The 55845-nt window shown below is 64.6% G+C and carries 56 protein-coding genes and 1 other RNA gene (2 of these 57 only partly in view); 34 read left to right on the top strand and 23 right to left on the bottom strand.

The features are described from left to right. The 6 genes from RN01_RS09695 to RN01_RS09670 form a co-directional block, all read left to right on the top strand. Window positions 1-84: the end of a TetR/AcrR family transcriptional regulator gene (locus RN01_RS09695; RefSeq protein WP_008645958.1), read on the top strand. The gene continues 507 nt to the left of window position 1, outside the view; the window shows 84 of its 591 coding nt (coding positions 508-591); its start codon lies beyond the left edge, outside the window; it ends in the stop codon at window positions 82-84. A gap of 90 nt (window positions 85-174) precedes the next feature. Next, on the top strand, window positions 175-1962 hold the full coding sequence (locus RN01_RS09690; protein ID WP_024569487.1) for an acyl-CoA dehydrogenase C-terminal domain-containing protein: 1788 nt from the start codon (window positions 175-177) through the stop codon (window positions 1960-1962). 113 nt (window positions 1963-2075) lie between these two features. Then, window positions 2076-4502, top strand: a complete 2427-nt coding sequence (locus RN01_RS09685; protein WP_024569486.1) for a 3-hydroxyacyl-CoA dehydrogenase/enoyl-CoA hydratase family protein — start codon at window positions 2076-2078, stop codon at window positions 4500-4502. Between the two features lie 21 nt (window positions 4503-4523). Continuing rightward, window positions 4524-5723: an acetyl-CoA C-acyltransferase gene (locus tag RN01_RS09680; protein WP_024569485.1), complete on the top strand. Its 1200-nt coding sequence runs from the start codon at window positions 4524-4526 to the stop codon at window positions 5721-5723. A 113-nt stretch (window positions 5724-5836) separates the two neighbouring features. Beyond that, entirely contained in the window at window positions 5837-6793 is a 957-nt protein-coding gene (locus RN01_RS09675) for a DegV family protein (protein WP_017515246.1), read from the top strand. A 34-nt stretch (window positions 6794-6827) separates the two neighbouring features. Then, window positions 6828-7604 (top strand): enoyl-CoA hydratase, encoded by a 777-nt coding sequence (locus tag RN01_RS09670; RefSeq protein WP_017515247.1) that lies wholly within the window; start codon window positions 6828-6830, stop codon window positions 7602-7604. 81 nt (window positions 7605-7685) lie between these two features. On the opposite strand, the gene RN01_RS09665 is transcribed toward RN01_RS09670, so the two are convergent. Continuing rightward, complete coding sequence (locus tag RN01_RS09665; protein WP_008645967.1) at window positions 7686-8090, bottom strand: acyl-CoA thioesterase; 405 nt, start codon at window positions 8088-8090, stop codon at window positions 7686-7688. Between the two features lie 87 nt (window positions 8091-8177). On the opposite strand from RN01_RS09665, the gene RN01_RS09660 reads away from it, so the two are divergent. From RN01_RS09660 to RN01_RS09645, 4 genes are all read left to right on the top strand, one after another. Further along, window positions 8178-10070, top strand: a complete 1893-nt coding sequence (locus tag RN01_RS09660) for an ABC transporter ATP-binding protein/permease (RefSeq protein ID WP_017513842.1) — start codon at window positions 8178-8180, stop codon at window positions 10068-10070. A 182-nt stretch (window positions 10071-10252) separates the two neighbouring features. Beyond that, window positions 10253-11311, top strand: coding sequence for an ABC transporter substrate-binding protein (locus RN01_RS09655; RefSeq protein WP_024569484.1), 1059 nt, complete (start codon window positions 10253-10255; stop codon window positions 11309-11311). Further along, entirely contained in the window at window positions 11308-12153 is an 846-nt protein-coding gene (locus RN01_RS09650) for an ABC transporter ATP-binding protein (RefSeq protein ID WP_017513843.1), read from the top strand. The genes RN01_RS09655 and RN01_RS09650 overlap by 4 nt, the downstream gene beginning before the upstream one ends. Continuing rightward, window positions 12150-12929: an ABC transporter permease gene (locus RN01_RS09645; RefSeq protein ID WP_017513844.1), complete on the top strand. Its 780-nt coding sequence runs from the start codon at window positions 12150-12152 to the stop codon at window positions 12927-12929. The genes RN01_RS09650 and RN01_RS09645 overlap by 4 nt, the downstream gene beginning before the upstream one ends. Before the next feature lie 67 nt (window positions 12930-12996). On the opposite strand, the gene RN01_RS09640 is transcribed toward RN01_RS09645, so the two are convergent. Together RN01_RS09640 and RN01_RS09635 are read right to left on the bottom strand one after the other, a co-directional pair. After that, on the bottom strand, window positions 12997-13455 hold the full coding sequence (locus RN01_RS09640) for an Lrp/AsnC family transcriptional regulator (protein ID WP_011515272.1): 459 nt from the start codon (window positions 13453-13455) through the stop codon (window positions 12997-12999). Window positions 13456-13516: 61 nt separating this feature from the next. Further along, window positions 13517-14071, bottom strand: a complete 555-nt coding sequence (locus RN01_RS09635) for a cysteine dioxygenase family protein (RefSeq protein WP_017513845.1) — start codon at window positions 14069-14071, stop codon at window positions 13517-13519. 177 nt (window positions 14072-14248) lie between these two features. Between RN01_RS09635 and RN01_RS09630 the strand changes: the two genes are divergently transcribed. The 6 genes from RN01_RS09630 to RN01_RS09605 all read left to right on the top strand — a co-directional run bounded on the left by RN01_RS09630 (window position 14249) and on the right by RN01_RS09605 (window position 20058). Then, window positions 14249-15193 (top strand): LysR family transcriptional regulator, encoded by a 945-nt coding sequence (locus tag RN01_RS09630; RefSeq protein ID WP_024569482.1) that lies wholly within the window; start codon window positions 14249-14251, stop codon window positions 15191-15193. Window positions 15194-15327: 134 nt separating this feature from the next. Beyond that, window positions 15328-16635 carry a Glu/Leu/Phe/Val dehydrogenase gene (locus RN01_RS09625; protein ID WP_011515276.1) on the top strand — a complete coding sequence of 436 codons (1308 nt, stop codon included), beginning with the start codon at window positions 15328-15330 and terminating at the stop codon, window positions 16633-16635. 303 nt (window positions 16636-16938) lie between these two features. After that, window positions 16939-17838 carry a glutamate/aspartate ABC transporter substrate-binding protein gene (locus RN01_RS09620; protein WP_011515277.1) on the top strand — a complete coding sequence of 300 codons (900 nt, stop codon included), beginning with the start codon at window positions 16939-16941 and terminating at the stop codon, window positions 17836-17838. A gap of 65 nt (window positions 17839-17903) precedes the next feature. Beyond that, window positions 17904-18632, top strand: a complete 729-nt coding sequence (locus RN01_RS09615; RefSeq protein WP_017512923.1) for an amino acid ABC transporter permease — start codon at window positions 17904-17906, stop codon at window positions 18630-18632. 11 nt (window positions 18633-18643) lie between these two features. Next, complete coding sequence (gltK, locus tag RN01_RS09610; RefSeq protein ID WP_008645994.1) at window positions 18644-19327, top strand: glutamate/aspartate ABC transporter permease GltK; 684 nt, start codon at window positions 18644-18646, stop codon at window positions 19325-19327. Beyond that, window positions 19324-20058, top strand: coding sequence for an amino acid ABC transporter ATP-binding protein (locus RN01_RS09605; RefSeq protein WP_008645995.1), 735 nt, complete (start codon window positions 19324-19326; stop codon window positions 20056-20058). Before gltK ends, RN01_RS09605 begins: the two co-directional genes overlap by 4 nt. A 96-nt stretch (window positions 20059-20154) precedes the next feature. Here the strand turns inward: RN01_RS09605 and RN01_RS09600 are convergent, their stop codons facing one another. Further along, the gene (locus RN01_RS09600) at window positions 20155-20985 is read right to left on the bottom strand and encodes a class II glutamine amidotransferase (protein WP_011515279.1); all 831 of its coding nucleotides are present in this window, start codon (window positions 20983-20985) and stop codon (window positions 20155-20157) included. Window positions 20986-21114: 129 nt separating this feature from the next. Between RN01_RS09600 and RN01_RS09595 the strand changes: the two genes are divergently transcribed. The 5 genes from RN01_RS09595 (at window position 21115) to rnpB (ending at window position 25720) form a co-directional block, all read left to right on the top strand. After that, on the top strand, window positions 21115-22188 hold the full coding sequence (locus RN01_RS09595; protein ID WP_024569481.1) for a tartrate dehydrogenase: 1074 nt from the start codon (window positions 21115-21117) through the stop codon (window positions 22186-22188). Next, complete coding sequence (locus RN01_RS09590; protein WP_017512926.1) at window positions 22185-23483, top strand: glycerate kinase; 1299 nt, start codon at window positions 22185-22187, stop codon at window positions 23481-23483. The genes RN01_RS09595 and RN01_RS09590 overlap by 4 nt, the downstream gene beginning before the upstream one ends. Before the next feature lie 32 nt (window positions 23484-23515). Next, window positions 23516-24550: a dihydroorotase gene (gene pyrC / locus RN01_RS09585; RefSeq protein ID WP_008646000.1), complete on the top strand. Its 1035-nt coding sequence runs from the start codon at window positions 23516-23518 to the stop codon at window positions 24548-24550. A 5-nt stretch (window positions 24551-24555) separates the two neighbouring features. Next, window positions 24556-25344, top strand: a complete 789-nt coding sequence (locus tag RN01_RS09580; RefSeq protein ID WP_024569480.1) for a DUF3025 domain-containing protein — start codon at window positions 24556-24558, stop codon at window positions 25342-25344. Between the two features lie 35 nt (window positions 25345-25379). Next, window positions 25380-25720, top strand: an RNA gene (gene rnpB / locus RN01_RS32490) — RNase P RNA component class A. 60 nt (window positions 25721-25780) lie between these two features. On the opposite strand, the gene RN01_RS09575 is transcribed toward rnpB, so the two are convergent. After that, window positions 25781-26203 (bottom strand): OsmC family protein, encoded by a 423-nt coding sequence (locus tag RN01_RS09575; protein WP_011515284.1) that lies wholly within the window; start codon window positions 26201-26203, stop codon window positions 25781-25783. 759 nt (window positions 26204-26962) lie between these two features. Between RN01_RS09575 and rplM the strand changes: the two genes are divergently transcribed. From rplM to erpA, 5 genes are all read left to right on the top strand, one after another. After that, window positions 26963-27391, top strand: a complete 429-nt coding sequence (rplM, locus tag RN01_RS09570; protein WP_008646003.1) for a 50S ribosomal protein L13 — start codon at window positions 26963-26965, stop codon at window positions 27389-27391. A 14-nt stretch (window positions 27392-27405) separates the two neighbouring features. Continuing rightward, entirely contained in the window at window positions 27406-27798 is a 393-nt protein-coding gene (rpsI, locus tag RN01_RS09565; protein ID WP_008646004.1) for a 30S ribosomal protein S9, read from the top strand. 219 nt (window positions 27799-28017) lie between these two features. Further along, complete coding sequence (locus RN01_RS09560) at window positions 28018-28773, top strand: DUF6776 family protein (RefSeq protein ID WP_017515150.1); 756 nt, start codon at window positions 28018-28020, stop codon at window positions 28771-28773. 23 nt (window positions 28774-28796) lie between these two features. Continuing rightward, window positions 28797-29291, top strand: a complete 495-nt coding sequence (locus tag RN01_RS09555; RefSeq protein ID WP_024569479.1) for a polymer-forming cytoskeletal protein — start codon at window positions 28797-28799, stop codon at window positions 29289-29291. A gap of 108 nt (window positions 29292-29399) precedes the next feature. After that, on the top strand, window positions 29400-29768 hold the full coding sequence (gene erpA, locus RN01_RS09550; RefSeq protein WP_008646009.1) for an iron-sulfur cluster insertion protein ErpA: 369 nt from the start codon (window positions 29400-29402) through the stop codon (window positions 29766-29768). Window positions 29769-29858: 90 nt separating this feature from the next. Here the strand turns inward: erpA and RN01_RS09545 are convergent, their stop codons facing one another. Together RN01_RS09545 and RN01_RS09540 are read right to left on the bottom strand one after the other, a co-directional pair. Beyond that, the gene (locus RN01_RS09545; protein WP_024569478.1) at window positions 29859-31001 is read right to left on the bottom strand and encodes an anhydro-N-acetylmuramic acid kinase; all 1143 of its coding nucleotides are present in this window, start codon (window positions 30999-31001) and stop codon (window positions 29859-29861) included. A gap of 2 nt (window positions 31002-31003) precedes the next feature. Beyond that, window positions 31004-32398, bottom strand: coding sequence for a M23 family metallopeptidase (locus RN01_RS09540; protein WP_017513833.1), 1395 nt, complete (start codon window positions 32396-32398; stop codon window positions 31004-31006). 218 nt (window positions 32399-32616) lie between these two features. On the opposite strand from RN01_RS09540, the gene tyrS reads away from it, so the two are divergent. The 4 genes from tyrS (at window position 32617) to RN01_RS09520 (ending at window position 35759) form a co-directional block, all read left to right on the top strand. Next, window positions 32617-33858, top strand: a complete 1242-nt coding sequence (gene tyrS / locus RN01_RS09535; protein ID WP_011515292.1) for a tyrosine--tRNA ligase — start codon at window positions 32617-32619, stop codon at window positions 33856-33858. 13 nt (window positions 33859-33871) lie between these two features. Then, entirely contained in the window at window positions 33872-34342 is a 471-nt protein-coding gene (gene dtd, locus RN01_RS09530; RefSeq protein WP_008646017.1) for a D-aminoacyl-tRNA deacylase, read from the top strand. A gap of 33 nt (window positions 34343-34375) precedes the next feature. After that, window positions 34376-35023: a YbhB/YbcL family Raf kinase inhibitor-like protein gene (locus tag RN01_RS09525; protein WP_008646018.1), complete on the top strand. Its 648-nt coding sequence runs from the start codon at window positions 34376-34378 to the stop codon at window positions 35021-35023. Between the two features lie 61 nt (window positions 35024-35084). Beyond that, the gene (locus RN01_RS09520) at window positions 35085-35759 is read left to right on the top strand and encodes a histidine phosphatase family protein (protein ID WP_017513834.1); all 675 of its coding nucleotides are present in this window, start codon (window positions 35085-35087) and stop codon (window positions 35757-35759) included. A 119-nt stretch (window positions 35760-35878) separates the two neighbouring features. Here RN01_RS09520 and RN01_RS09515 read toward each other — a convergent pair whose 3' ends face one another. The 16 genes from RN01_RS09515 to RN01_RS09440 all read right to left on the bottom strand — a co-directional run bounded on the left by RN01_RS09515 (window position 35879) and on the right by RN01_RS09440 (window position 50243). Continuing rightward, on the bottom strand, window positions 35879-36463 hold the full coding sequence (locus tag RN01_RS09515; RefSeq protein ID WP_008646020.1) for a YSC84-related protein: 585 nt from the start codon (window positions 36461-36463) through the stop codon (window positions 35879-35881). 46 nt (window positions 36464-36509) lie between these two features. Next, window positions 36510-37121 (bottom strand): hypothetical protein, encoded by a 612-nt coding sequence (locus tag RN01_RS09510; RefSeq protein WP_008646021.1) that lies wholly within the window; start codon window positions 37119-37121, stop codon window positions 36510-36512. A 202-nt stretch (window positions 37122-37323) separates the two neighbouring features. After that, the gene (ruvB, locus tag RN01_RS09505; RefSeq protein ID WP_017514766.1) at window positions 37324-38391 is read right to left on the bottom strand and encodes a Holliday junction branch migration DNA helicase RuvB; all 1068 of its coding nucleotides are present in this window, start codon (window positions 38389-38391) and stop codon (window positions 37324-37326) included. A gap of 68 nt (window positions 38392-38459) precedes the next feature. Continuing rightward, window positions 38460-39041, bottom strand: coding sequence for a Holliday junction branch migration protein RuvA (ruvA, locus tag RN01_RS09500; protein ID WP_008646023.1), 582 nt, complete (start codon window positions 39039-39041; stop codon window positions 38460-38462). 54 nt (window positions 39042-39095) lie between these two features. After that, window positions 39096-40274 (bottom strand): glycerophosphodiester phosphodiesterase, encoded by a 1179-nt coding sequence (locus RN01_RS09495; RefSeq protein WP_017514767.1) that lies wholly within the window; start codon window positions 40272-40274, stop codon window positions 39096-39098. Window positions 40275-40388: 114 nt separating this feature from the next. Continuing rightward, window positions 40389-40934: a crossover junction endodeoxyribonuclease RuvC gene (gene ruvC, locus RN01_RS09490; protein WP_017514768.1), complete on the bottom strand. Its 546-nt coding sequence runs from the start codon at window positions 40932-40934 to the stop codon at window positions 40389-40391. A 125-nt stretch (window positions 40935-41059) separates the two neighbouring features. Continuing rightward, a complete protein-coding gene (gene purH, locus RN01_RS09485; RefSeq protein WP_024569477.1) occupies window positions 41060-42634 on the bottom strand; it encodes a bifunctional phosphoribosylaminoimidazolecarboxamide formyltransferase/IMP cyclohydrolase in 1575 nt (524 codons plus the stop codon). 22 nt (window positions 42635-42656) lie between these two features. Then, window positions 42657-42890 carry a Fis family transcriptional regulator gene (locus RN01_RS09480; RefSeq protein WP_008646031.1) on the bottom strand — a complete coding sequence of 78 codons (234 nt, stop codon included), beginning with the start codon at window positions 42888-42890 and terminating at the stop codon, window positions 42657-42659. Further along, entirely contained in the window at window positions 42887-43951 is a 1065-nt protein-coding gene (dusB, locus tag RN01_RS09475; protein WP_017513201.1) for a tRNA dihydrouridine synthase DusB, read from the bottom strand. The genes RN01_RS09480 and dusB overlap by 4 nt, the downstream gene beginning before the upstream one ends. A 203-nt stretch (window positions 43952-44154) precedes the next feature. After that, window positions 44155-45399: a UbiH/UbiF/VisC/COQ6 family ubiquinone biosynthesis hydroxylase gene (locus tag RN01_RS09470; protein WP_017513202.1), complete on the bottom strand. Its 1245-nt coding sequence runs from the start codon at window positions 45397-45399 to the stop codon at window positions 44155-44157. After that, window positions 45377-45841: a hypothetical protein gene (locus RN01_RS09465; protein WP_011515304.1), complete on the bottom strand. Its 465-nt coding sequence runs from the start codon at window positions 45839-45841 to the stop codon at window positions 45377-45379. The genes RN01_RS09470 and RN01_RS09465 overlap by 23 nt, the downstream gene beginning before the upstream one ends. After that, on the bottom strand, window positions 45838-47235 hold the full coding sequence (locus tag RN01_RS09460) for an aminopeptidase P N-terminal domain-containing protein (RefSeq protein WP_017513203.1): 1398 nt from the start codon (window positions 47233-47235) through the stop codon (window positions 45838-45840). The genes RN01_RS09465 and RN01_RS09460 overlap by 4 nt, the downstream gene beginning before the upstream one ends. A 128-nt stretch (window positions 47236-47363) precedes the next feature. Further along, on the bottom strand, window positions 47364-48071 hold the full coding sequence (murU, locus tag RN01_RS09455) for an N-acetylmuramate alpha-1-phosphate uridylyltransferase MurU (protein ID WP_024569476.1): 708 nt from the start codon (window positions 48069-48071) through the stop codon (window positions 47364-47366). Then, window positions 48068-48391, bottom strand: coding sequence for an AzlD domain-containing protein (locus RN01_RS09450; RefSeq protein WP_017513205.1), 324 nt, complete (start codon window positions 48389-48391; stop codon window positions 48068-48070). The genes murU and RN01_RS09450 overlap by 4 nt, the downstream gene beginning before the upstream one ends. Next, entirely contained in the window at window positions 48388-49185 is a 798-nt protein-coding gene (locus RN01_RS09445; protein ID WP_017513206.1) for an AzlC family ABC transporter permease, read from the bottom strand. Before RN01_RS09445 ends, RN01_RS09450 begins: the two co-directional genes overlap by 4 nt. Before the next feature lie 11 nt (window positions 49186-49196). Beyond that, entirely contained in the window at window positions 49197-50243 is a 1047-nt protein-coding gene (locus RN01_RS09440) for an aminoglycoside phosphotransferase family protein (RefSeq protein WP_024569475.1), read from the bottom strand. Between the two features lie 182 nt (window positions 50244-50425). Here RN01_RS09440 and RN01_RS09435 point away from each other — a divergent pair, with 182 nt between their 5' ends. The 4 genes in view from RN01_RS09435 to rsmA are tightly spaced (at most 16 nt apart) and all read left to right on the top strand, a layout consistent with a single transcriptional unit that may run on beyond the window. Continuing rightward, entirely contained in the window at window positions 50426-52900 is a 2475-nt protein-coding gene (locus RN01_RS09435; protein WP_017511083.1) for an LPS-assembly protein LptD, read from the top strand. A 9-nt stretch (window positions 52901-52909) separates the two neighbouring features. Continuing rightward, window positions 52910-54391, top strand: coding sequence for a peptidylprolyl isomerase (locus RN01_RS09430; protein WP_011515311.1), 1482 nt, complete (start codon window positions 52910-52912; stop codon window positions 54389-54391). 16 nt (window positions 54392-54407) lie between these two features. Next, window positions 54408-55484: a 4-hydroxythreonine-4-phosphate dehydrogenase PdxA gene (pdxA, locus tag RN01_RS09425; protein WP_024569474.1), complete on the top strand. Its 1077-nt coding sequence runs from the start codon at window positions 54408-54410 to the stop codon at window positions 55482-55484. 3 nt (window positions 55485-55487) lie between these two features. Next, a protein-coding gene (gene rsmA, locus RN01_RS09420) for a 16S rRNA (adenine(1518)-N(6)/adenine(1519)-N(6))-dimethyltransferase RsmA (protein ID WP_017511085.1) crosses the window boundary here: on the top strand, window positions 55488-55845 show its 5' portion. 479 nt of this gene lie beyond the right edge of the window; 358 of the gene's 837 nt are visible here — the first part of the coding sequence; its start codon is at window positions 55488-55490; the stop codon falls past the right edge of the window.

Raw genomic sequence — 55845 nt, 5'->3', positions numbered from 1 at the left:
GACGCCCGTTTCCTTCGCCTGCCGGACAGCGCCGAGCTTGCCATGGTTGCGCTCAACAAACTGATTCAGTCTTACCGAACCTGAGCCGCCCCACGGGCAGCGCTCGCGCAATCCCGCTTCAGGGTGTGCGGCTCGCGCGTGTGGTGGCACTAGCAAACCTCCAAGGAGTCTTTGATGGGCCAGTACACCGCACCGTTGCGCGACATGCAGTTCGTGCTCCATGAACTGCTCGGCGCCGAAGCCGAACTCAAGGCGATGCCGCAGCACGCGGACATCGACGTGGACACCATCAACCAGGTGCTCGAGGAAGCCGGCAAGTTCTGCTCCGACGTGGTCTTCCCGCTGAACCAGCCTGGTGACCGTGAAGGCTGCACCTACGTCGGCGACGGCGTGGTGCGCGCGCCCAAGGGCTTCAAGGAGGCCTATCAGCAGTTCGTGGAAGCCGGCTGGCCCGCACTGGCGTGCGATCCGGAGTTTGGCGGCCAGGGTTTGCCGATCATGATCAACAACGCGCTGTACGAGATGCTGAACTCGGCCGGCCAGGCATGGACGATGTATCCGGGCCTGTCGCACGGTGCCTATGAAGCGCTGCACGCGCACGGCACGCCGGAACTGAAGCAGACGTATCTGCCGAAGCTGGTGTCGGGTGTCTGGACGGGCACGATGTGTCTGACCGAGCCGCACTGCGGTACCGATCTCGGCATCCTGCGCAGCAAGGCAGAACCGCAGGCCGATGGCTCGTACTCGATCACCGGCACCAAGATCTTTATCTCGGCCGGCGAGCATGACATGGCCGAGAACATCATCCACCTCGTGCTGGCGCGCCTGCCGGACGCACCTGGCGGCACCAAGGGCATTTCGCTGTTCGTCGTGCCGAAATTCATCCCCGACGCCAGCGGCAACCCGGGCGAGCGCAACGGCATCAAGTGCGGCTCGATCGAACACAAGATGGGCATTCACGGCAACGCCACCTGCGTGATGAACCTCGACGGCGCGCGCGGCTGGATGGTGGGCGAGCCCAACAAGGGCCTGAACGCGATGTTCGTGATGATGAACGCCGCGCGCCTCGGCGTTGGTGCCCAGGGTCTGGGCCTGACCGAGGTGGCCTATCAGAACTCGCTGGCCTACGCGAAGGACCGTCTGCAGATGCGCTCGCTGACTGGCCCGAAGGCACCGGACAAGCCCGCCGACCCGATCATCGTGCACCCGGACGTGCGTCGCATGTTGCTGACGCAAAAGGCCTACGCCGAAGGTGGCCGCGCGTTCGCCTACTGGACCGCGCTGCAGATCGACCGTGAACTGTCGCACCCCGACGAAAGCGTGCGCAAGGAAGCCGGCGACCTCGTGGCGCTGCTGACCCCGGTCATCAAGGCCTTCCTGACCGACAACGCCTTCACCTCGACCAACGAAGGCATGCAGGTGTTCGGCGGCCACGGCTACATCTCCGAGTGGGGCATGGAGCAATACGTGCGCGACGCGCGTATCAACATGATCTACGAAGGCACCAACACGGTTCAGTCGCTGGACCTGCTGGGCCGCAAGGTGCTGGGCGACATGGGCGCCAAGCTGAAGGCCTTCGGCAAGATCGTGCAGACGTTTGTCGAGGAAGAAGGCACGAGCGAGGCGATGCAGGAGTTCGTCAACCCGCTGGCCGACATCGGCGACAAGGTGCAGAAGCTGACGATGGAAATCGGCATGAAGGCGATGGGCAATGCCGACGAAGTGGGTGCTGCCGCCGTGCCGTACCTGCGCGTGGTGGGACACCTCGTGTTCTCGTACTTCTGGGCTCGCATGGCCAAGATCGCCCTGGACAAGCAGGACAGCGGCGACAAGTTCTACACGACCAAGCTGGCCACGGCGCGCTTCTACTTCGCCAAGCTGCTGCCGGAAACCGCGGGCGAGATTCGCAAGGCTCGCGCTGGCGCATCCACGCTGATGGCGCTGGACGCAGATCTGTTCTGATTGGGGTTGCTCCCCTGAGGGTTGTCTCCCTTCTCCCCTGATACGGGAGAAGGGGAGAATCCACCCGCAGCATATTCATCTCTCCTCAAACGCTCACTAGCCAAGGAGCGCGCATGTCCAATTTCATCGTCAAGAAAGTCGCTGTGCTCGGTGCTGGCGTCATGGGGGCGCAGATTGCCGCCCATCTGATCAACGCCCGCGTTCCCGTCATCCTGTTCGACCTGCCGGCCAAGGAAGGCCCGAAGAACGGTATCGCCGATCGCGCGATCGAGAACCTGAAGAAGCTTTCGCCCGCGCCGCTCGGCATCAAGGAAGAGGCCGGCCTGATTCGCGCCGCCAACTACGAGGACGACATCGCCCTGCTCAAGGAGTGCGACGTGGTGATCGAGGCGATCGCCGAGCGCATGGACTGGAAGCATGACCTCTACAAGAAGGTGTCGCCGCATCTCGCGCCGAACGCGATCTTCGCCACGAACACGTCGGGCCTGTCGATCACGGCGCTGTCCGAGGGCTTCGATGCCGATCTGAAGTCGCGCTTCTGCGGTGTGCACTTCTTCAATCCGCCGCGCTACATGCACCTGGTGGAGCTGATCCCGACCGCGACGACCAAGCCGGAGATTCTCGACCGTCTGGAATCGTTCCTGACCACGTCGCTGGGCAAGGGCGTCGTGCGCGCCAAGGACACGCCGAACTTCATCGCCAACCGTGTCGGCATCTTCTCGATCCTGGCCGTGTTCGCCGAGGCCGAGAAGTTCGGCATTCCGTTCGATATCGTCGACGACCTGACCGGTACCAAGCTGGGCCGCGCCAAGTCGGCCACGTTCCGCACCGCCGACGTGGTCGGCCTGGACACGATGGCGCACGTCATCAAGACGATGCAGGACAACCTGACCGATGACCCGTTCGCGCCGGTGTACAAGACGCCGGCCGTGCTGAAGGGGCTGGTGGATGCCGGCGCGCTGGGCCAGAAGACCGGCGCCGGTTTCTACAAGAAGGAAGGCAAGGCGATCAAGGTGCTGGACGCCAAGTCTGGCCAGTACGTCGAGTCCGGCAAGAAGGCCGACGAGATCGTCGTGCGCATCCTGAAGAAGGAACCGGCCGAACGTATCAAGCTGCTGCGTGAATCGACCAATCCGCAGGCTCAGTTCCTGTGGGGCGTGTTCCGTGACGTGTTCCACTACATCGCCGTCTATCTCGAGCAGATCGCCGGTTCGGCCGCCGATATCGACCTGGCCATTCGCTGGGGCTTCGGCTGGAACTCGGGACCATTCGAAGACTGGCAGGCCGCTGGCTGGAAGCAGGTGGCCGAGTGGGTCAAGGAAGATGTCGAGGCAGGCAAGGCGCTGTCGAACGCTCCGCTGCCGGCATGGGTGCTGAACGGCGCCGTGGCCGAGAACGGTGGCGTGCACGGCGCGCAGGGTTCGTGGTCGCCGGCGGCCAGTGCATTCGTCAAGCGTGCCGAATTGCCGGTTTATCAGCGCCAGGTGTTCCGTGCCGCGCTGAAGGGTACCGATTCGCCCGATCCGCGCCGTGCCGGCAAAACGATCGAGGAGAACGATGGTGCGCGCATCTGGACCACTGATGGTGCCGACGATGTGCTCGTGATCTCGTTCAAGAGCAAGATGAACACGGTTGGCCCGGATGTGCTCGATACCATCGTGCGCGCCGTGGAACTGGCCGAAGCCAGCTACAAGGGTCTGGTGGTGTGGCAACCGACGTCGCTGCAACTAGGCGCGCCGGGTGGTCCGTTCTCGGCGGGTGCCAACCTGGAAGCCGCGATGCCGGCCTTCATGATGGGCGGTGCCAAGGGCATCGAGCCGTTCGTCAAGAAGTTCCAGGACACGATGATGCGCGTGAAGTACGCGGCGGTGCCGGTGGTGCCGGCCGTGTCGGGCATCGCGCTCGGCGGTGGCTGCGAACTGATGCTGCATTCCGCGAAGCGGGTGGTGGCGCTGGAAAGCTATGTTGGCCTCGTCGAGGTGGGCGTGGGGCTGGTGCCGGCCGGCGGTGGCCTCAAGGAAGCCGCGATCGCAGCCGCCAAGGCCGCGCAGGCAGCGGGCAGCACGAACTACCTGAACTTCATCACCAATCGCTTCCAGGCAGCGGCGATGGCCAAGGTGTCGTCGTCGGCGCTCGACGCGCAGAAGATCGGCTACGTCCAGCCGACCGACACGATCGTCTACAACGTCCATGAACTGCTGTACGTGGCGCAGAACGAAGTGCGCGCGCTGGCCAACGCCGGCTATCGCGCGCCGCTGCCGGGCCAGCTGATTCCGGTGGCTGGCCGCTCGGGCATCGCCACGATCAAGGCATCGCTGGTCAACATGCGTGACGGCAACTTCATCTCGGCGCACGACTTCCTGATTGCCTCGCGCATCGCGGAAGTGGTTTGCGGCGGCGACGTGGAGGCTGGCTCGCTGGTCAGCGAAGACTGGCTGCTGGCGCTGGAGCGCCGCGCATTCATCGACCTGCTGGGCAACGGCAAGACCCAGGAGCGGATCATGGGAATGCTGCAGACGGGCAAGCCGGTGCGCAACTAATCAGGCCAACGAGGAACCGACATCATGAAACAACTGCAAGACGCATACATTGTCGCGGCTACCCGTTCGCCGATCGGCAAGGCCCCGAAGGGCGCTTTCAAGAACACCCGTCCCGATGATCTGCTGGCCACGATCCTGCAAGCGGCCGTGGCCCAGGTGCCGAGCCTGGACCCCGCGCTGATCGAGGACGCCATTGTCGGCTGCGCGATTCCCGAAGCGCAGCAGGGCCTGAACGTGGCGCGTATCGGCGCGCTGCTGGCCGGCCTGCCCAACACCGTGGGCGGCATTACCGTGAACCGCTTCTGCGCGTCGGGCCTGTCGGCCGTGGCAATGGCTGCGGACCGTATCCGCGTGGGCGAATCGGATGTAATGATCGCCGCCGGCGTGGAGTCGATGAGCATGGTGCCGATGATGGGCAACTCGCCGTCGATGTCGCCTTCGATCTTCGAACGCGACGAGAACATCGGCATTGCCTACGGCATGGGTCTGACGGCCGAGAAGGTGGCCACGCAGTGGAAGGTCAGCCGCGAGGACCAGGATGCGTTCTCGCTGGCATCGCACCAGAAGGCCGTCGCCGCGCAGCAGGCTGGCGAATTCAAGGACGAAATTACCCCGATTGAGGTAGTTGAGCGGTTCCCGGATCTCGCGTCTGGTCAGATCAACGTCAAGACGCGTACTATTTCGCTGGACGAGGGACCGCGTCCCGATACGTCGGTGGAAGGGCTTGGCAAGCTGCGCGCGGTGTTCGCCAACAAGGGCAGCGTGACGGCTGGCAATAGCTCGCAGACGTCCGATGGTGCCGGCGCGCTGATCCTGGTTTCGGAGAAGATCCTCAAGCAGTTCAACCTGGTGCCGCTGGCCCGTTTCGTATCGTTCGCGGTGCGTGGCGTGCCGCCGGAGATCATGGGGATCGGTCCGAAGGCAGCGATTCCGGCTGCGCTGAAGGCCGCTGGCCTGACGCAGGACCAGATCGACTGGATCGAACTGAACGAAGCGTTTGCCGCGCAATCGCTGGCGGTGATGCGTGATCTGGAACTTGACCCGGCCAAGGTCAACCGGATGGGCGGCGCCATCGCGCTGGGCCACCCGCTCGGCGCGACCGGAGCGATCCGTTCGGCCACCGTGGTGCACGCGCTGCGTCGCCACAACATGAAGTACGGCATGGTGACCATGTGCGTGGGCACGGGCATGGGCGCAGCCGGGATTTTCGAGCGCGTATAAATAAAACGCGCCAGGGACGGCCCGACGGGTGGGCTGTCCCGACCTTCGATCAGGTGAGGAAATGCATGGACACGGAGATGCCAACACACTGAAACCGAGGGGAGAACAATAATATGCAGGAGACCGCCATTCTGGCCGACGCGGCGTGTGACATGCCGCGCGCGATGATGGACGCGCTAGGCGTCCGCACGATTCCATTCCGCATCCGGGCCGGCGACCGCTTCGTGGTCGACACCCGCGACGAAGCCGAGCTTCCAAACCTGTACCAGAAGTATCTGGTCGGCAAGCAGGACCACTACGCGGAATCGATCCCGCTGCTCGAGCGCGAGCTGGAAGACCATTTGCTCAAGAACGTGGTGGCCGGTTGTGACCGGGCCATTTTGCTGACCATCGCCAGCAGCCGCAGCAAGCTGTATTCGAATGCCACCGGCGCGGTGGTCGGTACTGTCGCGCGCAGTTTCAAGTTGCGCAAGGATGCCGGCCGCAGCGGGCTGTTCGACCTGACCGTGATCGACACCGGCGCCATTGGCCCGGGCCAGGCGCTGATCGTGCGCGAGGCTGCGCGAATGCTCGCCGACGGCGCCAGTGCGGCATCCGTGGTCGACGCGGTTGAGAACCGCCTGCGCGATGCGGCCCACATGTTCCTGATTCCCGACGAACTGCTCTACATGTACACGCGTGCCAAGCTCAAGGGCGAGAACAGCATCACGTGGAGCCGCTACATGCTTGGCAGCGCGTTCAACATCCGCCCGGTAATCCATATGCACCGGGGCGTCACCCAGGCCATTGCCAAGGCGCGTGGCAATGAAGAGGGCGTTCGCCGGCTGCTCTCCCACGTCGAAGCCTGCATTCGCGCCGACAGCCTGCTGACGCCGGCCGTGGCCGCGTGCTATGCGGGCGATATCGACGAGGTGGAAGCGCTGCCGGCCTGGCAATCCTTGAAGCACATCGCCGCATCGCGCAACGTGGAGCTGATGCTGGCGCCGATGAGCCTGACCGTCGCGCTAAACGTGGGAGCGGGCGCGTTCGGCTTGAGTTATCTTTCCGAAGCGCCGCCACCGTTCGTGTGATCGGCTTCCTTCTCAAAACGGAGACGAGGTAGAAATGAGCATTGCAACCAGCATCGACCAGGGCGTACTGACCATTGGCTTCGATCGCATCGACAAGAAGAACGCGATCACCGCGGCGATGTACCAGACCATGGCCGACGCGCTGCGCGCCGCCGAGACCGACGCCGCGGTACGCGTCATCGTGATCGAAGGCAAGCCGGAAGTCTTCACGGCGGGCAACGACATCGAGGACTTCCTGAAGCGCCCGCCGACCAACGGCGCCGATGGCGCGCCGGCACCGGTGTTCCAGTTCCTCCAGGCCATCAGCCGGGCGACCAAGCCCATCGTGGCATCGGTCAGCGGCGCGGCCGTTGGCATCGGCACCACGCTGCTGCTGCATTGCGATCTCGTCTACGCATCCGAGACGGCAAAGCTGGCGCTGCCGTTCGCCCAACTCGGCCTCTGCCCGGAGGCGGCGTCGAGCCTGCTGTTGCCGCGCATGGTCGGCTATCAGCGCGCCGCCGAGAAGCTGCTGCTTGGCGAGGCATTCAGCGCGCAGGAAGCCTTCGAGATCGGTCTGGTGACGAAGGTGCTGCCGGTGGCGGAACTGCAGGGTTATGTGCGTCAGCAGGCGGCCAAGCTGGCGGTGCTACCGGCGTCGTCGCTGCGCGAAACCAAGCGCCTGATGAAGGGCGATGACGCGGCTGTCGTGGAAAAGAAGATGCTTGAGGAGGGCGAGGTGTTCCGCCGCATGCTGGTGGCGCCGGAAGCGAAGGAGGCCTTTACGGCATTCTTCGAGAAGCGCAAGCCGGATTTCTCGAAATTCAGCTAAGGCGAAGCAAGGTGTAGCTTGTTTGCGTCCCTCTCCCATGCGATGGGAGAGAGGCAGCGGAGAGGAGAGAACGCTCTGCGATCAAGCCGCCGGCAACACCCTCGGTTGCCGGCTCTCGTCGGTGGCCACGTAAGTCAGCGTGGCCTCCGTCACTTTCACGATCTCGTTGGCGTGGCGCATCCGTTGCGCGTAGACCTCCACGGAGACCGTTATCGACGTGCGGCCCGTCTTGACGATGTCGGCATAGAAGCTGACCAGATCGCCGACGAACACCGGATTCTTGAACAGGAACGAATTCACAGCCACGGTGGCCACGCGGCCTTGCGCGCGCTCCACGGCGGGGATCGATCCGGCCATGTCCACCTGCGACATGATCCACCCGCCGAACACATCGCCGTGTACGTTGGCGTCGGCCGGCATCGGCACCACGCGCAGCGCGGGATTCTTGCCGGAAGGGAGTTCGGGAACAAAGCTGGAAGTGGTCATGGCGGGTCTTTTGGGGCGGATGAAGCGGAGGCCAGCCGGGTTGTCGGATCTCTGCGACAATCGCGGCATTGGCCCGAATTCTAACGTATGCGCCGCTATTCCACGACCGCCGAGCCCGCCCCCGCCGAGCCGGCAAATTCGCTGTTCCAGGGCGGCGGCGCGCGCCGCAGTGACTGGCAGACCGTTCGCAACCTGCTCCCCTACGTCTGGCACTACAAGTGGCGCGTGATGCTGGCGCTTACCTGCCTGGTCGCCGCCAAGGTGGCCAACCTGGGCGTGCCGGTGCTGATGAAGAAGCTGGTCGACAGCATGAACATCGCGCCTGGCGATCCGGCGGCGTTGCTGGCCGTGCCAGTGGGATTGATTGTTGGCTACGGCCTGTTGCGCCTATCGAGCACGCTGTTCACCGAGTTGCGTGAAATCCTCTTCTCGAAGGTCACGCAGAGCGCGGTGAGAGAGATCGCGCTGCAGGTGTTCCGCCATTTGCACGCGCTGTCGCTGCGCTTCCATCTGGATCGGCAGACCGGGGGGATGAGCCGGGACATCGAGCGCGGGACGCGCGGCATCCAGTCCCTGATCTCGTACTCGCTGTACAGCATCCTGCCCACGCTGGTCGAGATGTCGCTAGTGATCGGCTTCTTCGTTGTGCGCTACGACATCTGGTTCGCCGCGATCACGATCTGTGCGCTGGCTGGCTACATCGTGTTCACGATCGTCGTGACCGAATGGCGCACGCATTTCCGGCGCAAGATGAACGAGCTCGACTCGCGTGCCAACCAGAAGGCAATCGACTCGCTGCTGAACTTCGAGACCGTGAAATATTTCGGGAACGAGGAGTACGAGGCACACCGCTACGACGAGAACCTGCGTACCTATCGCACGGCGGCAATCCGTTCGCAGAACTCGCTGTCGTTCCTGAATTTCGGCCAGCAGGCGATCATCGCCCTGGGCCTGATCCTGATCCTGTGGCGTGCCACGGTGGGCGTTGCCGCCGGCAAGCTCACGCTTGGTGACCTCGTGCTGGTCAACACGCTGATGATCCAGCTCTATATCCCGCTCAACTTCCTGGGCGTGATCTATCGCGAGATCAAGCAGGCCACCACCGATATGGACCGCATGTTCGTGCTGCTCGGCACGCAACAGGAGGTGGCCGACACGCCCGGCGCGCCGGTGCTCGACGTCAACGGCGCCGAGGTGCGCTTCCGCCATGTCGGCTTTGGCTACGAGAAGAACCGCGTGATTCTCGATGACGTCGATTTCACGATCGCGGCGGGGACGACAACGGCCGTGGTCGGCCACAGCGGCTCGGGCAAGTCCACGCTCGCGCGGCTACTGTTCCGCTTCTACGACGTCACGCGGGGCAGCATCGAGGTCGATGGGCAGGACATCCGCAAGGTGCGGCAGGTCAGCCTGCGTGCGTCGATCGGCATCGTGCCGCAGGACACCGTGCTGTTTAATGACAGCATCTACTACAACATCGCCTATGGCCGCCCGGAGGCCACGCGCGAGGAAGTCATCGAGGCAGCGCGCGCCGCGCAGATCGACACCTTTATCAGCGAATTGCCGCAGGGCTACGACACGCCCGTGGGCGAGCGGGGCCTGAAGCTGTCCGGCGGCGAGAAGCAACGAGTTGCCATCGCGCGCACGCTGCTGAAGAACCCGCCGATTCTGGTATTCGACGAAGCCACGTCGGCGCTCGACTCCCGCACCGAACAGGCGATCCAGTCGGAACTGATGCGGCTGGCGCAGAATCGCACCACGCTGCTGATCGCGCACCGGCTATCGACCGTGGTGCACGCCGACCAGATTCTTGTGATGGACCGTGGACGCATCATCGAGCGCGGCACCCATGCCGAACTGATGCGGGCCAATGGCCACTACGCCGAGATGTGGCAGATCCAGGCGCGCAACGCGGCGGAGGGCTCGCCCGATGCCGACGCGCTGGCGATCGATGTGGGCGACGCCACGCAGGATGCATAGCGCAAGGCATCGATTGTCGACAATCGATGCCAGCAACCGCGACTGAAAACTGTCCGCGCACAATCCTGGTTCGTCATTGCGCCACTGGCGCGCCTTGCCCCGGTGCATGAGCGCCGCCTGAAAAGCTGGCACGCCACTTGCGAAAAGCCCTCTCCAGAGAGATCAACTACTGGAGAAGGTCCATGCCGCAATCCCCTCTGCGCCGTCATCTGCTGAAGCTGTGCACAGTCATGGGCACCACCATGGTGCTGTCGACACTCTGCGCGGGCACCGCGCAGGCGCAGACCGCGACGAAGATCCGCTTTCAGCTCGACTGGCGCTTTGAAGGGCCATCTGCGCTGTTCCTGCTTGGCGAGCAGAAGGGCTACTACAAGGCCGAGAAGCTCGACGTGTCGATCGACGCCGGCAACGGATCGGGCAACGTGGTCAATCGCGTGGCCTCTGGCACGTACGACATGGGTTTTGCCGATCTGGCATCGGTGATGGAGTTCTACGGCAACAACCCGGACGCGAAGAACAAGCCGGTGGCCGTGATGATGGTCTACAACAATACGCCGGCCGCGGTGCTGGCGCTGAAGAAGTCCGGCATTCGCGCGCCGAAGGACCTGACCGGCAAGAAGCTCGGCGCCCCGGTATTCGATGCCGGCCGCCGCGCGTTCCCGATCTTCGCCAAGGCCAACGGGCTGCAGGCGGCGTCGTTCAACTGGCAGGCGATGGATCCGACGCTGCGCGAGACCATGCTGACGCGTGGCGATCTCGATGCGATCACCGGCTTCTCGTTCACGTCGATCCTGAATCTCAATGCGCGCGGCGTGAAGGATGAGGACATCGTCGTGCTCCCGTATCCGCAGTACGGCGTGAAGCTGTATGGCAACGCGATCATTGCGTCGGAGCAGTTTCTGAAGGCCCACCCTGAAGCGGTCAAGGCCTTCCTGCGGGCGTTCGCGAAGTCGGCGAAGGACGTGATCGCGAACCCGGAAGAGGGGATCAAGGCCGTGAAGGCGCGCGACGGGATCATCGACGAGAAGCTTGAAGTTCGCCGGCTGAAGATGGCGCTCGACGCGGTGGTCAAGTCGCCCGACGCGAAGGCGGAGGGATTCGGGCGCGTCAACAAGCCGCGGCTGTCGCTGATGGCATCCCAGGTGGCCGACGCCTTCGCCACCAAGGGGCGTATCAATCCCGATGCGCTGTGGACCGATGCCTACCTGCCGTCGGCAGCCGAACTGGATGTCCTGCGATGATGGCCCGGCAAGCGCTTCACCCCGCCACCGGCGGGGCCTCCCCCGCTACCCGGCCATTCGTCGATTTCAATCGCGTCTGGCTGGCCTACGACGACGATCTGGCGCGGCGCGGGGAGTTCGCGGTCGAGGATATCTCGCTGCAGGCCGACGAAGGCGAGTTCATCGCCATCGTCGGCCCCTCTGGATGCGGCAAGTCGACGTTCATGAAACTGGCTACCGGCCTGCGGCAGGCCACGCGTGGTGCGGTCAGCATCAACGGTGAGAAAGTCAGCGGGCCGCTCAAGCAGGTGGGCATGGCTTTCCAGGCGCCGACGCTGCTGCCATGGCGCACCACGCTCGACAACGTGATGCTGCCGCTCGAGATCGTCGAGCCGTACCGCTCGACCATGCGCGCGAAGCGCGGCGAGTATGTGGCGCGTGCCCGCGATCTGCTGAAGACGGTCGGGCTTGCTGGCTACGAGGACAAGTATCCGTGGCAACTTTCGGGCGGCATGCAGCAGCGGGCGTCGATTTGCCGGGCGCTGATCCATCAGCCGCGAATGCTGCTACTGGATGAGCCGTTCGGCGCGCTCGACGCGTTCACGCGCGAGGAACTCTGGTGCGTGCTGCGGGACCTCTGGCAGGCGCAGCGCTTCAACGTGATCCTCGTCACGCACGATCTGCGCGAGGCCGTGTTCCTGGCCGATACCGTGTACGTCATGAGCGCGCGGCCGGGGCGCATCCTGCTGCGCCGGGAGATCGACCTGCCGCGCCCGCGTCCGCTCGATGTCACCTATTCCGAACCCTTCGCCGAACGCGTGCACGAGTTGCGCGAGAAGATCGGCCACGTCAGGCAGCAATGATCATGAACACGATGTCTTCGATTCAGGCAAAGCGCGTGCAGCGTGTGGCCCCGTGGCTGTTGCTGGGTGCGTTCCTGTTGCTGTGGCAGGTGGCGTGTCTCGCGTTCAACGTGTCGGACTTCATCTTGCCGAGCCCGTCTTCGATTGTCGCGTCGATGACCGAGTATGGCGACGTAATCGCCGCTCACGCGTGGCGGACCTTCTGGACCACGATGGTCGGCTTCGGCCTGGCCATCGTGGTGGGCGTGGTGCTCGGCATGCTGATGGGATCGTCGAAGCTGGCGTACGCGGCGACCTATCCGCTGATGACGGCCTTCAACGCGCTGCCGAAGGCGGCGTTCGTGCCGATCCTGGTGGTGTGGTTTGGGCTTGGCGCCGGGCCGGCGATCCTGACCGCGTTCCTGATCTCGTTCTTCCCGATCATGGTCAATATCGCGACGGGGCTGGCGACACTCGAACCCGAACTCGAGGACGTACTGCGCGTGCTCGGCGCCAAGCGTCGCGACGTGCTGCTGAAGGTGGGCCTGCCCCGCGCGATGCCGTTCTTCTTCGCCTCGCTGAAGGTGGCGATCACGCTTGCGTTCGTCGGCACCACGGTGTCGGAGATGAACGCCGCCAACGAAGGAATCGGCTATCTGCTCGTGTCCGCAGGATCGGCCATGAAGATGCCGCTGGCGTTCGCCGGTCTCGTCGTCATCGCGATCATGGCGATGGGCATGTATGAGCTGTTCTCGGTGCTGGAGAAACGGATGACGGGCTGGGCGCATCGGGGGTGAGGCTTCGGTGTTTCTCCGCTCTCCCGCTCCGGGGGAGAGCGGACCGGCTTCTCTGAAGCCTGACCCGCTACGCGTAATCCAGCGGCAGCGCCGTCGTGTACTTGATCTGCTCCATCGCGAAGCTGGAACTGACGTCAGCAAGCTCGGTGCCCTGGATCAGCTTCTTGTACACGGCGTCATAGGCGGCGATATCGGGCACCACCACGCGCAGCAGGTAGTCGGTATCGCCCGCCATGCGATAGAACTCCGTGACTTCCGGGATCGACGCCACCAGCCCGTGGAAGGTCTTGAGCCATTTCTCGCTGTGCTGGTTGGTGCGGACCGAGACGAAGACGGTCACCCCGACGTTCAGCTTGGCGGGGTCGAGCAGCGCCACGCGCTTGCGGATGATGCCGGACTCTTCCAGCTTTTGGACTCGGCGCCAGCAGGGCGTCGATGTCAGGCCGACCTGTTCGCCGATCTCGGCGACGGGCACGGTGGCGTCCTCCTGCAGAATGCTGAGGATCTGGCGGTCATAACGGTCCATGGGGTCTCGCAATCAAGGGGGGAAGGGGTGCCTGGCACCCGCCGCCCTTGCGGTGCGAGTGTCAGCTGACGACGGTGTCCACCAGCAGGTTGACGCCGGTGGAGATGCGGCTCTGTTCCACGCCGTAGATGTGCAGCGAGACGGTGACGTCGTCGCTGGCATTGCCGAGGGCGTGGATGTGTTGCAGGCCGGCCGGCACGCTGAACGTATCGCCGGCTTCGCGCGTCACGGCGCCGACCTGCGACGCCGTGCGGCTTTCCGGATCCCAGCGGTAGTGCCGTTCGTACATGGTGCCGCGCAGCACGCGATAGGCGCACCACGTGCGATGGCCGTGCACCGGGCTGAACTGGCCGGGACGCCAGACCAGCAGCATCACGGAAAAGCGTTCGAACGGGTCGGCGTGGACCAGATGGCGGGTGTAGGTATCCGGGCTGCCTTCCAGCGCGCCCGGCGGCAGGCTGGCCAGCAGCGTTTCCGCATCGGGCAGGCTCGCGGCGACCTGTTCGGCGACCATGCGGGCGTTCTTGGCCAGGGTGGCTTCGATTCCGCTGGTGAACGGCGTCAGTGGCGACGGTTCTGGGGCGCCGGAGCTGGCGCAAGGGGCGGAGGTTTGCATGGCGAGCTCTTCTTGGTGGTGTTATGGCTTCCATCATAGGAGGACCCTCCGAGCACAATGATGCAAATTTCAGTCTGGAATGGATTGGAATTGTAATCCTGTTCTACTGGTTGCGCATTTTTGAGAATGATCTTGCGCGCCGTGCGTCCGGGCGGGCGCCGGGTGATAATCCGCGCCATGGAAATCAAATGGCTTGAAGACTTCGTCAGCCTGGCCGAGACGCACAGCTTCTCGCGCTCGGCGGAACTGCGGCATGTCACGCAGCCGGCATTCTCGCGTCGGATCCAGTCGCTCGAGGCGTGGGTCGGCACCGAACTGATCGACCGTTCGAGCTATCCCACCAGCCTGACGGCCGCCGGCAAGGTGTTCTATGAACAGGCGCTGGCGATGCTGGCGCAGGTCAGCGAGACGCGGGCGTTAATGCGCGGCCAGCGCTCGGCCAACGCGCAGGTGCTGGAATTCGCGGTGCCGCACACGCTGTCGCTGACGTTTTTCCCGGAGTGGCTCAAGGGGGTCGAGCGCAAGGTCGGCACGCTGCCATGCCGGCTGCGGGCGCTGAACGTGCACGACGCGGTGCTGATGCTCGTCGAAGGTGGGTGCGACCTCGTCATGGTCTATCACCACTCGCGCCAGGCCATCCAGCTCGACCCGGCGCACTACGACATGCTGGTGCTCGGCACCGAGCGCCTGTCTCCCTATAGCGTCCCCGATGCGTCCGGCCGCCCGCTGTTCCGGATGCCCGGCACCGACAAGAAGCCGGTGCCGTACCTGAGCTACACGCCCAATGCCTTCCTTGGCCGCATGGTGGACATGCTGCTGGCCGAATCGCCGGAAACGCTCAAGCTCGACAAATGCTATGAGACTGATATGGCCGAGGCGCTCAAGGTAATGGCGCTGGCCGGGCATGGCATGGCCTTCCTGCCCGAGAGCGCGGTACGCGAGGACGTGGCCGCCGGCCGGCTGGTACGGGCCGATGCCGCGAAGGGCTTGCCCCAGTCGATCGACATGGAAATCCGGCTCTATCGCGAACGGCCGCCGGAACACGCCAACGAGCGGCGCGGCAGCCAGCAGCGCCGCAAGCGCCAGCTCGTGGACAAGATCTGGGCGGCGCTGACCTCGTAAAAAACCCATTTCGGGGCAGGGGTAATGGTTATGCGAGTCTTGCATAACCCTGCATGGGCGGATAATCAAACGGCATTGGATTCGGGGATGGGGCCGCCGATATGCTCCGTGTCACCTTTACTCGGGACCCAACGATGTCTTCCGCAGCACCGACGCAAAACGTCTCCAATGGTCATACCCTGCCTTCGTACCTGAACGCCGACAACCTCGGCCCGTGGGGGATCTACCTGCAGCAAGTCGACCGTGTCACGCCCTACCTGGGCTCGCTGGCACGCTGGGTGGAAACCCTGAAGCGCCCGAAGCGCGCGATGATCGTCGACGTACCCATCGAACTCGACAACGGCACGATCGCCCACTTCGAGGGCTATCGCGTGCAGCACAACCTGTCGCGCGGCCCGGGCAAGGGCGGCGTCCGCTTCCACCAGGACGTGACGCTGTCCGAGGTGATGGCGCTGTCGGCCTGGATGTCGGTCAAGAATGCGGCCGTGAACGTGCCGTACGGCGGCGCCAAGGGCGGTATCCGCGTTGACCCGCGCACCCTTTCGCACGGCGAACTGGAACGCCTGACCCGCCGGTACACGAGCGAAATCAACATCATCATCGGACCGAGCAAGGACATTCCCGCCCCGGACGTGAACACCAACGCCCAGGTCATGGCCTGGATGATGGATACCTACTCGATGAACTCGGGCAGCACGGCCACCGGCGTGGTGACCGGCAAGCCGATCTCGCTGGGCGGTTCGCTGGGTCGTCATGAAGCCACGGGCCGCGGTGTGTTCGTCGTCGGTTCCGAGGCGGCCCGCAACCTGGGCATGGACGTCAAGGGTGCGCGCGTGGCGGTGCAGGGCTTCGGCAACGTGGGTGCCGTGGCAGCCAAGCTGTTCCATGAGGCGGGCGCGACGGTGGTGGCGGTGCAGGACCATCGCACCACGCTGTTCGACCCGGCCGGCCTGGACGTGCCGAAGATGATGGAGTACGCGTCGCACAGCGGAACGATCGAAGGCTACCGCGCCGAGGTCATCTCCACCGAGCAGTTCTGGGAAGTCGATTGCGACATCCTGATCCCGGCCGCGCTGGAAGGGCAACTGACCGCCAGCAATGCGCCGAAGATCAAGGCGAAGCTGGTGATCGAGGGCGCCAACGGCCCGACTACGCCCGAGGCCGACGATATCCTCCGCGAGCGCAATATCCTGGTTTGCCCGGACGTGATCGCCAACGCCGGCGGCGTGACCGTGTCGTACTTCGAATGGGTGCAGGATTTCTCGAGCTTCTTCTGGACCGAAGAGGAGATCAACGAGCGCCTGGTACGGATCATGCAAGAGGCCTTCCGGGCAATCTGGCAGGTTGCCCAGGACAACAAGGTCACGTTGCGGACGGCTGCGTTTATCGTTGCCTGTACGCGTATTCTGCAGGCGCGCGAAATGCGCGGCCTGTATCCCTGATGAGGCAGGGTTCCCGGTGGGCGGCTGGTGCTGCGACGCAGCAAGGTTGCCCATTGCCTGGATGACACCGAAACGCGGCGACTGGTTTGTTCCAGTCGCCGCGTTTTTATTTCCGGGGCTTGCGGGGGAACAAGGCCATGTGGGCAGTTGTGTCTCGATTTGGCGCATCGCCGCGAATCTGTGCTCTAACTTGCCCCAATTAGGGGAATACCCGTTGTGCTGGGTGGCGAGCTAAGCAATACTGTTTCGTCGGTGGGACATTTGATACAGTCCCGCCTTTCTCTTCATGGTCAAGGAGATGTTATGAATGTAGCCAAGCTGGCTGGCCTGATGATCGCCGCAGGCGTCCTGTGCGGTAACGCGCAGGCCGCAGAGCAGCTCACGGGCACGCTGCAGAAGATCAAGGATACGGGTGTCATCACGCTGGGCGTGCGCGATTCGTCGATTCCTTTCAACTACAACCTGGGCGGCGTGCGTCAGGTGGGCTATTCCTACGATATCAATATGAAGATCGTGGAAGCCATCAAGGACCAGCTCAAGCTGCCGAACCTGCAGGTCAAGGAAATCCCGATCACGTCGCAGAACCGCATCACGCTGCTGCAGAACGGCACGATCGACATCGAGTGCGGCTCCACGACCAATAATCTGGAGCGCCAGAAGCAGGTCTCCTTCACCGACACGATCTTCATCATCGGCACGCGCATCATGGTGAAGAAGGACGGCGGCATCAAGGATTGGGCCGACCTGAAGGGCAAGAACGTGGTGACCACCGCCGGCACGACGTCCGAGCGCCTGCTGCGCAAGATGAACGATGACCAGAAGCTGGGCATGAACATCATCAGCACCAAGGATCATGGCCAGTCGTTCCTGACGCTGGAATCGGGCCGTGCCGTGGCATTCATGATGGACGACGCGCTGCTCTACGGCGAGCGCGCCAAGGCCAAGAACCCGAACGACTGGATCGTGGTGGGCAAGCCGCAATCGCGCGAAGCCTATGGTTGCATGATCCGCAAGGATGATGCGCCGTTCAAGAAGGTGTCCGATCAGGTGATCGCCGGCCTGATGAAGGATGGCTCGATCAACACGATGTACACCAAGTGGTTCATGCAGCCGGTGCCGCCGAAGGGCCTGAACCTGGACTTCCCGCTGTCTGACGATATGAAGGCGCTCTTCAAGACTCCGAACGACAAGGCACTCGACTGATCCCCACGATTGGAGCAGTGCGAAACGGAAGGAGCAGTCCTTCCGTTTCTTTTTGAGGACGCATCATGGATTACGCTTTTCATTGGGGAGTCTTCCTCGAGCAGGCGGCGGCGAACGAGACCTACCTGGACTGGATGATTTCCGGTCTCAAGGTGACGATCGCGCTTGGCCTGTCCTCGTGGATCATCGCTCTCGCCATCGGATCGGTGCTGGGTGTGCTGCGCACCGTGCCGAACAAGTGGCTGTCGGGGATCGCCGCTACCTACGTCGAGATCTTCCGGAACATTCCGCTGCTGGTGCAGCTTTTCATCTGGTACTTCGTCGGCCCCGAACTGCTGCCCGGCGGCGAGACGATCAAGCAGATGAATCCGTTCACCCAGCAGTTCCTGGCCGCCATGCTCTGTCTGGGTACCTTCACGGCCGCCCGGGTTTGCGAACAGGTGCGCTCGGGTATCAACTCGCTGCCGCGCGGCCAGAAGAACGCCGGCCTGGCGATGGGTTTCACGCTGCCGCAGACGTATCGCTACGTGCTGCTGCCGATGGCATTCCGCGTTATCGTGCCGCCGCTGACTTCCGAGTTTCTGAACATCTTCAAGAACTCGGCCGTGGCGTCGACGATCGGTCTGCTGGAACTGGCCGCGCAGGGGCGCCAGCTGGTGGACTACACCGCGCGCCCGTATGAGTCGTTCATCGCCGTCACGGTGCTGTATGCGCTCATCAACTTCACCGTGATGCTGATCATGCGCTGGGTGGAACGTCGCACCCGCGTGCCCGGCTTCATCGGTGGCAAGTAAGGAGCTGGAACATGGCATACGAATTTGATTTCAGCTCGATCAACCCCTCCACGCTGCATGTGCTGGGCGAAGGGATGCTCGTGTCGGCCAAGATCACCGTGACCGCGGTGATCGTCGGCATTGTCTGGGGCACGATTCTGGCGATGATGCGCCTGTCGTCGAACAAGCTGCTGAACTGGTTCGCGCAGGGGTATGTGACCCTCTTCCGCTCCATCCCGCTGGTGATGGTGCTGTTGTGGTTCTTCCTGATCATTCCGCAGTTGCTGCAGAAGACGTTCAACCTGTCGGCGGCATCGGACCTGCGCATGACTTCGGCGCTGATCGCGTTCTCGCTGTTCGAGGCCGCGTATTACTCGGAGATCATCCGCGCCGGTATCCAGAGCGTGTCGCGCGGGCAGATGTTCGCCGCGCAGGCGATGGGCATGACCTATGGCCAGAGCATGCGGCTGGTGATCTTGCCGCAGGCGTTCCGCAACATGGTGCCGCTGCTGCTGACGCAGGGCATCATCCTGTTCCAGGATACGTCGCTGGTCTACGTGAGCGCGCTGGCGGACTTCTTCGGTCAGGCGTACGGCATTGGCGAACGTGATGGCCGCATCGTCGAGATGCTGCTTTTCGCCGGCCTCATCTACTTCATCATTTGTTTCTCCGCTTCGCTGCTGGTCAAGCGTTACCAGAAAAAGGTGGCTGTATGATCGAAATCAATAACGTTTCCAAGTGGTACGGCGCCTTCCAGGTGCTGACCGACTGCACCACCAAGGTTGCCAAGGGTGAAGTGGTGGTGGTGTGCGGTCCGTCCGGTTCGGGCAAGTCCACGCTGATCAAGACCGTCAATGCGCTGGAGCCGTTCCAGAAGGGCGACATCCTCGTCGACGGCACGTCGGTGGGCAATCCGAAGACCAACCTGCCCAAACTGCGTTCGCGCGTGGGCATGGTGTTCCAGAACTTTGAACTGTTCCCGCACCTGTCGATCACCGAGAACCTGACCATCGCGCAGATGAAGGTGCTGGGCCGCTCGAAGGACGAGGCGATGGCAAAGGGCCTGAAGTATCTGGAGCGCGTGGGCCTGAAGAGCCAGGCGGAAAAGTACCCGGGCCAGCTTTCCGGTGGTCAGCAGCAGCGTGTGGCGATTGCCCGCGCGCTGTCGATGGACCCGATCTGCATGTTGTTCGACGAACCGACCTCGGCGCTCGACCCGGAAATGGTCAACGAGGTGCTGGACGTGATGGTGCAGCTCGCGCAGGAAGGCATGACGATGATGTGCGTGACCCACGAAATGGGCTTCGCTCGCAAGGTGGCCAACCGCGTGATCTTCATGGACGCCGGCAAGATCGTGGAAGACTGCGCGAAGGAAGAGTTCTTCGGCAACATCGACGCCCGCTCGGACCGCGCCAAGCAGTTCCTGTCGAAGATCCTGCACCACTGAGCGCAGGCAACCAGACGGACGCAAGCGCCGAGTGCCCCTTCCCGCCACGCGGGGAGGGGCATTTTCATTCGGTCAGGGTCGGGCTCAGGGTCGGACTCAGGTGCAGGCCGTATTTGCCGCGTTCTTCGCCTGGACTTCCGGCGGGATGGGCACGCTCCACGTCATCGTGGGCCGACCGTCCTCGAACATGATCAACTCGCCCGGCGCGAACTGGGTCCAGGTCTCGTTGTCCGTCAGCGGCGCGGTGGCGATCACGGCCACGCGGTCATCGGGCGTGGTCACCTGCGCGAAGTCGATCGACAGGTCGGCATCGATCAGATGCGCCTTCGAGAATGGCCACTGGCGCACGATGTAGTACAGGCGCGTGGAGCAGTGGGCGAACAGCGCCTGCCCGTTGCAGAGCAGGAAGTTGAACACCCCGTGCAGCGTGATGTCGCGCGTGATGTCGGCCAGCGCATGGCCGAGTTCGTTGAGCGGCGGCTGAGATCCGGGAAAGCGCTTGCGCAGCCCCTGCATCAGCGCGCAGAACGCCAGCTCGCTGTCGGTGTCTCCCACCGGCTGGTAGACGCCGGACAGGAACGGCGCAAAGCCGTGCAAGTCACCGTTGTGGGCAAAGATCCAGTGCCGTCCCCAAAGTTCTCGCATGAACGGATGGCAGTTCTCGAGCAGTACAGTGCCCTGCGTGGCCTTGCGGATATGCGAGATCACGTTCTTTGACTTGATCGGGTAGCGCTTGATCAGGTCGGCCACCGGCGAGGTACCTGCCGACTGGTTGTCGATGAACAGCCGGCAGGCCTTGTCCTCGAAGAATGCGACGCCGAATCCATCGGAATGATGGTCGGTCACACCGCCGCGGGCGGCGAAGCCGGTAAAGGAAAACGTCACGTCCGTGGGCGTGGCGCAATTCATGCCTAGAAGCTGGCACATGGCGAAGGCACCGTGCGGCAGGGGGCTGCCGCTTTGCAATAGAATGCAGGCATTATCCTGCGCGTGCCCGGCGCTGCCAAGCACGGCGGCGGTACGCGCCTCCCCCGCAGTCACCCCTCCTTCCCAGCCATGAGTCAATACAGGATCGCTGTCATTCCCGGAGACGGAATCGGAACGGAAGTGATGCCCGAAGGCATCCGCGTCATGGATGCCGCCGCACGACGTTTCGGCATCGATTTTCAGTGGGACCACTTCGACTTTTCCAGTTACGCGTACTACGAGCGCCACGGCAAGATGCTGCCGGACGACTGGTTTGACACCCTGGTCAAGTACGACGCCATCTACTTTGGCGCGGTTGGCTGGCCGGCGAAGATTGCCGATCACGTGTCGCTGTGGGGCTCCCTGCTGCAGTTCCGGCGCTCGTTCGACCAGTATGTGAACCTGCGCCCGGTCCGGCTGATGCCCGGCATCAAGAGCCCGCTGGCCGACCGCAAGCCGGGCGACATCGATTTCTACGTGGTGCGCGAGAACACCGAGGGTGAGTATTCGAGTATCGGTGGGCGCATGTTCCCGGGCACCGAGCGCGAGATCGTGATGCAGGAGACGGTGATGAGCCGGCACGGCGTCGACCGCATCCTGAAATTCGCGTTCGAACTGGCGCAGAAACGCCCGAAGAAGCACCTGACGTCGGCCACCAAGTCCAACGGGATCTCGATCACGATGCCGTACTGGGACGAACGGGTGGAGGCGATGGCGGCCAACTATCCAGGCATGAAGGTCGACAAGTACCACATCGACATCCTGACCGCCCACTTCGTACAGCACCCGGACTGGTTCGACGTAGTGGTGGCCAGCAACCTGTTCGGCGACATCCTGTCCGATCTCGGCCCGGCCTGTACCGGCACGATCGGCGTGGCGCCGTCGGGCAACATCAATCCTGACAAGGTCTATCCCAGCCTGTTCGAGCCCGTGCATGGCTCGGCGCCCGACATCGCTGGCCAGGGTATCGCCAATCCGATCGGCCAGATCTGGTGCGGTGCGATGATGCTCGAACACCTGGGCCACGCCGAGGCTGGCGCGGCCGTGCTGGCGGCCATCGAGCAGGTGCTGGCTGCGGGGCCGGGTCATGCGCCGCTGACGCGTGACATTGGCGGTACCGCCTCCACGGCCGATCTCGGCCAGGCCATCGCGGAGGCGCTGTGAACGCACAGGTCGATCCCCGTACATTGCTGCTGGAGAGCTTCCGCGCCGCCGTGGCGGCAGCCGATCCGCTCGAAATCGTGGCCGCGCACCTGCCGCCACCGCACGCGGGCGGCCGCACGCTGGTCGTGGGGGCAGGCAAGGCCGCGGCGTCGATGGCGCTGGCCGTCGAACGGGCGTACCAGGGCAAGGCCAGCCTGGAAGGCATCGTCGTCACGCGCTATGCGCACGGCTTGCCGACCGAACATATCCGCGTGATCGAAGCCGGCCATCCCGTGCCGGACGAGGCCGGCGAGCAGGCCGCCGCCGACATCCTTGCCCGCGTGCAGGCGCTGGGCCCTGAAGACCGGCTGATCGTGCTGGTCTCCGGCGGCGGGTCGAGCCTGCTGTCGTTGCCGGCCGAAGGCATTCCCATGGCCGACCTCAAGGCCACCACGCGCGAGTTGCTGCGCTGCGGGGCGCCGATCACGGACATGAATATCGTGCGCAAGCACACCTCGCGCATCCAGGGCGGCCGTCTGGCGCAGGCCAGCCGCGCCCCTGTCACCACGTTGATCGTCTCGGACGTGGCCGGCGACGACCCGAGCGCGATTGCATCGGGTCCAACGGTGCCGGACGCAAGCACGTACGCCGATGCGCTGGCGATCCTCAAGCGCTATGGCGCGGCGGTGCCGGCAACCGTGCAGGCGCATCTGGAGCGCGGCGCGCGTGGCGAGGTCGAGGAAACGCCGAAGCCGGGCGATCCGCTGTTCATGAACGTGGACAATCGCATGATCGCCACGGCACACGACAGCCTGGAAGCCGCGGCGGCCGAGTTCCGTCGGCAGGGCGTCAATGCGGTAGTGCTCGGCGATACCGTGACTGGCGAGGCGCAGGAGGTGGCCCGCGTCTACGCGGCGCTGGTGCGCGAGATTCGGGCGTACAATGCGCCGTTCGCAGCGCCGGTTGCGCTGATTTCTGGCGGTGAATGCACGGTCACATTGCCAAGCGGCGCGTCCGAATCGGCACGCGGCGGGCGGTGCTCCGAATTCCTGCTGTCTCTGGCGATCGAATTGGCAGGCACGCCGAATGTCCACGCGATCGCGGCCGATACCGACGGTATCGACGGGTCCGAAGACAATGCCGGCGCGTTGCTGGCGCCCGATTCGCTGGCCCGCGCGGAAGGCAGCGGCACTTCGGCCCGGCAGAAGCTCGACGCACACGACGCGTGGGGCTTTTTCGATGCGATCGGCGACCTGGTCGTGACCGGCCCGACGCGTACCAATGTGAATGACTACCGCGCCATTCTGATTCTCTAGATTTCCCCGTCTTACTCGTTTCGCTCGTCCCCATGACCCAGAAACTCACCATCACCCGCCCGGACGACTGGCACCTGCACCTGCGCGATGGCGCGGCGCTGGCGGCCGTACTGCCCGACACGGCACGCCAGTTCGCACGTGCCATCATCATGCCGAACCTGAAGCCGCCCGTGACCACGGTGGAGCAGGCCAGTGCCTACCGCGCGCGCATTCTGGCCGCTCTGCCGGCCGGCATGGCGTTCGAGCCGCTGATGACGCTGTACCTGACCGACAACACGCCGCCGGAGGAAATCGTCGCGGCCCGTGCCAGCGGTTTCGTCCACGGCGTCAAGCTGTATCCGGCCGGCGCCACCACCAACAGCGATGCCGGCGTGACCGATATCCGCCGCTGCGCTGCCACGCTTGAGGCGATGCAGCGTGAAGGTGTGCCGCTGCTGGTCCACGGCGAGGTCACTGATGGCGACATCGACATCTTCGATCGCGAGGCCGTGTTCATCGACCGCGTGATGAAGCCGCTGCGCCGCGACTTCCCGGAGCTCAAGGTGGTGTTCGAACACATCACCACCCGCGATGCGGCCCAGTACGTGGCCGAGGCCGAAGGCCCGGTGGGCGCGACGATTACCGCGCACCACCTGCTGTACAACCGTAATGCGATCTTCACGGGCGGGATTCGCCCGCACTACTACTGCCTGCCGGTGCTCAAGCGCGAGATCCACCGCGAGGCGCTGGTCAAGGCCGCGACGTCGGGCAGCCCGCGTTTCTTCCTTGGGACCGACAGCGCACCCCACGCACGCGGCCTCAAGGAGCACGCATGCGGCTGCGCCGGCTGCTACACGGCGCTCCATGCGATGGAGCTCTATGCCGAAGCATTCGACGCTGCCGGCGCGCTGGACAAGCTCGAGGCATTCTCCAGCTTCAACGGCCCGGCCTTCTACGGCCTGCCGCGCAATAGCGGCACGCTGACGCTGACGCGCGAAGACTGGGAACTGCCGGCCGAGCTGCCGTACGGTGATACCACGCTGGTGCCGCTGCGCGCTGGCGAAACGCTGCGCTGGAAGGCGAGCTGAGTCGGTTGCTGTCGACGATCGACTGGACGCGGCCGTGGTTCCTGCCATTCGCCGCGTCCGCATCCTGCCTCGATGGCAGTGACCTGCGCGAGGCTTTCAACGCGGCGGCATCGGGTAGCCTCAACGCCCAGGGTTTGCCGCTGCGCTTCGTGCCCCAGGACAGTCTGCCCGAAGGTGTGGCCTACGAGTCCCACATCTTCGCCACCGGGCAGGTGCCAACGCGCGACAACCTGCACGACGCATTCAACGCGCTAATTTGGCTGCATTTCCCCGAGACCAAGCGACTGCTCAACCGGCTGCAAGCCGAGGCCATCGAGCGGGACGGCGTGCAAGCCGTGCGCGGGGGCCTGCGCGACGCGGCGACGTTGTTCGACGAGAACGCCGTGATTCTGGTCAGCGAAGATGCAACGATTGCCGATGCGCTGCGCGGGTTTGCCTGGCGCAAACTGTTTGTCTCACGTCGTGATGCCTGGCGCGATACCTGCGCGGTAGTGCCGTTCGGCCATGCGCTGCTGGAAAAACTGGTGCAGCCCTACAAGTCCGTGACCGCCCATGCATGGTGGATTCCGGCGTCGCCGACGACGCCGATCGCCAGGCTCGACGGCATGCTGGCGGCGTCACTGGCCGAGGCTGCGGAGCAGGGGCGTCTCAAGGGTGGCCGCAGTTTCGCGCCGCTGCCGGTGATGGGCATTCCAGGTTGGTGTGACGAGAGCGCTGCCCCTGGTTTCTACGACGATGTCAGCGTGTTTCGGCCCGGACGCCGCGGCGCGGCCGCCAATGCCGAGGCGGGCTGACCGGCACCGCGCATCGGTGTTAGACTGCGGGCCGCAAAGCAGGCCAGACAATCGCTGCTTGCATCGCAAGGTGCAAGGGGAGGAAAGTCCGGACTCCACAGGGCAGGGTGTTGGCTAACAGCCATCCACGGTAACGTGCGGAATAGGGCCACAGAGACGAGTCTTGCCGCTGGCTTCGGCTGGCGGGAAGGGTGAAACGCGGTAACCTCCACCTGGAGCAATCCCAAATAGGCAGACGATGAAGCGGCCCGCCGAGTCTGCGGGTAGGGAGCTGGAGCCGGCCGGTAACGGTCGGCCTAGAGGAATGGTTGTCACGTTCCGGGCGCCGCAAGGCGTGCGGGGCGCACAGAATCCGGCTTATCGGCCTGCTTTGCTTCAGATACGCGAACGCCCGGCATTGCGCCGGGCGTTTTTGTTTGGCCGTGCACGAAGACGGTCAGCCTTCGACGATTTCCGTCGTGTGCGTGATCTCGGCCGTCTTGGCCAGCATGATCGAGGCCGAGCAGTACTTCTCGTGCGACAGCTCGATCGCGCGTTCGACCTTGCCCGGATCCAGGTTGCGACCGGTCACGGTGAAGTGGAAGTTGATCTTCGTGAACACCTTCGGGTCGGTCTCGGCGCGCTCGGCTTCCAGCTTGACGCTGCAACCGCGCACGTCCTGGCGGCCACGCTTGAGGATCAGCACCACGTCATATGCCGTGCAGCCGCCGGTGCCCAGCAACACCATTTCCATGGGCCGGGGCGCCAGGTTGTTGCCGCCGCCGTCAGGTGCGCCATCCATCGCCACGATGTGACCGCTGCCGGTCTGGGCCACGAAGCTCATGCCCTCCGGGCCCATCCATGTCACTTTGCATTCCATTTTTTTCGTTCCTCGGTTCTAGTTTGTGTGTTTTCGCGCTTCACCGCGCGATCACGCATCTTGCATTTCGTGAGTATATGACATGCGGGAATTGGCCTCCGGCCACGCCATTCCCCGCGAAATTCTGAGGGTTTCTTCTAATGCGATGCCTGCGAGACCTCGCGGATTTACACCTAACTCATTGTTTAATAAGGAATGTGATCCATTCGATATGAATTATTCGCAATTTCATATTGCGGTATCGCATTTCGCACTGCAAATTTTCTTGCAACGGCTGTGCCGATATGTATAATTCAATCCATCGAACGACGGCGCATGAGAGCGCGCCAGAGTGCGAAAGCGAAAGTCGGTAACGTACCCAAATCGCTCGTCGCACCGCCCGCCAGGACCGGCCCCGTCGATCGCCCGGTGTCTCCTCCACCCTCCTCCTTTGGTGGATTCGAACCCAAGTCCAACCGACTTGGGTTTTTTTTCGTCTTTTGCAAGGGCGGTCCGGCGAAATCGTGACGCAGGCTGCCCATCCAGTTCTATGGCCCTTTGCGGGCCAATGGCCATCTTGACGAAAAGCCACAACTTTGCTTGTGCGATCGACTCGACAGCCCGTATAATGGCCGACTTTTCCGGTCATTGCCCCCGGAAAGAAGTCAGGGAGAGCCTGCAGATACAAGCAGGAAGGTCAGGTCCAAAGGACCGGCCGATTGACAGGACGCTAAAACGGCGACCGTCACCTCGGGCAGTTTTCAAAATTCAGGAAAAATCATGAAGACCTTTTCCGCCAAGCCTGCAGAGGTAAAGCGCGACTGGTACGTGATTGACGCGACGGACAAAGTCCTCGGCCGTGTTGCCAGCGAAGTGGCACGCCGACTGCGCGGCAAGCACAAGCCAGAATTCACTCCTCACGTCGATACTGGTGATTTCATCATCATCGTCAATGCGGCCAAGCTGCGCGTGACGGGTACCAAGGAACAGGACAAGAAGTACTACCGTCACTCGGGTTACCCGGGCGGTATCTACGAAACCACGTTCGGCAAGATGCAGCAGCGTTTCCCGGGTCGCGCCCTGGAAAAGGCTGTTAAGGGCATGCTGCCTAAGGGTCCGCTGGGCTACGCGATGATCAAGAAGCTGAAGGTTTATGCCGAAGCCGAACATCCGCATAGCGCACAGCAGCCCAAGGTGCTGGAAATCTAAAGGGGCCAATATCCATGATCGGTAACTGGAATTACGGTACTGGCCGCCGCAAGAGCGCCGTGGCTCGTGTCTTCATCAAGTCGGGCAAGGGCGATATCATCGTCAACGGCAAGCCCATCAAAGAGTACTTCGCTCGCGAAACCTCGCTGATGATCGTGCGCCAGCCGCTGGAGCTGACCGCTCACGCCGAAACGTTCGACATCAAGGTCAATGTGACCGGTGGTGGCGAAACCGGCCAGGCCGGTGCTGTCCGTCACGGCATCACCCGCGCCCTGATCGACTACGATGCCACGCTGAAGCCGACCCTGTCGAAGGCAGGCTACGTTACGCGTGACGCCCGTGAAGTCGAGCGTAAGAAGGTCGGTCTGCACAAGGCACGTCGCCGCAAGCAGTTCTCGAAGCGCTAATGCGCATTTGCCAGGTTCCGCCAAGCGGAGCCGGCAAATCCAGAAAAACCGCACGCCCCTGGCGTGCGGTTTTTTTTCGTCCAAAGCAAGCCCAGGTCAAACGCTGGCACGGCCCATGTATGCCGATTGCTACAATTTTCATTCGCGCGATGACCAGCCAGCGATACAATCACCGGCCTGCGGAATGAGGGGGCGAACAATGGGTCGAGGGATGGCACGATGGGCGTGACGTACCGGCCGCTGCGGCCGCGCCGCGGCTTGCGCTCGCATACGGCGGTGATCCACCAGCAACGGCCTTGGCGCGTCTGGGTACTCGTGGTCGCGCTGCTTCTGGTCGGGGGTGCGTTGGCGGCGGGGATGTATGAAATGGGCCGCCGCGCCGCCAAGCCGGCTGTCGAGTCCGTCACGGATGGCTCCGAAGATGTCGCGCAGTTGCAGCAGCAACTGGTCGATATCACTGGAGAGCGTGATCGACTGCGGGCTACTGCGAATACCGCCGGAGCGGAGTTGCAGATGGCCCGTGCGGCACAGGAGCGGCTGGCCCAGCAGCTCAAGACCGCCGAAGCCGATGTCGGGCAGCTCAAGGAGGATCTTGGATTCTTCGAATCGCTGCTCCCGGCCACCGGGGACACCTCGGGCATCCACGTGCGGAGTTTCCGGGTCGCGTTGGACGAGGCCCAGCCGCGTGCCGTGCACTATCGGTTGCTTGCGATGCAAGGTGGGTCGAAGGCCTTCGTCGAGCAGCCGGATTTCATGGGTGAGCTACAGTTCACTATCTCGGCGGTTCGCGACGGCAAACCGTTGACATTGACCTTGCCGCAACCGGGAGATCCGCCGTTGCCAAAAGTGAGGCTGACGCATTACCAGCGCATCGAAGGCGATCTGATGGTTCCGCAGGGCGCCGAAGTACGTGCCGTCATGGTCCGCATCGTCCAAAACGGCCAAGTCCGTGCAACGCAGTCGGCTACGCCCTAGTCTGCGCGAAAAGGAGAGAAAGCATGCTGTTTTCGAAGAAGAAAGGCCTGTCCATCGACACCCTGATCGGGCTGGGTGCCACGATCGAGGGCGATGTTACGTTTTCCGGGGGGCTTCGTCTCGATGGTCGCGTGCGTGGCAACGTGATTGCTGCCGAGGGCAAGTCGAGCATGCTCGTGATCAGCGAGAAGGGGCTTGTCGAGGGCGAGATCCGTGTGGACCACCTGATCCTGAACGGCACCGTGACCGGTCCGGTGCATGCCGTGGAGTTGCTCGAATTGCAGCCGCACGCGAGGGTGTATGGAGAGGTGCGCTATGCAGCGCTCGAAATGCACCAGGGCGCTATCGTCGAAGGTCGTCTTGTGCCGCTGACGCAAACGGAAGTGAGGGCGCTGCCGAACCTCGCTCCGTCCGCGGAAGCCAAGACTGACGCGCCGGCCAATGATGGCGAGGCGACGGCGTCGGACCAGGCAGCCGATAACGACAAAGCGCCGGAAGGCGCGGGCGTGCCGGCCTGAGTGGAGCAAACGGTACCCCGAGGGCCCAGAGCCCCTTGAAAACAAGGGGTTTCGGCACGATTTGCCAGTAACGCTTAGAATACGGGCGTATCTAACCAGGAGATTCCCATGAACGCAGTCGCAGAGGCACCCGCAACCGAGGACGTGCCGGCACCGTTCGTCTTTACCGACAGCGCAGCCGACAAGGTCAAGCAGTTGATCGAGGAAGAGGGCAATGCCGAACTGAAGCTGCGCGTGTTTGTGCAGGGTGGCGGCTGCTCGGGCTTCCAGTACGGCTTCACCTTCGATGAAGACGTGAACGAAGACGACACCACGATGGTCAAGAACGGCGTCACGCTGTTGATTGACTCGATGAGCTACCAGTATCTGGTGGGCGCCGAGATCGACTACAAGGAAGACATCAACGGCGCGCAGTTCGTGATCAAGAACCCGAACGCATCGACCACCTGCGGTTGCGGTTCGTCGTTCTCGGTCTGAGCCGGGTTCGTCCCCCCCAAAAAAAGCGCACCAGTCGGTGCGCTTTTTTGTTTTCGGGCCGTCGACAATCCGGCTGGATCAGCGTGCAGCCTATCGCGGATAGATGGCGCCAAGCACGCGCGGCCCCGCCGCACCGGTGACGGTGGCCACGTTGCCAGGTGCGCGACGCGTGCACTGCCTCGCCAGCCATGCGAACGCAATGGCTTCCACTTGCGACACTGGCACCCCGAAATCGCCCGTCGTCTGCACCAGCACACCCGGTAACTGATTCGCCATCGTCGTCATGACGAAGTCGTTGTGCGCACCGCCTCCACATACGATCAACCGTCGCGCCTCGGGCGCATACCGTTGCACGTCTTGGGCGATCGCCGTGGCCGTCAGCGTGGCCAGTGTGGCCTGGATGTCCACCGGCTGCGGCTGGGCATTGCCATATGCGTCAAGCAGCGATTGCAGCCAGCCCGGATGAAACAGGTCGCGCCCGGTGCTCTTGGGCGGCAACGCGCGAAAGTAGGGCTCGGCGAGCATCTGGCCCAGCAGGCTTTCGTCCACCTTGCCACCGGCTGCCCACGCGCCACCATCGTCGTATGGCGTGCCGCGGTGGCGACGAATCCAGTCGTCGAGCAGCGCATTGCCCGGGCCGCAGTCGAACCCCGTCACCGGGCGCCCGGTGCCAGCCGCAGGCAGGATGCTGATGTTCGAGATCCCGCCGATGTTGCAGACCACGCGCGTTTCGTCGGCAGCGCCGAACAGCGCGGCGTGTACTGCGGGCACCAGCGGCGCGCCTTGCCCGCCGGCGGCGACATCGCGGCTGCGGAAGTCGGCCACCACGTCGATGCCTGTCAGTTCGGCCAGCAGCGCGGGGTGCTGGCTCTGCCGGGTATATCCGATGCCATCGTACTGGCCCGGCCGGTGACGGATCGTCTGGCCGTGCGCACCGATGGCCGCCACGCTGTCGGCAGTCACACTGGCCGTCCGGAGCAGCGTTTCCACGCAATCGGCGTAGACGCGCGCCAGGCCGTTCGATGCCAGTGCTTCGCGATGGATTTCGTCGTCGCCGGGCTGCTGCAGGGCGCCAAACGCCTCGCGCAGCGGTGCGGGGAACGGTGTATGGGCGGCAGCCAGCACTGCCGGCTGCGCGCCGGAGAAGTCGACGAGCACGCCGTCCGCGCCGTCCATGGAGGTGCCGGACATCAGGCCGATAAACATCTCGCTGGACTGTGGGGAGGCAGGCATGGTCAGTTGCTGGCCGTCAGGACGTTGTAGGTGCGCAGCATGTTGATCCGGCTCAGCATGGCGCTCGTGTAGTTCAGGAATTCCGAGCGCGACTTGCCGGTCAGCGTGGGCGCTTCCATCAGTGTTGTCGTCAGCGGATTCTGCGGCACGTCGTTGTAGCGGAATTCGTAATGCAGGTGCGGCCCGGTAGCCCAGCCGGTGGACCCGACGTAGCCGATCACCTCGCCCTGGCCGACGTGCTGGCCATCACGCAGGCCGGCAAAACCGGACAGGTGGGCGTAGTAAGTCGAATAGCCACCGGCATGTCGCAGGATGATCAGGTTGCCGTAGCCGTTTTGCTGGCCCACGAACTCTACCGTGCCTTCGCCCGAGGCGAACACCTTGGTGCCCGTGGGGGCGGCGAAGTCGACGCCCTTGTGCTGCGCCCACTTGTGATGCAACGGATGGTCGCGGCCGCCGAAGCCCGACGAGACGCGCGAGAACTCCACCGGCGAACGCAGGAACGGGCGCTTCATGCTGCGGCCGTCGAACGTGTAGTAGGCCCCGGGCTCGCCGTCCGTGGGCGAATACCAGAGCGCCTGGTACAGCGTGTTCCGGTTGATCAGTTCGATCGCCACCACGCGGCCGTTGCGCACGAAGGCGCCGTCGCGGAAGCCGGCTTCGTAGACGATGCGGAAACGGTCGCCACGGGTAATGTCATGGTGGAAGTCGATGACCCCCGAGAAGATCGAGATCATCTGGCTGACGATCTCGTCCGGTACGTTCGCCGCGTCCATCGACTTGAAGAAGCCGTTGTTCTCGATGGCGCCAGAGGCCATTTCGTAGTGCACGTCGTTGTCCACCGACGCGATACGCGCCCTGTACGTGTAGTCGCCGCCTTCTTTCTGCGGGGCCACGCGCTCGACCACGAGTTCGCGAGAACTCGCGGCGTCGCCGCCCAGGTTGGCCTGCAGCGCGACCAGCAGATTGCTGTCGTCGATCTCGGCCTGCACCGTCTGGCCGGGATTCAGGCCGAACAGGCCACGGGCGGTCGGGTTCTTGAGAATGAACGATTGCGCGTCTGGATCGTCGACGCCGAGCCGGCGCAGCAGCGTGGCGATGGTGTCGCCGCGCTGCATTCGTTCCTGACGCACGTAGACACTCTGCTCGTCCGTCTCGGTGAGCAGTTCGAGTTGCTGGCGCACATCCGGCATCCGCAGGGCCTGCTCGACGCGCGGGGCCAGCGGATCATCGAAGGCGTTGCGCGGGGCAACGCCCATGGCTGCAGCCATGCCAAGGGTGAATACCGTGCCGACGGCGACGGTCAATTGTTTGCGACGACGCGCGTGCTGGGGATTGGTAGGGTCGACGAGTACCACCAGCTCGCGCGCGAAAACTTCGCGGAGACTAGACCACATCACGTAGAATTCAAGCTTTCCGTATTACCTAGGGCCGCTGCCGCGACGATATGTGTCGTCTGCCTTCCTCCCCCGAGGTGCGGTGCGGGCGTTGTTTGTATGCCGCCTAGAATGACGGTTGGCCGACGGTTTATCCCGTCTGGCGCAAAGCGCGGATTATACCAGAACGAATCTGATTGTCCGTCGCAAATTCTTTATAGATTTCAAAGACTTACGTCATGAGTGAAGTGTCCCCGGCCGCCGCGGCCAACTATCCACTTACGCCGTCGGTGATGCGCGCACTGGAGATCACCAAGCGCGGCTGCGACGAGCTCCTGGTTGAATCCGAATGGTTGCAGAAGCTGGCCCGCAGCGAGGCCACTGGCGTGCCGCTGCGGATCAAGCTTGGCCTGGACCCGACCGCGCCCGACATCCATCTGGGCCACACCGTGGTCCTGAACAAGCTGCGCCAGCTCCAGGATCTGGGCCACCAGGTGATCTTCCTGATCGGCGATTTCACGTCGACGATCGGCGACCCCTCCGGCCGCAACTCCACCCGTCCGCCGCTGACCCGGGAGCAGATCGAGGCCAACGCCCAGACCTACTACCGTCAGGCCAGCCTGGTGCTCGATCCGGCACGTACCGAAATCCGCTACAACAGCGAGTGGTGTGACCCATTGGGCGCCCGCGGCATGATCCAGCTCGCGGCCAAGTACACCGTGGCCCGGATGATGGAGCGCGATGACTTCACCAAACGGTTCCGGTCTGGGATTCCGATTTCGGTCCATGAGTTCCTTTATCCGCTCATGCAGGGCTACGATTCCGTGGCGCTGAAGTCGGATCTGGAACTGGGCGGCACCGACCAGAAGTTCAATCTGCTGGTGGGCCGCGAGTTGCAGAAGGAGTACGGCCAGGAATCGCAGTGCATCCTGACAATGCCGCTGCTGGTGGGTCTGGACGGCGTTGAGAAGATGTCGAAGTCCAAGAACAACTACATCGGCGTGACTGAGGCCCCGAACGACATGTTCGGCAAGCTGATGAGCATCTCGGACGAACTGATGTGGCAGTACTACACGTTGCTGTCGTTCCGCCCGATGAGCGAGATCGACCTGATGAAGAGTGAGGTGGCGCTGGGCCGCAACCCGCGCGACTGCAAGGTGGCTCTGGCCCAGGAGATCGTCACGCGTTTCCACAGTCAGGCCGATGCCGAGAAGGCGCTCGAGGACTTCAATCACCGCGCCCGTGGCGGCGTGCCCGACGACATCCCGGCCGTGAGCCTCGAAGGCGCGCCGCTGGGCATTGCCCAACTGCTCAAGCAGGCCAATCTCGTGCCGTCGACCTCCGAGGCCAACCGCAATATCGAGCAAGGCGGCGTGAAGATCGATGGCGCCGTGGTCAGCGACAAGTCGACCAAGGTGGTCGCCGGCACGTACGTGGTGCAGGTGGGCAAGCGTCGCTTCGCGCGCGTGACGCTTTCCTGAGCCCGGGCCCGCGATGATCGCCCTGATCCAGCGCGTTTCGCAGGCGCGCGTGACCGTGGATGGCCGGACCACCGGCGAGATCGGCGCGGGCCTGCTGGCGCTGGTCTGTGCCGAGCGCGGCGACACCGAGGCGCAGGCCGAGCGATTGCTGGCCAAACTGCTGTCGTACCGTGTGTTTTCCGACGCGGAAGGGCGGATGAACCTGCCCGTGCAGAACATGGACGGCCAGGGGACCGCAGGCGGGCTGCTCGTGGTGTCCCAGTTCACGCTGGCTGCCGATACCAACAGCGGCACCCGGCCGAGCTTCACCCCGGCCGCCGCGCCGGAGGACGGCCGCCGCCTTTACGATCATTTCGTGACCCGCGCCCGCGCCGCGCATCCGTCGGTGCAGACCGGCGAGTTCGGCGCGATGATGCAGGTCAGTCTGACCAACGATGGTCCTGTGACGTTCTGGCTGCGCGTGCCACCGGCAGCGAATGCCTGACGTCGCCCGAGATCGACACCCAAGGAGATCCCCATGAAACTCTGGAGCAAGGCCTTTGCCGACAATGCGCCGATTCCCGGCGAGTTTGCGTTTTGCGTGCCCGATGCGGCCAGTCATGTCGCGCTGTCGAGCAACCGCAACCCGGATCTGCATTGGGATGACGTGCCCGCTGCCACCCGTTCGTTCGTGCTGATCTGCCACGACCGCGATGTGCCGAGCAAGGGCGACGACGTCAACCAGGAAGGCCGCGAGGTTCCGGAATCGCTGCCGCGCGTGGACTTTTTCCACTGGGTGCTGATCGACGTGCCGCCCGGTCTGCACACGATCTCAGCCGGTTCGCACAGCGACGGCGTGATCGCGCGAGGCAAGCCGGGCCCCGAGGCGCTGGTGGGTACCGCCACGGCTGGCGGCCTGCGCCACGGCCTGAACGACTACACGGGCTGGTTCGCCGGCGATGCGGACATGAAGGGCGACTACTTCGGCTATGACGGCCCGTGCCCTCCGTGGAACGATTCGATCATTCACCACTACGTGTTCACCGTGTACGCGCTCGACATCGATCGCGTTCCGGTCGAAGGCAAGTTCACCGGTGCCGACGTGCGCCGGGCGATCCAGGGCCATGTCCTGGCCGAGGCCAGCCTGACCGGCACATACACCCTTAACCCGAGGCTCGTGAAGTAACCTCGTTCGCCCCGCCGGGCGTCAGACCCGGCCCGAACCGTCGCCCCCCGAGGAATCGGCAATGTCGCAAAGCACCGGCCCGCAATCGCTGGCCTACACCCACCTGATCGTGATTCGCCATGGCGAGACGGCCTGGAACCGCGAACGGCGGCTGCAGGGCCAGCTCGACATCCCACTGAACGACACTGGCCGCGCCCAGGCGCGCGCGCTGGCCGAGGCGCTGGCCGGCGAGCCGATCGACGCGATCTATTCGAGTGACCTGGGCCGTGCCATGCAGACGGCGGCGCCGCTGGCCGAGACGCTGGGTTTGCAGGTGCGGCCCGAGCGTCGGCTGCGGGAGCGTTGCTATGGCGATCTGGAGGGGATGACCTACGCTGAAGTGGCGGAGAAGCGCCCTGAGGATTTCGCGCGCTGGCAGGCGCGCGTGCCCGACTACGCGCCGCCCGAGGGCGAATCGCTGCGCGAGTTTCACGACCGGGCGGTCGAGGTGGCGCTGTATCTGTCGCGACGCCATCCTGGCGAGCGGATCGCGCTCGTGGCGCACGGAGGCGTGCTCGACTGCCTCTACCGCGAGGCTGCGGGCATGACCCTCGAAGCACCGCGCGAGCACGAACTGCTCAATGCCAGCGTCAACCGCCTGCGGTGCGACACCGCCCACCTCACGCTGCTGCAGTGGGCCGACGTCAGCCACCTCGAGGCGCTGGCGCTGGACGAAGTCGATCGACGCGTCTCCTGATCCACTGATCCGATTCTCCGGACCACGCCCGGGCGTCCAGCCGCGAGCGTCGGTGCAATAAAAAACTCCCGGCCACGGCCGGGAGTTGTCCAATCGCAGAGGAGGAGAGACCCTGCGAATTACAGGTCCAGCTTGCTGATCTTGGACCCGTCCAGTGAAACGTCGAACATCAGGCCGGCATTGGTCTGGACGAAGCCGATCACCGGCTGCTGGCCCGTAACCGTATCCACCTTGCCGTTCGCGCCGACCTTGGCCAGTGCCACGCTGGCATCGACGCCAGCCGTCCAGCCCTTGGCCTGCAAGAACTTGTTGTAGGCTTCCGGCGTCATGAACATGATGATCACCGAGCGCGACTGGCCGCCCGCCGTCAGGCCGAACGACGCGGCGATCGTGCGGTAGTAACCCACATTCGCGCCCTTGCTGCGCAGCACGCCGTCGCCGTACTCGCCGCCGATCACCAGGCCACCGGCCAGCACGCGCGGGAACACCAGAATGCCCTGCGCCTTGTTGGCCAGTTCGCGCGAACCATCGACCGACGTGAACAGCCGGTTCAGCGCGCCCTCGGCGCCGGCATCGATTTCCTGACGCCGAGCGGCCGCGTCTTTCGAATCGCTGGAGCCCGTGGTCGTGCAACCTGCAGCCATGGCGGTAGCGACGAGCAGGCCGGAACCTGCCATACGGGTGACAAAGTTGCGTCGATTCATTGTTGTTCTCCTGATTGGGATGGCAGGTGGATTCTCCGGCTGAAAATCAGCCGGCATTCGGCGACTTGACGGTGATGGCCACCACTTCGCGCACAACAATCTTGGCCATTTGGCCCTGCTTAATGCTCGCCAGGTCGATATTCGGGTCCTGCACCTTCACGGTACGCAGCGTTTCACGCGGGCCGCGGAAGGTCACCATACGCTTTGCCACGTCCACCTTGGTGATCTGAGCGGTGATCGTGGTCGTGATTTCACGCATCACGCCAGGCTTGCCGCCCTCGGCGGCGTGGGAAACGCGTTCCACCTGCTCCAGCAGCGGAGTGTCCTTGCTGTCCACCGGCTGGAGCGCCGCCACCACCGCCGCACCGCGCGTGAGCGTCACGATATCGCCCTTGCGCACGTTGCCGATGTTCTTGGCTTCATCGCCAGCCACGAGTTCGACCAGATTGCCGCGCGGGCCCTGGACGAGTACGGCCTTCGACTGCGGATCGACATCGACTACCTTGCCGCTGACCACGGCTTCCTCGGCCACGCCGATCGGCGCAGGCGTCTTTGCCTGCGGCTTTTGCGCGTGCGCCACGCCCGTCGCGCCGATCGCCAGGGCGGCCGCCGCGGCAAGTACGGAGATCAGGGAAGTTGGTTTGGCTCGCAAATTCATTTCTGATCCTTATGGCGCAAACGCGCACCTGTAATTAAAGGGGATGCAGCCATTGTGGACAAGCGGCCAGAGGCCAGCAATCCACTTCGAAAAAATTTGCGACGGGGTGCTAAAACGTTTAAATGGCGCGCCCGACGGTCGCCGGGGCATCTGGAGGCGCAAAAAAAAGGCCGTGGAACGGCCTTGGGCGGAATGCGGAAAATCAGAGCCCTTCGGCGGGCTCGGCACCACCATCGCGGGGCGATGCCAGCCCGAAATGGCGGTAGGCGGCGGCTGTCGCCATACGTCCGCGCGGCGTTCGCTGCAGGTAGCCCTGCTGGATCATGTAGGGCTCCAGCACGTCCTCGATCGTATCGCGGGCTTCGCCGATCGCGGCGGCCAGATTGTCCACGCCGACCGGGCCACCGTCGAATTTATGCAACACGGCTTCCAGCAACTTGCGGTCCATCAGGTCGAAGCCAACGCTATCCACGTCGAGCATCTCCAGTGCGGCATCGGCCAGCTGCCTAGTGATCGTTCCGTCGCTTTTTACTTCGGCAAAGTCGCGCACGCGGCGTAGCAGCCGGTTGGCGATCCGGGGCGTGCCACGCGCGCGGCGGGCAATTTCCAATGCGCCGGCCGGGTCGATGGCGGCATTCAGCAATTGTGCCGAGCGCGCGACGATGCGTGCGAGCTCGTCAGGGGTATAGAACTCGAGCCGCGCCACGATGCCGAAACGGTCGCGCAGCGGATTGGTCAGCATCCCCGCGCGCGTGGTGGCGCCCACCAGCGTGAAGGGTTGCAGGTCGAGCTTGACCGAGCGGGCCGCCGGGCCTTCGCCGATCATGATGTCGATCTGGTAGTCCTCCAGCGCCGGGTACAGGATTTCCTCGACCACCGGCGACAACCGGTGAATTTCGTCGATGAAGAGGACGTCGTGGGCTTCGAGATTGGTCAGCAGGGCGGCCAGATCGCCCGGGCGCTCGAGCACCGGCCCCGATGTCTGGCGCAGATTGACGCCCATCTCGCGCGCGATGATGTGGGCCAGCGTGGTCTTGCCCAGGCCGGGCGGCCCGAACAGCAGCACGTGGTCCAGTGCTTCGCGGCGCTTGCGGGCCGCGTGCATGAAGATGTCGAGCTGGCCGCGCACCTTCTCCTGGCCGACGTATTCGTCGAGCAGCTTGGGCCGTAGCGCCCGCTCGAACGCTTCTTCCTGCGTGGAAGCGGGCGTGGCCGAGATCACGCGGTCGGGCAGGCGGTCGGCGCCGGTCAGCTTGTCGGTTTCAATCATGGCAGTCAGAAGCAATTTGCCGCCATTCTACGCTGCGCCCCCCGCCCCGAGCCGTTCGCGGTGCGTCCTCAGCCTTTCGACAGTGCCTTCAGCGCGAGCTTGATACCGTCGGACACGCCGGTGCCGGCCGGCACCTGCTTGATGGCCTGCGCGGCCTCCTTCTCCGAGTAGCCGAGCGCGAGCAGCGCGTTGAGGATGTCGATGGCGCTATCGGCCACCGGGGTGGCGCCGGGAGCATGGCCCAGATCCGCGCCAAGCTTGCCCTTGAGTTCCAGTAGCAGCCGCTCTGCTGTCTTTTTGCCGATGCCCGGGATCTTGGTCAGCCGGCCCGCTTCCTGCATCGTCACGGCTTGCGCCAGTTCAGGCACCGACAGCCCAGACAGCACGGCCAGCGCCATGCGCGCGCCGACGCCGGTGATCTTGATCAGCTCCCGGAATGTATTGCGTTCGGTGGCCGTGGCAAAGCCGAAAAGCAGGTGCGCGTCCTCCCGCACGATCTGCTGGGTCAGCAGCGTTACGGGATGGCCGATCGCCGGCAGGTTGTAGAACGTGCTCATCGGCACATCGATCTCGTAGCCGACGCCATGGCAGTCGACCAGCAGATGCGGGGGATTCTTTTCGAGCAGGGTGCCGGCGATACGTCCGATCATGGTGGGTGTGATGAAGAAGCGAAATTGGCCGCAAGTGTAGCGCGGCCAGCGTGCTTAATGGCCGCCATTGGCGGGTGGATCCACGGCGCGGCGGCCCAGCGCCGGGTCGTCGGTGAAGACGCCGTCGACACCCGCGGCTGCGAAGGTCTGGATCTCGCTGATCATGCCGGCCGGGTTGCGCGTGGCATCGTCACCGGGCGCACGCAGCGATTTCGGCAGGAACGCGTTCTCGGGCCGGAATGTGTAAGGGTGCACTACCAGGCCCGCCGCGTGGGCGTTGGCGAGCAGCGCGGTCGGCGAGGCGAGATTGCCGTTGGCGTCGCGCGGGATCACGCTGTTCTTCTCAGGGCCGATGCCGTTGGCGTAGGTGGCCACTTCGCGCAGGCCGATCGGCTTCAACATGTCGGCGTACGTGCGCGTATCACCTGCCAGACGCCAGTCCGCGGGACGGCTGCGCGGATTGCCGATAAGCTGGACGATCATCACGTTGGGCATCGAATTACCCAGCAATCGCTTGACGGTGCGCAACGGCGTGGCTTCGAACGACTGCACATACACCGGCACGGTCTTCGCATAGGCGCTGCCCTGCAGCGCGGTCACGAGTCGTTCCTCCAGCGGCAGGCCGATACCGCGGAAGTAAGTGGGATGCTTGAGTTCGGGATAGATCCCAACCGGGCGTCCACGCTTCATGGCGGCCAGCTCGGCAAGCTTCAGGATTTCGTCGAATGTCGGGATCTCGAACTGGTCATTGAGCTTCGCATTGGCGGGACGCAGCTTCGGAATCCGCTCACGGGCGCGCAGCGTCTTCAGTTCGGCCAGCGTGAAGTCCTCGGTGAACCAGCCGGTCAGCCGCTCGCCGTCGATGACCTTCACACGCTTGCGGTCCGCGAACTCCGGCACCTCGGCCACATTGGTGGTACCGGTGATGTCGTTCTCGTGCCGCGCCACCAGCACGCCATCCTTCGTTGCCACGAGATCGGGCTCGATGATATCGGCGCCGTCGTCGATCGCCTTTTGATAGGACGCCAGCGTGTGTTCCGGCCGCAGCGCGCTGGCGCCGCGATGGCCGATGATCAGCACGGGCTTCGGCGCAGCGCTGGTGGGAGTGGATGCCGTGGATGGCGCCTCCCGCGCAGCAGTGGACGTGGGCGCACGAGGCGGCGCCGCGCAGCCGGCAATGAGGCCAGCGGTCAGCGCGGCAAGCGTGAATCGGGTGATGAACGGATGATGCATCGGTGCAGTCCTGACGATGTCACGAACGACGATTGTAAGCGCCGGCCGTAGCGGTCATCCGTAGGCGCTGCTCTGAAAATGGCAATCGATCGGCATCGATCCGCCGGCGACGAATCAGCCGACCAGCCGGCCGCGCCGCACGCGCATTCCCTTGCGCGCCAGCTCAGGCGCCAGCCCGGCCAGCGTGCCGAGGGTGTCGCCGCCATTGGCATGGCAGATCGCCACGCCAAGCGCATCGGCTGCATCGGAACTCGGACGGCCGGACAGCGACAGCAGCCGCATCACCATTTCCTGAACCTGCTCTTTGTTGGCCCGGCCGTATCCGACCACGGCTACCTTGAGCTGCAGCGCGGTGTACTCGAATACCGGCAGCCCTTGCACGACCAGCCCGCAGATCGCCGCGCCGCGTGCCTGGCCGAGCAACAGGGTCGATTGCGGATTGACGTTGACGAAGACCTTTTCAATTGCTGCGCAGTCTGGCGCGTAGGTCCGCGCGACTTCGGAGATGCCGTCGTAGAGCGTCTTCAGGCGTTCGGGCAAGCTGGTCTCGCCATTGCTGCGGATCGTGCCCGACGCGACATAGGCGAGCTTGTTGCCGTGCTTTTCGAGCACGCCAAAGCCAGTGGTTCGCAAACCGGGATCGATGCCGAGAATACGCATGAAGCAAGGGCAGGGGGAGATGGGCGTAGTGTAGAGGATTACGCCGCAGGGGAGGGGTTGCGCGCCTCTCCCGTAGCGCGGGAGAGGCGCCGGGGCGAGGGCAGCGGTGTGCCCTCGCTACCGCTTTAGTGGCGGAAGTGGCGCGTGCCGGTCAGCACCATGGCGATGCCGCGCTCGTCTGCGGCGGCGATCACTTCATCGTCGCGCATCGAGCCGCCCGGCTGGATCACGCAAGTCGCGCCAGCGTCGACCACTACGTCCAGACCATCGCGGAACGGGAAGAACGCGTCCGATGCCACGGCCGAACCTGCCAGCGTGAGGCCGGCGTTCTGGGCCTTGATGCTGGCGATGCGCGCCGAGTCCACGCGGCTCATCTGGCCCGCGCCCACGCCCAGCGTCATGCCGTTGCCGCAGAACACGATGGCGTTCGACTTGACGAACTTGGCCACGCGCCAGGCGAACATCAGATCGTCCATTTCCTTCGGCGTCGGATGACGGCGCGTCACCACGCGCAGTTCGGACTGCTGCACGTTGCGCGCATCCGGGCCCTGCACCAGCAGGCCGCCGCCCACGCGCTTCAGGTCGTACTGATTCACGCCCTTGCCCAGCGGGATCTCCAGCAGACGCACGTTCTGCTTGGCGGCGAACACGTTGCGCGCGGCCGCGCTGAACGACGGGGCGATCAGCACTTCCACGAACTGCTTGGCCACGGCTTGCGCAGCGGCTTCGTCCAGTTCGACGTTGAAGGCGATGATGCCGCCGAAGGCCGAGGTCGAGTCGGTCTTGAAGGCCTTGTCGTAGGCTTCCAGCGCGTTCGCGCCAACCGCCACGCCGCACGGATTGGCGTGCTTGATGATCACGCATGCGGCGCTGTTGGCGGCGTCGAACGACTTGACGCACTCCCACGCGGCGTCGGCATCGGCGATGTTGTTGTAGGACAGTTCCTTGCCCTGCAACTGCACGTAGTTGGCCAGCGCGCCGTCAAAGGCCTTGAGGTCGCGGTAGAACGCGGCCGATTGGTGCGGGTTTTCGCCGTAGCGCATTTCCTGGACCTTCTCGAAGGCCAGGTTCAGCGTCTGCGGGTAAGCGCTGCGGGCCTGGTGCGACTTGTCGGCGCCGAGGCTGGTCAGGTAGTTCGTGATCGCGCCGTCGTATTGGGCGGTGTGGGCGAACACCTTGGTAGCCAGGCGGAAGTTCGTGTCGTAGCCGACGCTGTTGCCATTGGCGCGCATCTCGCCGAGTACCACCGCGTAATCGGCCGGATCGACGATCACGGTCACGTCGCGGTGATTCTTGGCTGCCGAGCGCAGCATGGTCGGGCCGCCGATGTCGATGTTCTCGATGGCGTCCGGCAGCGTGCAGTCATCCTTGGCCACGGTCTGCTGGAACGGGTACAGGTTCACCACCAGCAGGTCGATCGTCGGAATGTTGTGCTCGGCCAGGGCTGCCATGTGCTCCGGCAGGTCGCGACGGGCCAGGATGCCGCCGTGAACCTTCGGGTGCAGCGTCTTCACGCGGCCGTCGAGCATCTCGGGGAAGCCCGTGTAATCGGCCACCTCCGTGACAGGCAGGCCGGCCTCGGCCAGCAATTTGGCGGTACCGCCGGTGGAAAGCAGCGTGACGCCAAGCGCATTGAGTTCGCGCGCGAAGTCGACGATGCCGGTTTTGTCTGAAACGGAGAGAAGAGCTTGCTTGATCATGGCTGTGGGGAACGCGTCAAATTCAAAGTAAACCGTGTTGCTGCAGCTTCTTGCGAAGGGTGTTGCGGTTGATGCCGAGATACGCGGCTGCCAGTGACTGGTTGCGCTCGGCGCGCGTCATCACGGCTTCCAGCAGGGGCCGCTCGACGGCCTCCAGCACCATGTTGTACATGTTGGACGGCACTTCGCCGTCCAGATCACGAAAGTAAGTATCCAGGCTGTCCCGGATGCATTGGTCGATGGCGTTGCGGCTCATGCGGCAAGCAATTCCCGTTTCTTGTTGTTGTCGAGCGCGTCGTCGTCCGGCGCGGCATTCTCGTCGACATAGACCAGGCGGTCGGAGATTGCAGCCTGTTCGTCGAAGAATGCGTTGACGGCCGCGAGTTGCGCGTCGGTGGATTCCAGTGTGTTCATGCGATGCCGGAACAGGTTCGCGCCCTTGAGGCCGCGCGTGTACCAGGCAATATGCTTGCGGGCGGTGCGCACTCCGGTGAACTCGCCGTAGAACGCGTAGTGGTCCGCCAGGTGATGGTTCATGATCGCGCGGATCTCGGCCACTTCTGGCGAGGGCAGCAGTTCGCCCGTCTTCAGGTAGTGCTCGATCTCGCGGAACAGCCAGGGGCGGCCCTGCGCGGCCCGGCCGATCATGATCGCGTCAGCGCCGGTTACGGCCAGCACATGTCGGGCCTTCTGCGGCGTGGTGATGTCGCCGTTGGCTACCACGGGGATGCGGATCGACGACTTGACGGCGGCGATCGTTTCGTACTCGGCTTCGCCATGATAGAGATCGGCGCGCGTGCGGCCGTGGATCGTCAGCATGCTGATGCCGGCGTCTTCCACCATGCGCGCCACGCGCAGCGCATTCTTGTGCTCGCGGTCCCAGCCGGTGCGGATCTTCAGCGTGACGGGCACGCGGTCGCCCACGGCGGCAACCACGGCCTCGACGATGCGCACGACCAGCGGCTCGTTCTGCAGCAGCGCCGAACCGGCGGCCACGTTGCAGACCTTCTTGGCCGGGCAGCCCATGTTGATATCGATGATCTGGGCGCCGCGGTCCACGTTGTAGCGGGCCGCCTCGGCCATCATCGACGGCTCCGCGCCTGCGATCTGCACCGAGATTGGCTCCACCTCGCCGGCGTGGTTGGCGCGGCGCATGGTCTTTTCGCTTTTCCAGAGCTGGGCGTTCGACGCAACCATCTCGGACACCGCGTAGCCCGCGCCAAGCTGCTTGCAGAGCTGGCGGAAGGGTCGGTCGGTCACCCCGGCCATGGGGGCGACGAACAGGTTGTTGCGAAGTTGGTGCGGACCGATCTGCACGATGGAACGGTGTTGGGTGCGTTCAGGCGAAGCTGGCGATATGCAAAAACATGCCCCTGCCAAGCCTTGGGGCCGGCGCAAGTCGGGTCATGTGCGAGGGCGGGATTTTACCGCCAATCCGGTACGGTTGCTCAAGAAATGAGCAAATATCATGAAGACGGCCCCGTAAGGGGGCCGTCGGGGAACTGCCTGGCAAATATCGACTAGCCGCGTGCGCCGTACATCATTTGCCGCGCCAGCGCGTGCTTGAGCGGCGCCACGCAGGCCAGTGCCGCGAGCGACGCGCCACGTGCGTGGGCCGCCATCGGGCCGCCCACGGCGAACACACGCGGCAGCAGGTCGGTGATGCCGATTGTCATCGCGCGGTCGACCCGGTGCCGGCTCGCGAACGCCTCCAGCGCCTGTGGTGTGCAGCCGGCGCGCAGCGAATCGGCCAGCGCGAACGCGTCGCGAAGGCCCAGGTTCAGCCCCTGACCGGCCACCGGATGTAGCGTCTGCGCGGCATTGCCGACCGCGGCAACGCGCCCGTCGACCGTGACCGGCGCGGCATTGAGCCCAAGCGGGAATGCATGGCGCTTGCCAACAAGCGTGAACCGGCCCATTCGCGTACCGAACGCCTGGCCCAGCTCATATGCGAACTCGTCCTCGGTGAGCGCGAGCCGGCGCATGGCCTGCTCGGGCGGGCAGCACCAGACCAGCGCGTAGCCCTGCACGCCATGTTCCTCATGTGGCAGCAGCGCCAGCGGCCCTTCCTCGGTAAAGCGTTCCCACGCCCAGCCGGGCTGCGGTTGCGTGCACGTCACATGGCCGATGATCGCGGTCTGTTGATAGTCGCGCCGCCGCACGGCCTCGGTGCCATGCGACAGGCGCTGGATTTGCTGGTGGAACAGGCCGCCTTCGGCCTGCACAGCGATGCGGGCCGCAAACGCTACCGGCAATCCCTCGTGCTCTGTGTGCGAGGTGCCGGTCAGCCGGACCAGGGCGGCGTCGCTGCGGTCGTCTTGGTCGATGTTGTCGATACGCGTCTCGAAGGCGCGTTCAAGCCGGCCCGGGGCGGCGTCGGCGGCGCGGGCGAGCGCGCGTTCGAGGGTCTGGCAAAGGTCGCCATACCTGACCACATAGCCCAGCGCGGGCACGCCGTAGTCATCGCCATGGAGCTTCACATGGCCGAAGCGGCCGCGCTGCGATACATGGATATGCTCGATCGCCTGCGCCGGCACCGGCCATGCGCCGATCTGCTCGAGCAACTGGCGGCTGCCGTGCGACAAGGCAATGGCGCGCGGATCACGTGCGGCGCGCGCCGGCGTGGCCGCGTCGATCAGCGTGATGCGCCACGATGTGGTGCGTAGCAACTGCGCCGCCAGCGCCAGGCCGACCGGCCCGCCGCCGACAATGGCGATGTCGCGCGGCTCAACCGCGAGCGCGTCAGTGCTGGCTGGCAGCGTCATGGCTGGCTTCCTCGTCCTTGCGCGCTTGGGCTTCGGCTTCGGATCGCTTCCACAGATTCGCGTCGGTGCGTGACTTGCCAGAGGTGGCGTCGCGCATCGCGTTGTCGAGTTTCTGCTGATGGAAGCCGGGCAGCTCCTGCAGGCGCCGCACCAGCGCCTCGTGGTTGGCCGCGGTCATCGGCACCACGCAGCCTTGCTGACTTGCGGCGTCGCCGGCCAGGATCAGCCATGCCGTGCCAGCCCACGGCGCGCGGTCGGACACGCGCACCACGACTTTCTCCAGCGCGTCCCAGGCCAGCTCTTCGCGCTGGCCGTCTGGGCGGTGCACCACGACGCGGTCGTCATAAATGTTGATCACGAATGGTTCGTTCGGATCGACTGCTCGTGTCGTGTGGGTCTTCGTGACGCCGGTACCGAACAGTTTGCTCAACAATGCCTTCATCGCGACATGCCTCCGTTGTCGCGCATCAGTGCCTCGATCTCGTCGGCCTTCACAGGCACGCCGCGCGTGATCAGTTCGCAATCTCCCGAAGTCACTACGGCGTCGTCCTCGATGCGGATGCCGATGTGCCAGTAGCGTTCGGGTACGTCTTCGGCCGGGCGCACATAGATGCCCGGCTCGATGGTTACCACCATGCCCGCCTCGAGCGGACGCCATGGCCGCTCGCCCTCGTGGCCTGCCGGCAGCGGGCCGGGCACGCGGTATTCACCCACGTCGTGCACGTCCATGCCGAGCCAGTGGCCCGTGCGGTGCATGTAGAAGCGGCGATAGCTGCCGCTGGCCAGCACGTCGTCGAGCGTGCCTTCCTTGTTGCGGTCGAGCAGGCCGGTGTCCAGCATGCCTTGCGCCAGCACACGCACCGCCGCGTCGTGCGGGACGTTGTATGGCACGCCCGCGCGTGTCTCGGCGATGGCGGCGTCCTGAGCGGCCTGCACGAGGTCATAGAGCTCGCGCTGCGCCGGCGTGAATCGGCCGTTGACCGGGAATGTGCGCGTAATGTCCGACGCGTAGCCGTCGAGTTCGCAACCCGCGTCGATCAGGCACAGGTCGCCGTCGCGCAGTTCGGCCGGACCAGCCCGGTAGTGCAGCACGCAAGCGTTGGGGCCCGTGGCGACGATCGAGTTGTAGGCCACGCTCTGGGCGCCGTGGCGGCGGAATTCGTAGAGCAGTTCGGCTTCGAGGTGATACTCGCGCAAGCCGTGGCGCGACGCGCGCATCGCACGAACGTGTGCCTGGGCCGAGATTTCGGAGGCACGGCGCATCGTGACCAGTTCGCCCGCATCCTTGAACAGGCGCATCTCGTCAAGAAGTGTGCGGACGTCGAGCGCGGCCGACGGGGAGGACACCCCGGCACGGCCCTGCATCCGTACCGCGTCCAGCCAGCCACGCACGCGGGCGTCGAAGTCTGCGGTGGCGGCCAGCGGGTAGGCCAGCGTGGCGCGATTGGCCAGCATCGGCGGCAGCAGCTTGTCGATGTCTTCGACCGAATGCGCCTCGTCGAAGCCGAACATCGCGCGTGCGCCTTCTGGCCCATAACGGAAGCCATCCCAGATCTCGCGTTCTTCGTGCTTGGGCCGGCAGAACAGGATGCTGGCGTTGGTGTCGTCGCCCGGGCCGCCCGCCACCAGCACCAGCACTGCGTCTGGCTCGGTGAATCCGGTCAGGTAATAGAAATAGCTGTCGTGCCGGTACGGATAGTCGCTGTCGCGATTGCGCATGGCTTCTGGCGCGGTTGGCACGATGGCCACGCCGCCGCCGTTGGCGCGCAGATGTTTCAGCACACGGGCGCGGCGATCGCTGCACGCGCCGAGGAGGGCGGAGTCGGGTGCGGACATGGATGAAAGACGGTGAGGGGAATGCCCCGATTCTAAACCCGTCGGCGGGCAAAGCGGGCTGCGCGTGCGCACGATGCGGCGCAAAAGCGGTCGCGTCCGGGGCTTTGGTAACGTTCGGGAACGCGCCGCTATGCCCGCAGCGAGCGATCAAGCGCCGCCAGTTGCGCAGGAGTGCCAACGTTTTCCCAGCGTCCGTCGAAGCGCTCGCCCGTGGCCAGGCCTGCGGCGATGGACTCCCGATAGTAGGGCGACATCGCCACCTTCGCTCCGCGTTCGATTTCGCGGAACAGGCGGGTGTCGTACAGGCCGATATTGCCGAACGTCAGCGCGTGGGCGTCGGCGCTGGGCATCCGCAGCAATCCGGCGGCATCCAGCACGAAATCGCCGCGCGGATGGAAGGGCGGGTTCGGCACCATCACCAGATGCATGTGCGGTCGCGGCGCCATGGCCATGGCGCGGGCGCGTGGCAACAGGGTGCGGTAGTCGAAGTCGCAGAAGATGTCGCCCGATACGGCCAGGAACACGTCGTCGGCGTCGGTCTTGCCGGTCAGCAGGGGCAGCGCGTGGGCGATGCCGCCGGCCGTTTCCAGCGCCGTGCCTTCGGCCGACCAATGGATGCGCGCGCCCAATTGCGAGCCATCGCCCAGTGCCGACTCGAGTTGCTCGCCGAGCCAGGCGTGATTGATGACGATATCGGTGAGGCCAGCGCGCACCAGCGCCTCGACCTGCCACACGATCAGCGGCTTGCCCCCCACGGCCAGCAACGGCTTTGGGCAGGCATCGGTCAACGGTCGCATACGATCGCCGCGGCCGGCGGCGAAGATCATCGCTTTCAAATCAGGGCCTCCAGGGCAATCAGGGCGGCCATGCCTCCGGCGATGGTCCAGCCAACGCTGCGCGTGCGCGCGGCGATGACGATGGCCACCACGCCGGCGAGCAGGCGTGCATTGTGCGGGCTGACGAACACGGCGCCGTCGCGCATCAGCAGGTCCGGCGCGATCAGGGCCGACAGCATGGCCGCCGGCACAAACTGCAACGCCGTGCGAAACCATGCCGGAAGGCGCACGCGGCCCTCGACGGCGATGAATGACAGCCGGATCAGGAACGTGGCCAGTCCCGCGCCGATGAATACCCACAGCAGGGTCATCTGGCTCATGCTACGTGCTCCTTGCCATCGGTGCGGCCCGATGGGTCCGACGAGCGCCGCCCGGTACCGTCCCGGTCGCGCCCGCGCAGCAACATGCCTGCGGCAATGCCGCCCAGCGCCGCCACCATGATGCCGAGCTTGTGCGGCATGGCGAAGCACGCTACGGCCAGTACCGAGGCCACCAGCGCAGCGGCGGTCTGCGAGCGGTGCTTCAGGTTCGGCACGATGATCCCGATGAAGGTCAGTGGCAGGAAGAAATCGAGCGGCCAGTCACGCGGCACCTGCGCGCCAACCAGCACGCCGGCCAGCGTGGAGACCTGCCAGCTCGCCCAGAGCGCAAAGCCCGCGCCAAAGTAGAACCAGTGCCGGTAGCGCGCGCGCGGGCCGGTGTCTCCCAGACGGCGGGTCATGGCGGCGAACGCCTCGTCGGTCAGCAGATAGGCAATCAGCGCCTTCCAGCGGCGTGGCAGCGGCGCCAGGGATGCGGCAATCGTCGCGGAATAGAGCGCGTGTCGCAGATTGACCATTGCCACCGTGAACGCAACCACCAGCGCCGGCGTGCCGGCTGCCCAGAGTTGCGTCAGGATCATCTGCGATGCCCCGCCGAAGACGATCGCGCTCATCGCACAGGCCAGCCAGGCCGGCATTCCGGCGTTGACTGCCAGCACGCCGTAGATCAGGCCGAACGGCATCACGCCGAGCAGCATCGGCGCCAGCGCGCGGGCGCCGGCCCACCACTCGCCACTGCGGGTGATGGTCTCGGCGGCCTCGGGGGTGTCAGGGGTGTCGGACGGGATCTCCACGTCGCACCCGCCTAGAACGTCAAGCCGGTGGGCCGCTCGGTGCCTTCGATCGCATCGAGCAGGCGCACGAGCTTGCGCATCTCGCTATACCGGCCTGCCACGTTGCGGGTGTATCGGAGCACGAGCGGCAGGTTGGCCAGATAGCCGTCCTTGCCGTCACGGTGATACAGGCGCGCGAAGATGCCAAGCACCTTGAGGTGACGTTGCAGGCCCATCCATTCGAAGTCGCGGTAGAACTCGCCGAAATCGGCCGCCACGGGCAGCCCGGTCTTGCGGGCGCGTTCCCAGTAGCGGATCAGCCAGTCGAGCTGTTGTTCTTCTTCCCATTCGATATAGGCGTCGCGCCAGAGCGACACGGCGTCGTAGGTGATCGGGCCGATCACCGCATCCTGGAAGTCCAGGACACCGGGGTTGCTAGCTTCGGGCAGCACCATCAGGTTGCGCGAATGGTAGTCGCGATGCACGTAGACCTGCGGCTGCGCCAGGTTGTTGGCCAGGATGGTCTCGAACACCTCACGCAGGTCGGCCTGCTGACGGTCGTCGAGCGTCACCCCGAGGTGCTTGGCGATGTACCACTGCGGGAACAGGTCCAGTTCGCGCTGCAGCAGCGCGCGGTCGTACGCCGGCAGTTCGCCCGGGCGGGTGGCGGCCTGGATCTTGACCAGCGCGGCGGCCGCATCGGTATAGAGATTGTGCGCCGAGGTGTCGTCCAGGCGCGACAGGTACGTCTGGCTGCCCAGATCGGCCAGCAGCAGGAACCCCTGCTCGAGATCCTGGGCCAGCACCGTCGGCACCGTCACGCCGGCATCGCCGAACAGCTTTGCCACATGGATGAACGGGCGGCAATCCTCATGCGAGGGTGGCGCGTCCATCACGATCGCGGTGGGGTGTGCGGGGTGGCCGGTCCGCACGCGGAAGTAGCGGCGAAAGCTCGCGTCGGCCGACGCGGGGGCGCAGGAATCCGGGTCGATCGACCATGCCGCACCGAGTCTGGCTACCCACGTTTTGAGTTGTTCGATGCGCGGGTCTTGGCCCGGGGCGTGAAGAAGTGCAGACATGCCTGAAAGGGAGAATACGATGCCCCGTATAATACCCGACCAGACCCGGGCGCCGGGTGGCCTCCGGGAGGGGCCTTTGTCGCCCCGCAGCCCGCTCTGGCAATGGGCTGGCGTTGAAGCAGGGGCAAACTTTGCAGCCCCTTCGAAGCGCCGGCCCGCCGAGCTGACCGACCACCGTTTGCATGACCGAACAACGACGATCACCGCATCATCCGGCCACCCGACCGCCAGCGCCTCCGGGCACGTCCCGGCGCGTCCGCCTGCCCGCCAGCGCGCTGCGGCCGCTCGTGCTCGCCATGGCCGGGCTGACGGTGAGTGCCCATGCGCAGTACGGCGCGACGTCCGCTATTCCGAACATCGACCTTGTCGAGCCGATGGTCACGCAGACCCCGGAGGCGCCGCCGCCGCCGGCTGAAGGCGGCGATCTCGTGCCGCGCCTGACCGAGCCCGCCACGCGGACTGCCCCCAGCGGCAACACGCTCAACCTCTCGCCGTCATCCACGCCCTCGAACCCGAATGCCCCGGCCTATGTGTCGGGCGATCGCGTAACGGGCTACAGCGAGAAGGGCGTGGAGATGGAAGGGCACGCCGAACTGCGCCGCGACGGTGGCGTGATCAAGGGCGACAAGCTCACCTACGACCAGGACACCGACGAAGCACATGCCACCGGCAACGTGCGGCTTTCCAAGAGCGGCACGCTGGCCGTGGGCCCGGAAGCACGGATGCGCGTGCAGGCCAATGAAGGCTACATGCTGTCCCCGGACTACTACTTCCAGCAGACTGGCGGCTCCGGCAGCGCCGAGCGCGTCGATTTCCTGGATCCGGACCGCAGCACGCTGAAGAAGGCGACCTACACAACCTGTTCGCCCGATAACGCGGACTGGTACTTCAGCGCCAGAAAGCTTGACCTGGATAGCGATCGTCAGGTCGGCACGGCCTATGGCGGTGTGCTTAATTTCTTTGGCGTGCCGATCGCCGGCGCGCCGGCGTTCAGTTTTCCGCTCAATAGCGAGCGTCGTAGCGGCGTGCTGCCGCCGTTGTTTGGATACGGCTCGAACTCAGGGTTCGATCTCACTGTTCCGTACTATTTCAACCTGGCACCGAACCGCGATCTGACGATCTACCCGCGTATCCTGACGTCGCGCGGCGTGCAGCTTGGCGAGGATTTCCGGTATGTGGGCGCCGGCTATGCCGGACGTATCCGCGGCGAGTTCCTGCCCGACGACAAGAAGGCGGGCCGCAACCGCTGGGCCTACTCGATCCAGCACAATCAGGTCATCATTCCTGGACTGACGGCCTATGTGAACGTCAGCAAGGTTTCGGATGACAAGTATCCCGACGACCTGACGCGTTCCGTATCGCAGTCGACCCTGCGTCAGTACACGCAGGAAGGCGGCGTGATCTATGCGTGGCAGGACTGGGTGTTCATGGCACGGGTGCAGAAGTTCCAGACGCTGTTGCCCAGCGAGCCGTCCTACGAGCGCGAGCCGCAGTTGAACGCGAAGTACAACCGCTATGACTTCCACGGTTTCGATATTTCGCTCGAAACCGACTACACGCGGTTCCGCATCCCGCTGACCAGTACCGGCTTCCAGCAGCCCGAAGGCAATCGCGCATTCATCCAGCCGACGATCAGCTACCCGATCATCCACCCGGGCTGGTACGTGACGCCGAAGTTCATCTTCAACGCGGCGCAGTACAACATGGATGCCGGCACCAACACCACCGGCGCGTCGAATACGCTCAATCGCGCCATTCCGACCGTCAGCCTGGATTCGGGCATGACGTTCGAGCGTGACGCGCCGGGTGTGAGCAAGCTGTTTGGCGTGAAGTACACCCAGACACTCGAGCCGCGCCTGTTCTACGTCTACACGCCGTTCTACGACCAGAGTCAGTTCCCGCTGTTCGATACGGTGCAGTCGGACTTTGGCTACGGCCAGATCTTTACCGAGAACCCGTTTACCGGTAACGATCGCATCGCCGACAACAATAAGCTGACGCTGGGCCTGACCACGCGCCTGATCGAATCGGAGACAGGTGTCGAGCGTTTCCGGGGCACGATTGCACAGCGTGTCGACTTCACGGGCCAGCGTGTCCAGATCAACGGCACGCTGCCGGATGCCAAGCCGACCTATTCGGATCTGCTGGCTGCCACCACGATCCAGTTGTTCCGCGGCTACTATCTCGATGCCGGTATTCAGTGGAACCCGGACCAGGACAGGGTCAACTATTCGAACGTGGCACTCGCGTACCGCCCGGAATCGCGCAAGCTCATCAATTTCGGCTATCGCTACCGTCGCCCGACCTCGGTGACAGACAATACCGCGATCGACCAGATCGAAATGTCGGGGCAGTGGCCGATCACGCAACGCACTTACGGTATCGGCCGCGTGGCGTTCGACAAGTCGGCCAACCAGCTCGTGGATGCCCTGGCCGGTTTCGAGTACGCCGCCGACTGCTGGGTCGGCCGGTTCGTGTACCAGCGTTTCCGCAATACCTCGAACGGTTACACCGGGCGGGTTTTCTTCCAGGTGGAGTTCCGTGGGCTGTCGAAGATCGGCTCCAACCCGCTGGACATGTTGCGCCTGAACGTGCCGGGCTACGAGCCCGTGACGGCACGACCGGTGCCGACAACCCCGTACGATCACTATGAATGACGGACCAAGATGAAACGTCAAGCCTTCTCCCTGTTGTCCCGCCTGAACCCTTGGCAGCAGCTGCTGCTGTCGGCCGTGCTCGTGACGCTGGCCGCGCCGGCAGCTGCGCAGCTGCGCGCGCCCGGCACGCGTACGCAGGGCATCTTCACGCAGCAGGGCAGCCAATCGGCCAGCCAGGGCAGCACCGTGGCGCCGAGCCAGCCGATGATGGGCGTGCCGCAGCCTTCGTCCCAGCCGCGCTCGCAGTTGGTGGACGAGGTGGTGGCCGTCGTCAACAACAGCGTGATCACGCGCCGGGAACTGCTTGACCGCGCCGACGAGATCGAAAGCCAGCTTCGCGCCGCCAAGCGCGAGGTGCCACCGCGGCCCGACTTGCTAGGCGAAGTGCTGGAACGCCTCGTGATGGAGCGCGTGCAGACGCAGGCCGCGCAGGAAGCAGGGATCAAGGTGACCGATCAGGAAGTCGATCGGGCGATCGAATCGGTGGCGCAACAGAACAAGATGTCTGCGACGGAGTTGCGCAGCCGCGTGGAAGCCAGCGGCATGTCGTGGACCAAGTACCGCGACGAACTGCGCAAGCAGGTCCAGGTGATCCGCCTGCGTGAACGCGAGGTGGACTCGAAGGTGCAGGTCTACGACGGCGAGATCGACAACTATCTGGCTGCGCGTAATGGTGGCCAGGCGGCAGCCTCGGGCCCGACTGAGTTCAATGTGGCGCAGATCCTCGTGCGCGTGCCCGAAGATGCGTCCGATGCACAGAAGGCCCAGCTCAAGACGAAAGCGGAAGGCCTGCTGAAGCAGGTGCAGGGCGGGGCGGACTTTGCCGAACTGGCCAAGGCCAACTCCGAGGCGCCGGAAGCCTCGCAAGGCGGCTCGCTGGGTTTCCGCGAGATTGGCCGGCTGCCTGCCGTGTTCGCCAATGCCGTGGTCGACCTGCAGCCGGGCGCGGTGGTGCCCGAGGTTCTGGAATCGGCCAATGGTTTCCACGTGGTCAAGCTTGTGTCCAAGCGCACGGCCGCCGCGCAGCCGGCGGCGAGCGACCGCATCGCGCAGACGCAGGTGCGCCATATCCTGATCCGCACCGGCCCGAACATGCCCGAGGCCGAAGCCAAGCGTCAGATGGCGACGATTCGCGACCGGATCACGCACGGCGTAGATTTTGCCGATGCCGCGCGTCGCTACTCGCAGGACGGCTCGGCGTCGCAAGGCGGCGAGCTCGGCTGGGTGTCGCCGGGCGAACTGGTGCCCGAGTTCGAGCAGGCCATGAACCGCCTGCGCCCGGGCGAGATCTCCGACCCGGTAGTCACGCAGTTCGGTGTGCACCTGATCCAGGTGGAAAACCGCCGCGAGACCGAAGTGTCGCCCGAGAAGCAGCGTGATTTCGCACGTGCCGAAGTTCGCGAGCAGAAGCTGCGCGCCGCCTATGATGACTGGGTGCGCCAGCTCCGCAGCGCGGCGTATGTCGAATACCGGATCAACCGCCAGCGCTGATGCGCTGGCCCGAACCATGCCCGACCCCGCGCCACTCGACCTAGCGATCACGACCGGAGAACCGGCCGGCATCGGTCCCGACATCACGATCGGGGCCCTGCTGCAGTTCGCCGCCAATCACGGCGGCAATGGCAGCCATGGGGGGGCAGTCCGCTTCCATGTGATCGGCGATGCGCGTCTGCTCGATCAGCGTGCCGAGGCGCTCGGCGTGGCCCATGCGTGGGCACGTCGGATTGCCGACGGCGACGTGATCGTGGAAGACATCGCGCTGGGCGTGCACTGCGAAGCGGGGCGGCTCGATGCCCGCAATGGCCACTACGTGCTGGCGCTGCTGGATGCCGCCGTCGATGGCCTGCGGACGGGCCGCTATGCGGCCATGATTACCGCGCCGGTGCAGAAGAGCACGATCAATGATGCTGGCGTGCCGTTTTCCGGGCATACCGAATATCTGGCCGAATGCGCCGGCGTGCCGCGTGTGGTAATGATGCTGGCCGGCCCGCAGCCGGCGCATGACAACGCCATGCTGCGCGTGGCGCTGGCCACCACGCATCTGCCGCTGCGCGCGGTGCCCGACGCGCTGAACATTCCGATGTTGGTCGAGACGCTGACGATTGTCGATGCCGACCTGCGCCGGAATTTCGGCATCGCGCGTCCACGCATCCTGGTAACGGGGCTGAACCCGCACGCGGGGGAGTCCGGGCATATGGGGCGTGAGGAAATCGACGTGATTTCTCCCGCGCTTGAGCAGGCCCGCGATGCCGATATCGACGCGCGCGGCCCGTATCCCGCCGACACGCTGTTCCAGCCGCGCCATCTGCGTGACGCCGACTGCGTGCTGGCGATGTACCATGACCAGGGCCTGGCACCCCTCAAGTACGGCACCTTTGGCCACGGCGTGAATATCACGCTGGGGCTACCCTTCATCCGCACATCGGTGGACCATGGGACCGCGCTCGACCTGGCCGGCACTGGCCGCGCCGAGCACGGCAGCATGATCGAAGCCATCCGCTGTGCCATTACCATGGCCGGACATGCCAGCGGGCGCCACAGCAATGGGCGCGCCGATAACGGCATCTCCAACGGCCAGCACTGACTTATGCGTTCAAACGTGCACCAGGGCCATGTGGCCCGCAAACGGTTCGGACAGAACTTCCTCGTCGATGACGGCATCATTCACGGCATCGTCAGCGCGATCGACCCGCAGCCGAACGACATCGTGGTCGAGATCGGTCCGGGCCTCGGCGCGCTGACCGATCCGCTGCTGGAGCGGCTGCCAGGCATGCAGGTGGTCGAGCTCGACCGAGATCTCGTGGAGCGGTTGCGCCGCCGCTACGGCGACCGCCTCGTGGTCCACGCCGGCGACGCGCTGGCGTTCGATTTTGGCAAGCTGCGCGAGCCCGGCCGCGCGCTGCGCATCGTCGGTAACCTGCCGTACAACATTTCCAGCCCGCTGC

Origin of the sequence: Cupriavidus sp. SHE (assembly GCF_000812445.1) — a bacterium.
In the GTDB taxonomy this organism is placed as follows: Bacteria; Pseudomonadota; Gammaproteobacteria; order Burkholderiales; family Burkholderiaceae; genus Cupriavidus; species Cupriavidus metallidurans.
The sequence above is the reverse complement of the archived record's forward strand: the minus strand, read 5'-3'. Positions and strand labels throughout refer to the sequence as shown.

What these genes read in the sequence shown, in the direction of transcription:
- RN01_RS09545 (WP_024569478.1), bottom strand. Translation starts at nt 31,001, where the DNA reads ATGCCTGCCTCCCCACAGTCCAGCGAGATGTTTATCGGCCTGATGTCC.
- RN01_RS09655 (WP_024569484.1), top strand. Translation starts at nt 10,253, where the DNA reads ATGCCGCAATCCCCTCTGCGCCGTCATCTGCTGAAGCTGTGCACAGTC.
- RN01_RS09630 (WP_024569482.1), top strand. Translation starts at nt 14,249, where the DNA reads ATGGAAATCAAATGGCTTGAAGACTTCGTCAGCCTGGCCGAGACGCAC.
- RN01_RS09555 (WP_024569479.1), top strand. Translation starts at nt 28,797, where the DNA reads ATGCTGTTTTCGAAGAAGAAAGGCCTGTCCATCGACACCCTGATCGGG.
- RN01_RS09625 (WP_011515276.1), top strand. Translation starts at nt 15,328, where the DNA reads ATGTCTTCCGCAGCACCGACGCAAAACGTCTCCAATGGTCATACCCTG.
- RN01_RS09605 (WP_008645995.1), top strand. Translation starts at nt 19,324, where the DNA reads ATGATCGAAATCAATAACGTTTCCAAGTGGTACGGCGCCTTCCAGGTG.
- RN01_RS09470 (WP_017513202.1), bottom strand. Translation starts at nt 45,399, where the DNA reads ATGACGCTGCCAGCCAGCACTGACGCGCTCGCGGTTGAGCCGCGCGAC.
- RN01_RS09635 (WP_017513845.1), bottom strand. Translation starts at nt 14,071, where the DNA reads ATGCAAACCTCCGCCCCTTGCGCCAGCTCCGGCGCCCCAGAACCGTCG.
- RN01_RS09670 (WP_017515247.1), top strand. Translation starts at nt 6,828, where the DNA reads ATGAGCATTGCAACCAGCATCGACCAGGGCGTACTGACCATTGGCTTC.
- RN01_RS09480 (WP_008646031.1), bottom strand. Translation starts at nt 42,890, where the DNA reads ATGAGCCGCAACGCCATCGACCAATGCATCCGGGACAGCCTGGATACT.
- dtd (WP_008646017.1), top strand. Translation starts at nt 33,872, where the DNA reads ATGATCGCCCTGATCCAGCGCGTTTCGCAGGCGCGCGTGACCGTGGAT.
- purH (WP_024569477.1), bottom strand. Translation starts at nt 42,634, where the DNA reads ATGATCAAGCAAGCTCTTCTCTCCGTTTCAGACAAAACCGGCATCGTC.
- RN01_RS09645 (WP_017513844.1), top strand. Translation starts at nt 12,150, where the DNA reads ATGATCATGAACACGATGTCTTCGATTCAGGCAAAGCGCGTGCAGCGT.
- ruvB (WP_017514766.1), bottom strand. Translation starts at nt 38,391, where the DNA reads ATGATTGAAACCGACAAGCTGACCGGCGCCGACCGCCTGCCCGACCGC.
- RN01_RS09440 (WP_024569475.1), bottom strand. Translation starts at nt 50,243, where the DNA reads ATGTCTGCACTTCTTCACGCCCCGGGCCAAGACCCGCGCATCGAACAA.
- RN01_RS09560 (WP_017515150.1), top strand. Translation starts at nt 28,018, where the DNA reads ATGGGCGTGACGTACCGGCCGCTGCGGCCGCGCCGCGGCTTGCGCTCG.
- RN01_RS09435 (WP_017511083.1), top strand. Translation starts at nt 50,426, where the DNA reads ATGACCGAACAACGACGATCACCGCATCATCCGGCCACCCGACCGCCA.
- pdxA (WP_024569474.1), top strand. Translation starts at nt 54,408, where the DNA reads ATGCCCGACCCCGCGCCACTCGACCTAGCGATCACGACCGGAGAACCG.
- gltK (WP_008645994.1), top strand. Translation starts at nt 18,644, where the DNA reads ATGGCATACGAATTTGATTTCAGCTCGATCAACCCCTCCACGCTGCAT.
- ruvC (WP_017514768.1), bottom strand. Translation starts at nt 40,934, where the DNA reads ATGCGTATTCTCGGCATCGATCCCGGTTTGCGAACCACTGGCTTTGGC.
- pyrC (WP_008646000.1), top strand. Translation starts at nt 23,516, where the DNA reads ATGACCCAGAAACTCACCATCACCCGCCCGGACGACTGGCACCTGCAC.
- RN01_RS09660 (WP_017513842.1), top strand. Translation starts at nt 8,178, where the DNA reads ATGCGCCGCTATTCCACGACCGCCGAGCCCGCCCCCGCCGAGCCGGCA.
- RN01_RS09520 (WP_017513834.1), top strand. Translation starts at nt 35,085, where the DNA reads ATGTCGCAAAGCACCGGCCCGCAATCGCTGGCCTACACCCACCTGATC.
- RN01_RS09510 (WP_008646021.1), bottom strand. Translation starts at nt 37,121, where the DNA reads ATGAATTTGCGAGCCAAACCAACTTCCCTGATCTCCGTACTTGCCGCG.
- RN01_RS09600 (WP_011515279.1), bottom strand. Translation starts at nt 20,985, where the DNA reads ATGTGCCAGCTTCTAGGCATGAATTGCGCCACGCCCACGGACGTGACG.
- RN01_RS09640 (WP_011515272.1), bottom strand. Translation starts at nt 13,455, where the DNA reads ATGGACCGTTATGACCGCCAGATCCTCAGCATTCTGCAGGAGGACGCC.
- RN01_RS09430 (WP_011515311.1), top strand. Translation starts at nt 52,910, where the DNA reads ATGAAACGTCAAGCCTTCTCCCTGTTGTCCCGCCTGAACCCTTGGCAG.
- RN01_RS09665 (WP_008645967.1), bottom strand. Translation starts at nt 8,090, where the DNA reads ATGACCACTTCCAGCTTTGTTCCCGAACTCCCTTCCGGCAAGAATCCC.
- rpsI (WP_008646004.1), top strand. Translation starts at nt 27,406, where the DNA reads ATGATCGGTAACTGGAATTACGGTACTGGCCGCCGCAAGAGCGCCGTG.
- RN01_RS09515 (WP_008646020.1), bottom strand. Translation starts at nt 36,463, where the DNA reads ATGAATCGACGCAACTTTGTCACCCGTATGGCAGGTTCCGGCCTGCTC.
- RN01_RS09540 (WP_017513833.1), bottom strand. Translation starts at nt 32,398, where the DNA reads ATGTGGTCTAGTCTCCGCGAAGTTTTCGCGCGCGAGCTGGTGGTACTC.
- rplM (WP_008646003.1), top strand. Translation starts at nt 26,963, where the DNA reads ATGAAGACCTTTTCCGCCAAGCCTGCAGAGGTAAAGCGCGACTGGTAC.
- erpA (WP_008646009.1), top strand. Translation starts at nt 29,400, where the DNA reads ATGAACGCAGTCGCAGAGGCACCCGCAACCGAGGACGTGCCGGCACCG.
- RN01_RS09525 (WP_008646018.1), top strand. Translation starts at nt 34,376, where the DNA reads ATGAAACTCTGGAGCAAGGCCTTTGCCGACAATGCGCCGATTCCCGGC.
- RN01_RS09465 (WP_011515304.1), bottom strand. Translation starts at nt 45,841, where the DNA reads ATGAAGGCATTGTTGAGCAAACTGTTCGGTACCGGCGTCACGAAGACC.
- RN01_RS09675 (WP_017515246.1), top strand. Translation starts at nt 5,837, where the DNA reads ATGCAGGAGACCGCCATTCTGGCCGACGCGGCGTGTGACATGCCGCGC.
- RN01_RS09495 (WP_017514767.1), bottom strand. Translation starts at nt 40,274, where the DNA reads ATGCATCATCCGTTCATCACCCGATTCACGCTTGCCGCGCTGACCGCT.
- RN01_RS09620 (WP_011515277.1), top strand. Translation starts at nt 16,939, where the DNA reads ATGAATGTAGCCAAGCTGGCTGGCCTGATGATCGCCGCAGGCGTCCTG.
- tyrS (WP_011515292.1), top strand. Translation starts at nt 32,617, where the DNA reads ATGAGTGAAGTGTCCCCGGCCGCCGCGGCCAACTATCCACTTACGCCG.
- RN01_RS09650 (WP_017513843.1), top strand. Translation starts at nt 11,308, where the DNA reads ATGATGGCCCGGCAAGCGCTTCACCCCGCCACCGGCGGGGCCTCCCCC.
- RN01_RS09685 (WP_024569486.1), top strand. Translation starts at nt 2,076, where the DNA reads ATGTCCAATTTCATCGTCAAGAAAGTCGCTGTGCTCGGTGCTGGCGTC.
- RN01_RS09615 (WP_017512923.1), top strand. Translation starts at nt 17,904, where the DNA reads ATGGATTACGCTTTTCATTGGGGAGTCTTCCTCGAGCAGGCGGCGGCG.
- RN01_RS09595 (WP_024569481.1), top strand. Translation starts at nt 21,115, where the DNA reads ATGAGTCAATACAGGATCGCTGTCATTCCCGGAGACGGAATCGGAACG.
- ruvA (WP_008646023.1), bottom strand. Translation starts at nt 39,041, where the DNA reads ATGATCGGACGTATCGCCGGCACCCTGCTCGAAAAGAATCCCCCGCAT.
- RN01_RS09575 (WP_011515284.1), bottom strand. Translation starts at nt 26,203, where the DNA reads ATGGAATGCAAAGTGACATGGATGGGCCCGGAGGGCATGAGCTTCGTG.
- RN01_RS09450 (WP_017513205.1), bottom strand. Translation starts at nt 48,391, where the DNA reads ATGAGCCAGATGACCCTGCTGTGGGTATTCATCGGCGCGGGACTGGCC.
- RN01_RS09690 (WP_024569487.1), top strand. Translation starts at nt 175, where the DNA reads ATGGGCCAGTACACCGCACCGTTGCGCGACATGCAGTTCGTGCTCCAT.
- RN01_RS09460 (WP_017513203.1), bottom strand. Translation starts at nt 47,235, where the DNA reads ATGTCCGCACCCGACTCCGCCCTCCTCGGCGCGTGCAGCGATCGCCGC.